Consider the following 49,352-nt stretch of genomic DNA (forward strand, 5'->3'; position numbering starts at 1 on the left):
GTCTGCGTGGCATTACCATTCAAGCCACTATTGACGACCAGATAGCCATCTTTCATATCCAATTGACCTTTGAATAGGTCGGTATTAGGCTTATGACCGATGGCGACAAACATACCCATTGTATCTAATTGTTTGGTGCTGCCATCAATCATTGATTCGATAACGACACCATTGACGCCCATGTCATCACCGACAACTTCTTTGACTTGATGGTTCCATTCGATTTTAACATTACCGTTTTTGGCTTTTTCAAACAGCTTGTCTTGTAGGATTTTTTCAGAGCGTAGGCTATCACGGCGATGCACTAAAGTGACTTCAGAAGCAATGTTAGAGAGGTATAAGGCTTCTTCAACGGCTGTATTACCACCGCCAATCACAGCGACTTTTTGATCTTTATAAAAGAAACCGTCACAAGTGGCACAAGCGGATACGCCAAGCCCTTTAAATTTGGTTTCTGATTCTAGACCTAGGTACTGAGCAGAGGCACCTGTTGAGATAATCAGGGCATCACAAGTGTAGGTGCCGTTGTTACCTGACAGCTCAAAAGGTCGTACATTCAAGTTAACATCATTGATATGATCATAAACCAATTCTGTACCGAAACGCTCAGCATGTGCCTTCATACGCTCCATTAATGCAGGACCGGTCAAATCATGCGCATCGCCTGGCCAGTTATCGACTTCGGTGGTGGTGGTTAATTGGCCACCCACTTCTATACCCGTTACCATAACAGGTTTAAGGTTGGCGCGTGCCGCATAGACCGCAGCCGAATAACCGGCAGGACCTGAGCCTAAAATGATGAGCTTTTCGTGACGTGAAGCAGTAGTGTCAGTTGCCATAAGTGGTTCCTTTCTAAATATACGAATGAAAAATATGAGTTATAAATCTAATAAAAAAACGTCAAGCGTTGCTACTAATATGGTTTTTCTAATTGCTGTGTGATAATAACATAAGGGTAGATAGCAAAAAGTGCAAGTTTGCTAAAACAAACACAGCTATCATTAGAATCAAAGCATGATAACCTTGAAATACTCGTGCTAGAAACAGCTGGTATTTTATAGGGTCTATACAAAATTGTTAGCAGTATTCTGTTAGTAACTTTTGGATTATTCGCAGATTTTTTGCGCAAATCGTACATTGATTTACTTTCTTGCACGCTTTCTTTATAAGAGTGTCGCCACTGTACCTATGTATTTGTTATTATAAGAAGTTATGCCAAGTGTGATAGAGCTTAAGCGATGACTGCTATGCTCAGGCCTTTTGAGAGGTGAATCTCAACCAAACACTTTGCTAGGTACCTTTATATGTCAGCACTTTATGTCAGCATGATTAGACTTAGTCATGCACTGGCGACCATTTAGTATTAACAACAAGGCAGATTTTACGTGATATCAGCACCGCTTATTGAGTATTTAAAAAAGGGAATATTTACCCTCCTTGGGTTAATACTGGCTGTTTATTTGTTTGTTATTTTAATGACTTACACAGGCAATGATCCTAGCTGGTCGCACATCAGTAGTGATATGACGACTATTAACAATATGGGTGGCCAGACGGGCGCTTGGTTGTCCGACTTGCTCTATAGCTTTTTTGGCTATGGTGCATGGTGGTTTTTAGCGTTTGTGGTTTATGAGTCTATCCTTATTTGGTGGGATAATAAGCCGACGTTTTGGCTCATGCGACTGGTCGCTTATGTGTTTTTGCTGTTGAGCGCCAGTGCATTATTTGCACAACTGGTTGCCTTAATTAAGCAAGTAGCCAATCCTGCATCAACGGGACTTGAAGGCGTGGCTGGTGGTATCATCGGTCTTGAGTTACAGGAACGTTTGGCACAGTTGCTATCGCAGTGGGGCAGTGTGGTTTTCTTGGCGGTGTTCGTTGTGATTACCGCGACCTTTGCCTTTAACATCCATTGGCTCGCTATATATCAGAAGATTACAGCATTATCTTGGCTTGGCTCAGGGTTGAAAAATAAAGACACGGCTCAGGCAGATCAACAAAGTAATGTCTCACAAAACGCTGATAACGTCACAGAAAACAATCCCAATCAAACAGCCGAGTACGAGCAGCTGCCACTTGAGTTGCAATCAGCTGACGATGCGAATAGTGCTCACGCAGTAGATAATAGTGGCAGATTCAGCAATGTATTATCAGATTTTTTGTCGACGTCAGGATTGGCTGATAGTGTGAAAGCCTCTATGGCGACAGCAAAAGCAGCAGCAACGTCTAGCGATGAAAAAAGTGAGTCACCATACGCGGTCGCAGCGACTGCTAATGCTACGGTTGGCAGTGCAGTCAGTGACACCAACACATCAACGATACCAAACCCTATCGTAGCGCCTGCTCGCAAAGTCGAGCCAAGCTTTGCATGGAATGACGCAAATACGGTTGATGATTTGCTCGCGCGTGAACAGATGGCTTATAGTACTAACAGCATAGATAATTCTACTGTGCCTAACTATGCACAGAGTGAAGTCGTCACTGACGTGTCATTAGAAGAAACAGTACAAGCCTCTGTGGCAGCATCAAAGGTAGAAACAGAAACTCAATCAGATTTATCTAATCAAGAACTAGCGACTCAACCCTCAATGGATGAATCAACGAATGCTCAAGCTGTCAATCAGGCTATTACTGAGCCGGAAGACTCTCACCCAGATGATATAACGGAGAATGTCGATAAGTTAGCAGAAGCATGGTTGGCGGAGCATGGCAATATATCAGAACCTGTTGCAAAATCGTCAGTTGCTACTGCTGAGGAAACTAATGTCACTAATCAAATTCCGCAAGAAGAGCTATCAAGGCCTACGTCAGACGCCACTAATAGCATTCTAAGTGCCGACTCTTATGGGCTTTCTGCTGCACAGTCCGAACTATTACAACGTAATGAGTCATCGCCTGTACCTGAGGTCACAGTGGCTCAGCCATCAGAAGAAGTGGCCGCATCAGTATCAGAAATTTCGGATATGACACCGACCAATACGCCGCCTGCCAATCCAAAAGCGGCGCCAACTGTGGAAGTGGTCAGTTCGGCCTCAAATACACAGCCTGTAGCCCCAGCTAAACCTTCTGTCAGCTTTGCGGTACCAGAAGGTGATAGTAGCAACCATATCACTGACATGATGCCGGAGGAGGATAGTACTGACGATAGTACACCCGTTATGCCGCATATCAGTGACGATGCGGCGTTCAGTCAAAAATCACGCTCTATGCAGACGGCTGCCTATCGCAGTAGCCTAACCCCTATTCCAGAAGTGTCTATATTGGACAAGCCAGATCCTGATCGTAAGCCTAGCTATACCGTCGCTGAGCTTGAACAATTATCTGAGCTGCTTGAGATCAAGCTCCAAGAGTTCAATGTAAAAGCCTCTGTAGTTAATGCCATACCAGGGCCTGTGGTGACTCGTTTTGAAGTGGAACTTGCGGCTGGCGTAAAGGCCAGTAAGGTCACTGGTATTTCACGTGACTTGGCGCGCTCACTATCGATGGCTTCTTTGCGTGTGGTCGAGGTCATCCCTGGTAAGCCGTATATTGGTATTGAAGTGCCCAATAAAAAACGTGAAATGGTACGCTTAATCGAGCTACTTAGTACCGAGATGTTCAAAGACCCTAAAGCACAAATCAGCATGGCGATGGGTAAAGACATTGGCGGTAACCCCATTATTACTGACCTTGCGCGTGCCCCGCATATGCTGGTTGCTGGTACCACAGGCTCTGGTAAATCGGTATTGGTCAACTCAATGCTATTGTCGATGTTACTCAAGTACACGCCCAATCAATTGCGACTCATCTTGATTGATCCAAAGCAGCTGGAGCTTGCCAACTATAATGACATTCCGCATCTGCTTACCCCAGTTGTCACTGACATGACTGAGGCCGCTAGCAGCTTGTCATGGTGCGTGGCCGAGATGGAGCGCCGCTATCAGTTGATGAGCTTGCTAAAGGTTCGTAAGCTCAACGAGTTTAATAAAAAAGTCATCGCAGCAGAGAAATCAGGCAATCCAATGCTTGATCCTTTATGGCGACCGAATGACAGTGTGAGTATCAGCCAAGCGCCAAAGCTTAAAACTCTGCCCATGATTGTTATTGTTGCGGATGAGTTTGCCGATATGATTATGCAGGTGGGTAAACAAGCCGAAGAGTTAATCACGCGCTTGGCACAAAAATCACGTGCGGCTGGTATTCACTTAATGCTAGCTACTCAGCGCCCATCAGTCGATGTCATCACGGGTTTGATTAAAGCCAATATCCCAGTACGGGCAGCACTACGTGTCAACTCAAAAGTCGATTCGCGTACGATTCTGGATAGTGGCGGTGCTGAGGACATGCTAGGTAACGGTGATATGTTGTTCTTGGGGCCAGGTCAGATTGAACCAGATCGTGTGCATGGTGCTTATGTCAGTGATGAAGAGGTCAACCGTGTCTGTGATGCATGGCGTGAGCGCGGTGCGCCCGATTATATTGACAACATGGCAGGAAATTTTGAGCTATCTAGTCCGGGCGGTGGTAGCACGGCTAATGCCTCTGGTGAAGATGATGATCTATATAATGACGCCGTCGCCTTTATTATGGAGACGCGTAAGGTCTCAGCTTCTAGTATCCAGCGTAAGTTCAGTATCGGATATAACCGCGCAGCCCGTATTGTCGACTCAATGGAAGACGCTGGACTGGTCAGCTCGATGGGCAAAAGTGGTAAGCGCGAACTGTTAATGTAGTGCTTAGTATTGAATGAATAATGAAAAAACGAGTCATTAAAGTGGCTCGTTTTTTTATGAAAGAGATTTAAGATTAATTTCATTTATAAACGAACTAGCTACCAAAACCTTCAAATGACCAGTGAGTTTGTTTATCAACCATAGGTCGTGGTTTTTTATAATAAACTGACAGTTACTGATGAAATAGATATTTAAAAAATCTTACTACAATTACTCTCTAAGGAAGGTTGGTTATGTTTAAAGAATATACCCAGTACGATGCACTCGCCTTAGCGGCACTGGTTAACTCAGGTGAGGTCAGTGCAAAGGAGCTATTAGACGCCGCCGTTTATCAGGCCAATAAACTCAATCCCAAGCTAAATGCCATTATTCACCGTTTCGATGAGCGCGCTTACAACGCGGCGCAGGCAGGACTGCCTTCTGGCGTATTTACTGGCGTGCCGTATTTGCTCAAAGATCTCTCATTTAGCTTCGCAGATGAACCCATTACAATGGGCAGCCGCAGCGTCAATATCCTCTCAGAAAAAGACAGCGAAATCGTCACACGCATGAAAGCGACAGGCGTCAATACCTTTGGCAAAACCAATACGCCAGAGTTTGGCTTGATTATCACCACCGAGCCAAAAGCCCATGGCGCCACTCACAACCCGTTTAAAAAAGGCTATAGCTCTGGTGGCTCGTCGGGTGGTAGTGCCGCGGCAGTGGCGAGCGGTATCGTACCGATGGCAGGCGGCGGTGATGGTGGCGGTTCGATACGTTTTCCATCTGCCTGGTGCGGTACGTTTGGCTTAAAACCAAGCCGTGGCCGCAATCCACTTGGCCCTAATCTTGGCGAAGGCTGGGATGGGGCAGTGGCCGACCATGTGATTACGCGCTCGGTACGTGACAGTGCCGCGATGCTCGATGCCACCAGTGGCGTGGAGATTGGTGCGCCTTATGTCATTGCGCCGCCAGACGGCACGTTTTTGCAGGCGGCGATGCGCGCGCCAAGGCCATTGAAAATCGCTTTGCAGCAGCAGCCATTGATTGCCAATACCGTAGTAGACAAAGAAGTCCTTGCTGTACTGAAGCAAACCGCTAAGCAATTAGAGTCTATGGGTCATAAAGTGATACCTGCTGAGCCAAATATTAATATCGAGCAGTTTTGGCATGACTTTATCGTCGTGGTCTGCGCGCATACCGCTTTTACGATTGATAATATCGAGCGCGAGTTTGGGCCCGCCCATATCAAAAACCTAGAGCCGCAAACCTACAATATGGCGCTACTCGGACGTTCGCTATCAGCAGTGGACTTGGTTCATGCCAAGCATGGCTGGCATCACAGTCAGTATCAAACGGGACTGTTATTAGAAACCTACGATATGATTTTGTCCCCGACGGTACCGACGCCTGCGGTCAAACACGGCGTGCTACCACCCAGCCGCATGGATGAGATGATGATGCGTAGCGCTGGGGTGCTCAATAAAGGGTTTGACATGGGCAGATATGCCTTTAGCTCGGGGATGATCGAAAAGCTAAGCGCGCCTGTGCTAGGAAAAATGGGCTTCACATTGTTGAGCAACGTCACAGGATTGCCAGCCATGTCGGTGCCGGTCGGTATGAGTAAAAAAGGCTTACCAATTGGCATGCAACTCATCGGACGTATGAATAATGAGGCGACGCTATTTAGTCTGGCAGGTGAGATGGAGCGTGCGGGTTTATTTACCAAACCTGCCTTTGAGAAGTAGGTTTGGTTTGTGTGCTTTAATTAGATAAGTAGGCACTAGTATATAGGAGCTAATAAATAGCAGCTAATCAAAGCGATAGATATCCATGCCCAAACTATGATGGGCCATGCTCTGATGAACAACCGAGACGCGCTGACCGGCACCTAACGCAAAAAACAATGGCAGCAAATGCTCATCACTAGGGTGAATGTCTTTGTACTCTGGATATTGTTGCCAGTCGAGGGCAGTGGGTATGTCTATCTTGAGCTGCTGGAGCAACCACTGCTTAAATCCTTTAGCAGCCTGATCGATGCTATCGGCTTCCCAGCGTAGCGCTTGCAAGTTGTGGGTGATATTACCTGAGCCAATAACAAGAATTTTCTCATCACGCAGATGCGCGAGCTGCGCGCCCAATTGATAGCAAGCAATGCTATCGTAATGCTGCGGTAGTGATACTTGAACGATAGGCACATCTGCCTCTGGGTACAGGTGTCTGAGCGGTGCCCAAACGCCATGATCACAGGCACGTACAGGATTGACACTACAAGTGATACCGCGTGCGGTAAGCTGCTGAGCAAGTGTCTCAGCCAGCGCTGGTTGACCTGATGCAGGATACTGAAGATCGTAAAGCTCAGGCGCAAAACCCGAAAAATCATGCCACGTTTTTGGCTGCGGGTTACTGTTAATCTCGAGCTTTGCTGATTGCCAATGCGCCGACATAATGACGATAGCACGTGGCTTAGGTAAGTTTTGCCCGATACGTGCCAATGCACTGGTCGTGGCAGATTGCTCAATCGCAAGCGTGGGTGCCCCGTGCGAGATGAACAGCGCTGGAAGCGTCGAGGTGGTGGATGGTACAGCAGACGCACTTTCCCATGCCGCAGCAGAGGTAATAGGTGTCTGTACAGTGTCGTGATGATGATCACGCTGATGCGTAGTCTGAGAGGCTTTGGATGTCGCGCGTTTTGGATATTTCATGTTCCATTTATTAGGGCATGCGCCAGTTTTTCAATCTATTTTGGGATTGACGTTTTAAATCAAAAAAAAGCTTGGGGTTTGGTTAATTACCGCGATGATAAGGGTGGTTATTGTTGATACTCATCGCGCGGTATAGCTGCTCCATTAGTACAACGCGTACCAGCGGATGCGGCAATGTCAGTGCTGATAATGATAACTTTGCGTCGGCTTTTGCTAACACTGCTGGTGATACGCCATCTGCACCGCCGATGACCAACGCAATATCATCACCTTGCTGCATGCCATCAGCGAGTTTATCAGCCAATCCTTCCGTTGAAATCATCTTACCTTTGACGTCTAGTACCCATAATTGCTCACGGCTCGCGGCATTATGAGCGGCCAATATCGCTTGACCTTCTTGCTCACGGTACTGTGCTAGATTGGCATCTGATGGGTTTTTTGCCCGTTTTGCAGCAGCAATCTCTACAATCTCTGTGCTCAGCATGGGCTGAATACGCTTAAAATACTCATCAAATCCTGTCTGTACCCAGCTTGGCATTTTATTGCCAACGCTCAAAATTCTAACCTTCATAGTTCCTACCATTTTTTAAATTGAAAAATTTTTACATTCGAGCACTGAATCTGAGTATTGATAGCCATCAGTGCTCAAGTATCTAATCACTACATCAAAGGGGTAATGGTCTCTGACACGCTGTGATCTACATCCTGCTCATCATCACTCGTATCGGCTTGGCGTTGTTTTGGAATCACGCTGAGTTTGGCATCAGACTCGAAGACAATGGCTTCGATATCATCAAAATTATTGACCCCTTCAGCGCGCATCGCACATTCGATTTCTTGACGAGTCAGGCGCTCGGCACGCATCGCTTCTGGCAGAAACTGCCCTTGATAAAAGACAATACGTGGATCAGACAGAATAACACTGCTAAATTGCGGTGAGATAGAGGCGTATTTGGTTATCAAAAACTGTAAGAGATAGAGTACCAATATCGACGAAGCCCCTTCGATGAAAGGGATGTTTTTGAGCAAAATGGTACTGGCACCCAATGAGCCAATCATGACGGTCACGATCCAGTCAAAGTTATTGAGCTGTGACGTCGATCGTTTACCAGAGGCTTTGGTCACCAACACAATCAACACGTAGACCATAAAGGTCGTTAAAACAATGCGACCGAGCTTATCTATGTTGTCAAAAAAAACCGTTTCCATGATGTTTGCTCCTATTATAAAGTAAAACAAATAATCGCTAAAACCTTGCTGATTAACGTTAGCCTAACGGATTTTACGTATGAGTAGGAGAAAACTTTGTAGTGCCTTGTATAGAGTCGGCAACCCTCAGGCTGTTTTGGAAGTAGGGTTCAAAAAATGATTGATGGCCCATAGGCTGATACGCGTACTGACCAAGGTGAATACCAGCATCAGCACCAATGAAGAGAGCAAGGGCAAAGGCCGCGCCATAGCCATCTCGAGTAATACCTCACGGCTAACCCCATCAAATAACCAAAACCATATGGCTAAAAAATAAAGGACCGTCAATAACCAAACCACCGCTACACCGCCAAACATGAGCCGGTTGATTTCATTTTTAGCCAAGGCACGCTGCTGATGCTTGATGAATTTGCTGACAGCAATATAAGCACCGACGATGATAGAGACGACCATGACCAGTTGCGAATTAAGCGCAATCTTGGTCTGAATCATCATAAATATGGCGCTGGCAAGGATGTAACCAATGGCGAAAAACCCAATATATTGCGCCAGTTTAGGCTGACTTGACGCAAGCGTGCGAGGCTTACTGAGATTGGTTGTCTGGCGTGACATAAGCTTGCCTTTATAAAGGTAAAAATAAAAGTTTTAAAAATGTATTCATAAACATAGCAATCATAATTGCTGTGCAAATAATCATACCACTTGCGTCAAAATATCTGCTGCTGCTTTACTACTGCTTACTAAGCATCGCTTTAGCAAAACCATTAGCGCTGAGCGGTCCAGTCAAGTACTGCATCTAATACAGGTCTTGCCGTATAAGGATTGAGCGCTTGATCTGTATTAATCATACCCACAACGACATAGTCTTGACCTGACAACCCTTTGACATAGCCTGCCATTGAGGTGACGTTATTTAATGTGCCTGTTTTTATCCACGCTCGGCCAATCGCTGCTGAGTCAGGTAGTCGCTCACTATGAGCGGCAATGGTACCACTGACTCCAGCGATACCTAACGAGTCTACATACGCATCAAAGCTTGGGTGATTATAAGCATAGGTCAATAGCTCGCTTAGATTGGCGGCGGTGATGGTACAGTTGCGGCAGAGTCCCGAGCCATTGGTCAAATAAGGTGGCGGTGTGCTTAGGTTGGTTTGCCACCATTGGCTGATATGTGTTAGCGCTGCAGGATAGTCAGTATGCATCGGCTGATACTGGTATAAGCTGGCGGCCTTTTGCGTGCTGTTTTTAGCAGGCATATTGGCGCGCTCAGTTGTGTCATAAGCGCCGATGGATAAGGCAACTTGCTCTGTCATGACATTGTTTGAAAAATGATTGATGTCATAAATTTGCTGCGTTAAGTCCAATGAAGGATAGCTGACCAAGGGCAGAGGTGACACGGTGATCGCACTGAGGCCTTGTAATGATTTTGCGCTATTTGTGGCATTGTAAGGGGTTTCTTGTGAGATCACTTGTCCGCTCAGTGTATTGCCAAGCGCTTGCCATTTTGCAGCAATGACGTGTGCGGCAAACGTTTTGGCATCAGGATACGCCACATAAAACACATGCTCACCGCAGCTTTTTGGCAGGCTGGCATTGAGTGCTAGCCGCTCCGCTTGCCACTGCGGCGATAGGCTGTAGCTTACCTGTCCGCAAGCCGCGTCGCGTGTGCGGATCTTATGAGGGAGTTGATAGTTAGCCAGTCGCGGCTTATAAGTCAAGCTTGCGTGGTCGTTGTCCAAAGGGTGAGTCTTGATACCGACGGTGCTAAAGTTCACCAAAAACCCATCTGGACTGGCGTTGTAAGGACGCATTGGCGCATTGTCAAAGGCGGCAGGATCTTTGCTCACCGACTCAAAAATGCTGCTATCAACGATGATATCGCCATTGATATGGCGAATACCTGCCGCTTGCACTTGATAAAGGAGCTGCTTTAATCGCTCATGAGTCATCTTAGGGTCGCCGCTGCCTTGAATGATCAAGTCGCCCATCAAGGTATCACCGACTTGTATACCCGTATGATAAACCCGCGTGTGCCACACAAAACCTGCCCCCAATGTATCAAGCGCGATAAAAGTGGGTACCAACTTCATGGTGCTGGCAGGCGTACGCGGTACATCAGGCTGATGATTCAATAGTGGTGAAAAGGAGATTTTTACCGAGGCATTATCCGTGCTCACTGCGCTATTGTCATCATTAGTAAGGGAAGGGTTCTCATCAGGTACAACCGTCGGTATGCTCTCTACACTCTGATACGTATAAGGATCATCAGTATACGTATGTATTTTTCGCTCATGCTGTTCAATCGTACGCTGTTCAATAGTGATTAGCGCGCTTTGTGAGTTAGTATGAGTGGTGATGTTGGTCGCTAGGTTATCTGTCTTTGTCACGTTTTGGCTGCTATTGTTTTCATTAGCAGTCACAGCGTTATAGTCAGAGGGTCGCGCCGATTGGCGATCCGTATCACGGCTATCAATCACTTGCACAGACGCGGGCAGTCGACTGGCATTTTTGTCACCCACAGGCGTTACGATAAGACTGATATCAGACGCTGTCAGATTGGCACGTGACAATGCTGCTTCAATGGGGGCTGGTAGAGCCGCCTGTGCATAAGCAGGCGCTATGATCATCGCAGCGAATAGCGTGAGGGTAGGCAGACGTTTATTAGATAAGTGAGAGGGTAATACACGGCTACAGATTGCGGCAGTTTTGGCAGTAATGGGCGACTGATGGTCGCGCTTTGAACGGTATCGCATGAGCATCTTTCATCAGGTGGCAAAAACTGCTTATGGTAACATGAGTTGCTGTTTTCGCATATGCTCTCAGAAGCTCAATTTTATCGTCAATAATAAAGGCTAGCGTACATGCAAAAATGCCATCGCCGTCATTATTGCATCGTTATAAGCATCATGGGCACCAAGCTCAGGAATACCATAATGCGCCAGAATATTAGTCAAATGCTGCGTTTGATTGGGAATACCTTGCGTACGGTCGCCCATACGTCGACTGTATAATTGACGCACATCGATGACTTTGTTGGGCAGGGTCGTTCCCATATAGCGTTTGACCAAAGGGTTTAAAAATACCATGTCGAGCTGCGTGCAGAATCCGACGATGGGGCGGTTATCAATAAAAGGTAACATGAGAGCCAGCATCTCGTCATAACTCATGCCGTGCTCGACATCAGCAGTACGCAGACCATGAATGACAATTGTATCCCGATCTGGCATTACGGGCGGTCTGCAAACTAAGTGCATGCCATTACCCGTATCGATCGTATTGCCATTGATATGTATCGCTGCGACGGACAATAAATGGTGCTTTTTGGGGTTCAGTCCAGTCATTTCACAGTCAATCGCTACCCACTGCTCAGCCGACGGTGTGATGAACATTGATGCCAGCTCCGGACGCTGTAGCTGCGTCTTTTGCCAAGCGCAAGATAACTGCTGTAACCAGCTCATGTTGATCATCCATTTATTTATTCTATTGCTATATTTATGCTATTTCTAACTGATAGTGTTGACGCAGCTGATTTTTAAAACTTTTTACCACGGCCAGACATTCTTTAAGCAGGTCGCGTTCTAGTGCGGTTAGTGTCGTTGGATCGACTTGCCTTGCCTGTTTGTCCTCAGTTGAGAGTGCTACGGATAGCCGCTGCGCCATAAAAAACTCAAGCGCTTCTAATAACGTATCGGCGCGCTCTTGGTTCAGGACATGCGCCTTTACCAAGGCTTTTAGACGCTCTTTGGTACTTGGTACATCGAGTATGTTATTTTCTAATGCCAAGGTACGAATACCATGAACCAATGGAAAGATCCCTGCTTTTTTTAGATCAATATCTGCTGATATAGATTTACCCCCTATCAAAGGCACAAACTTTTGCCACCACTGATTGACATCGCCAAACTGCAATGCTGCACGGGCAAACTGACGTACAAACATTGGATCGGCTTGTCTGTGAGCCATTCTTAAATGCTGACGTACCTGTGTAAGTAGGGTTTCATCACCGCAGACGTATTCGCCATCCATTATGGCGGACAAGTAGATGCCATGCATGGGGTCAGTGTTCTTAAACCATGAGCCAATCTGCGCGGTAAACTGCTTGAGCGGTTGTCGCCACATGGGGTTGGTCATCATGATATTGCCATCGCACAGTGGATAGCCAAGCGTTGCCAAGTGATTATTAAAGGTATCGGCAAACTGTGCCAAATCCGGATGCGTATAGCCATCACGAATGATTAGTGCGTTATCTTGATCGGTACGCATGATTTGCTCGCCGCGACCTTCTGAACCCATGACGATGAGACAAGTATTACTTATCACTTCATCAGGCACAATAAGTTGCCACAACTTGGTAAATACTTGCGCATTCAACGTCTGTACCATGCGGCTGATATTACCGATTTTGACACCGTTTTGATGCTGCGCACGAATATAGCGACCGATGAGTTCGACTGCGGTATCTAGGCTTGGTAGATCGGTTGCTTGCTCGATTTGAATACTAATAAGCTGTGAGTGATGACCAATGTGGGCGAGCATATCGCTTTGTCCAAGCACGCCGACGACATCACCACTGCTATCAATGACTGGCAGCCTGTGAATGCGATAGCGGGTCATGGTGAGCAACGCATCGCCAATCTCGTCAGTGGCCTTGATCGTACGTAGGTTAAAATTGGCATAGCGCTGGCAAAGCGTAATAGCGGGATCTTGTCTGTCACTCACAGCGCGGCAAATATCCGTATCGGTGAGAATGCCTAACAGCAGTTTTGGCTGCTCAGTGTCTCGTATATTTTCTACATAGTTCAGCGGTCGTACCAGTACGTGTTTTAGTCCAGCCTTGGTCATGATACGCGCAGCTTCGTACAAGCTGTTATTGGCATCGACAATATGTACTGGCAATAAATGGACGTCGATGACAGGTTGCAGCATGATTTGCTGCACTTCTTGTTGATGGGTATAGCCAGCAGGGTCTAGAGTTTTGTTGCTACGGCGCTGTCGCAATGCCTTTAGTCTTTCGGGTAGCTTGTCTGATAGCATTTGGCGTACCAGATGATTTTGCGCGCTGATTTTATCGACAGTGGCACCATCGACTTGTAGCAGCAATGTCTCCTCACTGGCCCGAAACTGGTACGGCTGTATAGGTGTGTCCTCACTTTCTGGCACACCAATTTTTATGAGTGACTCAGGTAAGCGGCGACTATCAAACCAGTCATTATTGTTTGGCTCATCAGAATGGTTGCTGCTCAAATAAGAGGCGACAAATTCACCACCCAGTGATTGCTCAATTTGTCCTTTGATGACCACATATAGATACTGCAAGTCTGCTGCGGGTAGGATCTCATCTCTAGCAAGATAACGGATCTTCGTGTTTTTTCTGATGCTTTGACGTTCAGCTAGACTCAGTACGTCAAAGGGCGGCTGGGTAAAGTCAAGATGGGGCATGGCATCATCCTTGATGGTATATTTTGCAGTAGAGACTTTACTATAGCACTATTCATGCAAAAAGCCTCTAATAACCCTATTTATATTGTGGTTATTAGAGGCTGCTTTATTAGCTCAAGATAAAAGCTTTTTGAGTGGCTGTTTATGCCGCCAGCAACTTTCGAATACGACTGATTGCTTCGCGGCTCTCCTCGACACTCGCGACCAAAGCAACACGGACATAGCCTTTTCCAGGGTTATTACCATCAACCTCGCGTGACAAGTAGCGTCCTGCCAATGCATGGATATTGGCCTGCTCGTATAATGCTTTGACAAATACTTCATCATCGCCATCGAACAGTTCAGGTACTTTTATCCAAAAATAAAATCCAGCTTCTGGCATGCGCAAATCTAGCAACTCGCCAAGCTCTGACATCCATAGCGCGAACTTTTCTTGATAAAGGGCGCGATTGTGTGCGACATGCTTTTCATCTTGCCACGCAGCGATAGAGGCAAGCTGATGCGGTATCGGCATCGCACAGCCTTGGTAAGTACGATATTGAAAATAAGACTGCAAAATCTTGGCATCGCCCGCCACAAACCCAGAGCGTAAACCAGGTAGGTTCGAGCGTTTGGATAATGAATGAAATACGATACAGTTTTTGAAATTACGGCGACCCAGATTCGCGCAGGCTTGCAGTAAGCCAATCGGAGCAGTATCAAAATACAGCTCGCTATAGCACTCGTCGCTGGCAATGACAAAACCGTATTGGTCTGATAAACGAATGAGATATTCCCAATCCTCCATAGTCATAACCGAACCCGTTGGATTATTCGGACTACAAACAAATACAAGCTGCGTGCGTGCCCAAACGTCTTTTGGCACCGCGCGATAATCCCCCTTAAAGTCATTGTCTAACGTACAGGGAACAAAATGGGGCGTCGCTTGTGCCAATATTGCTGCACCTTCATATATCTGATAGAACGGATTGGGCATAACAACCAAAGGCGAGGCATTAGATGCTGAAGAGGACGTGCTTTCGTTATCAGCGGTATCATGATTTATGACGGCTTGTACAAAGCTAAAAATGGCCTCGCGAGTACCCATCACTGGCAAAACTTGGGTGTTGGCATCGACATGGCTAAGAAAAAAACGCTTCTCTAACCAGTGCGCAATCGTCTGACGTAACTCAAACATACCATTGGTGGTCGGATAACGACTTATTTTGTCCAAGTTTTCGCGTAGTACGTCCAGTACAAATGCTGGTGGCTCATGTTTTGGCTCACCAATACCCAGTTTGATTTCGCTGTAACCGTCGGCAGGTATGCTGTCAGCAAGTAAGGTTGCCATCTTGGCAAAGGGATAAGGATGTAGATGCGCTAAGTTGTGATTCATAAGTGTGATAACTATAATAGACAATTAATAATAAAGTTATAAAGAAAATTTACATTAGAGCAGTGTAATACCTCTTTTGCCTTTTTCTTCTCATAACGTGAATGCGAATTTATTGTGCTTGAACGGCTGACCTTATCATAGCCCATTCAGTCGTACTTACAAAGCGCATTGAACGCTTCGCGTCTGATAACTTATAACAATATAAAAGATGACTGTCAGTGCCAGAGACAGATCATTTTAAGGACAGTTTGATATGCCTAGTGCACTAAATCATAATAACTTCATCGCTAAAAATATCAATAATGACATTCCTGATGCAGGTGTGCACCCTATTAACATATATGCGCTGCTAAAAGAACGTGAAGCGTGCTGGTGGCAGGCGAGGCGGCAATTGATTGAGCATCAAGAGAAGAAAATCTTTTGGTATGGCGAAAATAGTTTAATCATGTGGTTATTATGGCAGTTGGTTGGTTACGTGGTTGTCGCCATGGCGCTGATGCTGCTAAATAATATGTTGAATCTATCGTTATCTTTGTGGCAATACATTGCTTTATTTATCTTACAGACACTATTTTTTGTTGGTATTCTTGCAGTGAAAGGCCGTCTGGCGAATAAGTTGCAGGATGAGATAGACAATGATGAACTGATGCGTGAAGAGACGTTCAATGAAATGATTATTTTGGCAGAGGATAGTCTGTATCCTGACGTGCATGCCAAGTCGCCTATTTCTTTGAGGCAGCTGGGTGACTATCTTAATGGCGAGTTTCATTTATCAAGCTTGCATTGCTTATTACAAAAAGAAATCAAGGCTGGACGATTAATCATGGAGCAGCAGCTACTTGAAGTAGGTGTTTTGCCACCAGAGCTTGCTGATGTAGAGCTGATAGAACATGCTGATAATATAATATACAAGAGCACGTTATAAAACGTGCTCCTAATAACGTCAATTAATAGCTATAAACCACGTTGTTTTCCCTTTTGGTCGCTAGGCTGGCGAGCAATGCCGATTTTAACGCATCAAGTCGTTCAGCAGATAATGGCTTATCATTTTGGTCACTGATATAAAACATATCTTCTGCGCGCTCGCCTAAGGTCGTAATACGAGCCGCATGAACCTCAATTTGCTCCTGCAAAAACACCTGTCCCACTCGGGCCAATAGTCCTGGCTGATCCAGTGTCTCTAAGCTCATGATATGCTGGTCAGATGCCTCATTAAACTCAAAGTTAATCACCGTAGCCACTTCAAAATGCCTGAGCTGACGTGGCATACGTTTGTTGGTGAGCTTTAGTACAGTAGGGTCTTTAAAGGCATTAATCAGGCGCTGTTTGAGCTCTTGCTGACTGTCTTCATCGACTAGGATAGTACCACTAGGATCTAACAATACATAAGAGTCCAAGGCAAAGTCGCGAGTCGCCGTAATGATACGCGCATCTAATACGTCAAGATTCATCTGATCGAACACCGCCATCGTAACAGCAAACAGATTTATTTGATCTTGGGTATAGACAAATACCTGTACCGCATCCAGTGCCAGTTCACGATGCTCACGCAAAACCACCAGTGGCGGACTATCCGCATTAGAAGCAAGCCCAATCGGTGGATGGTTCAAGATGGCTTCGGTGTGCCACAAGATGTCTTCTGCAATCTCTCGCAAAAAGTACTCATCGCCCAAATCGTCCCATAGTCGCAATACTTCATCGCGATTCATGTGCTGATTATTGACATTGTCTAGCATCGCGAGCGCCTGCGCACGAGTGGCACTGATCATATCTTGGCGATTGGTCGGCGCATCAATATCGGCGCGCAAAATGCGCCGCGTCTGCGAGTATAACTGTTTCATCAGCGTCGCCCGCCAGCTGTTCCATAGCTGTGGGTTGGTCGCATTCATATCAGCAACCGTCAGTACATACAGATGATTCAAATGCGTCACATTACCGATAAGGTCTGCAAAGACAGTCACCACCTCAGGGTCTGAGATGTCTTTTTTCTGTGCGGTAATCGACATCAACAGATGATAGCGGGTCAGCCAGCCAACTAAATTGGCGTCGGCTAAGCTCATGCCATGTGACAGACAAAACTCAATGGACTCTGTCTGACCAAGCTCGCTATGGTCGCCGCCGCGGCCCTTTGCAATATCATGAAACATCGCCGCCAGTACCAAAATCTCTTTGCGCTCGATACGCTGAAAGATAGCGCTGACCAGTGGAAACTCTTCAGAAAACATAGGATCGGTAAAGCGGTGCAAAATTCGAATCAAAAATAACGTATGCGCGTCCACCGTATAGCGATGAAACAAATCATATTGCATCAGACCCGTGACTTGCGCAAAAGCAGGAATATAGTTGCCCAATACCCCATAGCGATTCATGGTGCGCAAACGATGGAACAGATAGTTTTGCTCTTTTAAATTGGATAAAAATAAAGCTTTGTGAACGGGGTTGTCCCTATAGATTTGATCGATGCCGCGTGCTGCAATTTTGAGTGCACGCAAGGTATGGGTGCGAACCTTGTCGATACCGTGCTGACCCATCAATAAAAACATCTCTAAAATAGATTCAGGATGCTGAGCAAAAACCCGATGGTGCGCTATAGCAATATGATCACCAACACGGTTGAATCTTGCATTGATCGGCTGCTTTTTGGGGCGCTCATCATCAGGCAGGTTGGGCTCTATGATGGTCTCATAATAGTGGTTGGTCAGCATCTCAGACAGCGTTGATATTTGCATGGCACAGCGATAGTAATCACGCATAAAGCGTTCAACAGCCGCATTGGGCTGGTCATCTGGCTGGGTCTCGTAACCCATTAATTGAGCAATCTCACGCTGATAATCAAACAACAGCTTGTTTTCGTTACGTCCGGTCAGAACATGCAGATAATGCCGTATCTGCCATAGATAGCCTTCTGCAAAGCTTAACTCATCAAACTCTTTTTCGGTCAAAAAGTTTTGTTGCACCAAGTCATAGAGCTTGCCCACACGAAAATAGCGTTTGGTCACCCAGCCGATAATATGAATGTCACGTAATCCCCCAGGCGCCGTTTTGATATTGGGTTCAAGGTTATACTCGGTGGCATTGTGCTGTAGGTAGCGAGCCTTAGACTCTTCCATTTTTACATCAAAAAAGGCACGAGGAGACCACTGCTTGTTAACGATTTGGATGGGCATATCTCGCAGTGCTTCGTTGCCGATTAACAATCGAGCTTCGAGCTGGGCACTGGCTATCGTATGGTCAAGTGCAGCTTCTAACGCATCGTTGACGCTACGTACAGACAGCGCAGGCTCCAGCCCGATATCCCATAGCAATGCGACCAATTTATCAATCTTACTACTGGCATCAGCGCCGATTTCGTCAGGAGATAACAGCAGGATATCAATATCTGAATAAAGCGACAGCTCACCGCGTCCATAGCCACCCGTTGCAAACAATGCCAAATCCGTCTTATCTAGCTCAAACCATTTGAATAGCGCAATGAGTAAGCTATCAATCGCGCAGGCACGTACTTCGACCAATTGACGAATATTGGTACCACGCTCTAGTAATCGGCTGATATCCTCATTGATTTGTGCCAACCATTCAGGAATGCCAAGTAGCGCTTTATCAGTTGTATTTTGCTCTGACAACAGCGAGTTATCTGTCGCCGTATCATTTGATAGTAGCGGTAGGGGCGTTAGATCAATAGAAGCGACATCACAAGTAAACATGAGTGTTATCCAATTAAAAGTTTAAAAATAGAGCGTTTGAGCTGCTGATAGCTGATAAAAGTTACCAATAGAATGTACTAATAAATGTATCAATATAAATTATTAACTCATCAGAGTATAAAGACAAAAAGCCAGTAAGCACAATACTCAATCTGTCCTAACTCGATACACGCTAACCATCGGCCAAAAAAAAGACCGCCTAGGCGATCTTTTATGGTCTTACTGGGTCAAAAAGCTCAGGTCTTCTTCAGGGCGCGTGGTAAACACTTCACAGCCATTGTCGGTCACGACCATCGTATGCTCCCACTGAGCCGACAGCTTACGGTCTTTGGTAATCGCCGTCCATTCATCAGGTAAAATCTTGGTCTGCCATGTGCCTTGGTTGATCATCGGCTCAATGGTAAAGGTCATGCCCGTCTTTAGCTCAAAGCCTGTGCCTTTTTTACCATAATGCATCACTTGTGGCTCATGGTGAAACTCGTTACTGATGCCATGACCACAGAACTCACGGACGATACTAAAGCGCTCAGGCTCGACCACTGCTTGAATCGCCGCACCAATATCACCGAGACGCGCGCCGTCTTTGACGACACTCATGCCAGCATATAGCGCGTCTTGTGCGACTTTGCAGATACGCTGCGCCATGATAGAGCCGTTACCGACGATCCACATTTTTGAGGTGTCGCCGTAGTAGCCGTCTTTGATCACGGTCACATCAATATTGATGATATCACCATCTTTGAGTAGCTTGCTTTCGGTTGGGATGCCGTGACAGACCACGTGGTTGACTGAGGTACAAATAGACTTAGGAAAGCCATTGTAGTTCAGCGGAGCAGGAATGGCTTTTTGCACATTGACGATATAGTCATGAGCGATTTGGTTAAGCGCTTCGGTACTGACGCCAACTTTGACGTGCTCATCGAGCATGACAAGGACGTCGCTGGCAAGTTTGCCGGCCACACGCATTTTTTCTATGGCCTCTGGGGACTGGATAAGGGATTTTTTAGTCATCATCTTGTGTCTTATAATTATGGGTTTAATGTGGATAAATTATACCATAAATGGATGAATGGCAGTTTTATGATAATTGATATTAAATCTATCATTATTATTGACAATAGTTGCTTTACAGCCGCATTTGAGCCGTTATGACCCTCCAGTCACGATAATATATTCATATTTTGACAATTTAGTTGAATCTTGTAAAAGATAGAAGTAATGTAATTTTGCATGCTAAAGGGATTAGCAGCAGTCTTTGCCGACGTTATGAGGTAAAGGACTCACCATTAATGATGACAAGGATGTTGTTATGACGCTCTCCTCGTACGTTCGTGCTGCGCTCACGCCGCGCACTTTTTTACCAATACTGGGCTCTATCAGTACTGGCGTTTTATTAATGACCATGCAAACCACCTCAGCGCAAGCGGCAGGGCAGTACTATAATTGTGCCAACGCCAATGGCTGCACGCTAGTCGATAGCAAATACTTTACCTCCAGTTATACCAAGACTCAGTATCCAGTGGTCCTGGCTCATGGGCTTGGCGGTTTTACCAAGTTGTTTGGGGTCTTAGATTATTTCAACGGGATTCCTAGTGAGCTGATGAAAGGTGGATCAGAGGTGTACACCACCAAAACATCAGCGGTGAATAATAGTGAAGTCCGCGGCGAGCAGCTATTACAGCAAGTCAAAACCATCACTGCCATTTCAGGCGATCCAAAAGTCAATTTGTTTGGGCACAGTCAAGGCGGTATAGACATCCGCTATGTCGCTGGCGTTGCGCCAAAATACGTCGCCTCGGTCACCGCCGTATCAAGCCCAGAGCAAGGCTCAAAAACCGCCGATTTTGTCAAAAACGTCCTTGAACCAAACAATGACACAGGTGAGCCATCAAACGTCACGACACAGCTGGTATCAGGGGTGTTTAATTTGATTGGCGGCTTTACAGATGTGGGATCAGGCATCAGTATTAAAGAGATACAAGCGCAAAATGGCTGGCAAGCACTCATGGCGCTATCAACCGATGGTGCGGCCAAATTCAATGCCAAATTCCCCGCAGCAATGCCAACAAGTTACTGTGGTCAGCCAACCAGTACCTCTGCAAACGGTATCAAATATTACTCATTTAGTGGCGTCGGACAAGTCATGAGCGTCCTTGACCCTAGTGATTATCTGCTTGCAGCAACAAGCGTACCGTTTTTATTGGAGGGAAATGATGGTCTGGTTTCTGCCTGCTCAAGCCGACTTGGGTATGTGATTCGTGATAATTACATCATGAACCATTTGGATTCAGCAGACCAAGTACTAGGTCTGACGGCATGGGGCGAGTCTAAGCCAAAATCTATCTATCGTACTCAGGTCAATCGCCTAAAAAACGCCAACCTTTAAGCTGACTTGTAAAAAGAACTCTCATCTATGTCGAATAATCGCCGTCCAGCCTATTTACCAATCGCTATCATCGCTGTGGTCATCATAGTCATCGCGGCGGCGGTGATTGTGTGGTTTAAACCAGATAGTCAACGAATGGAGACAGCACAATCAGCGTCCATTGCCTCTGCAGATACCTCTGAGAGTACGTTGTCCACTGCGCTAAATAGTGAGCAAACAGAACAAACCGCTTCAGCCCAGAACCAGTCTGCATTTGTCACTGGGTTAGAGCGTTTGCCACGCTCATTGAAAGGCACGCAAGTGGATGGCGAAATCATCATCGATGAAAACAAGCAGTTGGTCGTCACTGAAGGTCTGCGGCGTTTATTCGATTATTTTTTATCCGCAATAGGAGAGGAGGACGAAGCCGTTATTTTTGCACGTGTCGAGAGTTATATTCGCCATCACACGCCAGAGCCAGCTGCCAGCCAAGCGGTCGCTATCTTTGGCAAATATGTGGCGTATCTCAAAGCGCTTCCTGAGATAGAAAAGCGTTATGGCAATCTGCAACTGCAAGCGACCAAAAATGGTGAGCTAGATTTGAATGCCATTGCTCAGCAAAAGCAGGATGTGGCGAGTTTACGTCAGCAGTATTTTGACAAAACCACCATCGAAGCCTTCTTTGGTGCTAGTGATAGTTATGATGACTATAGTATGGAGATGGTCAGAATCAATCAAAATGAGCAAATGAGTGAGGCACAGAAACAGGCTGCCAGGCAAGATTATGTGAGCCGTCTACCAGATGGTGCGATCAAAACCAATATCATGCAGCAAGCCAATCTTAATGAGCTTATGGCTCGTACTGAACAGATGAAAGCGGCAGGTGCCAGCCCTGAAGCGCTATACAATATGCGTCGAGAGCTAGTAGGTGCACCAGCGGCAGAGAGACTGGCACAAGTCGATCAAGAAGATGCCAATTTTGATCAGCGCTTCACTCAGTATCAAACGCAAAAACAGCGCTTACTAAATCAAAGTGCCAATCCAGCAGAGGCGCAAATTCAGATAGACCAACTTGAGCAGCAGTTGTTTAATGATGCTGAGCGCAAGCGTTTATCCGGTTATGCAGCGTTGCAGGAAACCAAAACTCAGTAAGCATATTCCCTTAACATTAATTAACTTACAGCAATATAAGAGATGGGTATGCTAAAAGTGTGAATAAGCTATGGTGATTGGGAAAAGTACGATCCAATAGCTGTGGCTTTAATACAACGATAGTGATACTTTGCTAAAACCAACAGTCTATTAAAACGATTCTAGGAGCTAATATGAAAAACTTAACCAAAGCATTGATGACTGGTATTGTCATGGTAACGGTACTCGTAGGTTGTCAATCGATGTCAAGTATGACAGCGCCCGCTACTGAAGAGCCAAACATTACTGGTACAGATGTGATCTAAAGCAGTTGCTAATACGCATACTGAGACCTATAAGTATTACTTAAGGTTTCGATAAACGATATCAGTCATCAGATACGATAGTCGCACGATAAAAACACCTCACTATTTAGTGGGGTGTTTTCGTATCAGCTGACATTCGCCAAGAGAAGGTTTAAATAAAACCTTATCAAGAAAAGCAAACCCATCATTGGGAAATAGCGTCGATAGTAAATATCAGTAGTCAGTAGGATATATGAGGCAAAAAATATCCGCCAAGTGCTTACTCAATTGATAATGACAGTCACTGGTGAGTCAGACAAAATATCGCTACTGTCTGAAACAGTGAATAAGACAATCAACCATAATAAATCAAAATTCTGAATACGCTTGTTGGGTCTTGTGTCAAGTATGACTTTATGCTCGGCAAGGTTTTTGGATTCAATAAAAAAGGAATGTATATGAAAAATATGACTAAAGTGATGATGGCAGCTACCTTTTCAGTTAGTGCTCTTGCCGCTGGTTGCCAGACAACGGCTACCTTGCCTGCGCCAGTCAGTCAGCCCGTCACTGTAGAGGCATTACAAGCGCACAATTGGCAGTTGGTTGATGCCAAACGTAGCAACGGTGAACAGGTGTCTCAGTTGTTCTTTGATCCAGCCAAGCCGCTCACTTTGAGCTTTATGAATGATAACGGTAGAAACTACGTCGCATTTATGAATACCTGCAACAATATGAGCGCGGGCTACAGTGTCGTCAATGGTGATGTGCAGATCAAAAACGGCATCAGCACAATGATGGCCTGTCCTGAGCCGCAAGCCAGTTTTGATAAAGCTGCATTAGCAACCGTACAAGGCAAGTATAGCCTCAGTAAAAATGCCAAAAATGTCCCTGTCTTAACCATCAAAAATGACAATCAAGTTGCTTACTTTAAAGCCGTCTCTAAATAAGCCAGCGATGTATTAGAACGATATAAATACGCCGGTTAGATTTGATAAGGTCTCACTAATATGTGGGGCTTTTTTTCGTCCAAAGTTTGTCGAATTTTGCGCTACACTAGCGTAAAGCTGCTGTTACACCTTAGCGATTTTATTGGATACTATTTTATGTTTAAAACTATTATGTCAAAACCAACCACGAATAACATCACGATAAAAGGGGCGACGACGATCGCTATATTGGCGGCTCTCACTGGCTGTCAGACACTGCCTAGTGCTGAAATGAAAAAGCCGACCAGCACAGTGAATAGCAATCCACTGACCGCTGCTATGCCTGCCATTGATCGTCAAGGACACATTGCTTATGTGGAAGAGCAAGGGTCAGGGAGCGCAAAAGTATCGACCCTCTATAGCATCCGTCCTGATGGCAGTGATCGTCAGCGCATTGATCAGATCACAGGCTATATCTATGCGCCAGCGTGGTCGGCTGATGGGCAACTGCTTGCTTATAGCAAACAAGCACCGCGCGAGCATCCTAAAATATATATTTATGACCGTAGCAGCAAAACGCGCAATCTGGTCGTCAATGCTGAAGGCAGTAATATGTCAGCGTCATTTTCACCTGACGGTCAATATCTGCTCTATAGCTCAACGGTCGGCGGCAATGCTGATATTTATAAGATGCGCCTAAGTGATGGGGCAACTGAGCAATTAACGACACTACCGAGCACTGAGGTGCAGCCCAGCTATGCAGCTGACGGCAAAAGCTTTGTTTATACCAGTGACAAAGTCCGTGCTGGGCGCCCACGTATCTATCGCTATCACTTCGCGACGGGTAAAGCCGTACCTGTACTGTCAAATGGCTATGTCGCCAGTCCTCAGCTCAGTGTAGATGGTCAGCGCATGGCTTACCTAAATGGCCGCAAGGCTGCTGTCATGACACTAGCGACTGGACAAGTGATCAGCCTGGCAGAGACTGGTCTCGATGAGCCGGCTCGTCTATCTCCTTCTGGAAATTATGCAGTCTATCCAACGCGTTTTTCAAAAGTCAGCGGGCAAGTACACGGTCAAAGTGTTGGACGTCAAAAAGGTGGCGATTTGGTTATTCATTCGCTCTTAGGGAACACAAGTTACGCCATTAATAGCCAAAATGGTGGCGTCGTACGCTCACCGATATGGGGTCGTTAATAGCCACAGCTATATATTATGTAATGAAATGTATATATAATCATTAATAAAGAAACATAAGTCGATTCTAAAAATAGAAATATAACGGCATCAAGTCGAGCAATCGTCATTCATGTCATACCAAACTATGTAACTGAGTGATTAAAAACCAAAAACGATCCAGAGCAAATCGCGCGCTTACGAGAGGCGGAGCGTAAGGCCCAGTTAGAAACTCAGATGGAGGCGCAGCTCGCCTCACAAAAAATTCTCGCCGACAGCGTGCTCTCAGGTTTTGTAGACAATGTCAAAGTGGTCAGCGATAGTATCGATAATGGCTTTGAGAAAAGTATGAACCAGCTACTACAGATCTATCAGCACGACCATAAAGCCGAAGGCGAGTACCTCAAACAAAACCAAGAGATGCAAAAACAGCTGATGGTACAACTGGTGGGCGCAGTTGAGCAACTGGCACAGCAGATGGCTCAGAGTCTATCAAGCCGTGCTGACGATCAAGCATCGACCACCGATGTCACAGAGCAGGCCGCGCTGATAGCACACGCTCTCAAAGATGCGCTTGCACCGCTAACGATGCGTATGGATGAGAAGCTGGCGATTGACAGCAGCGCCGATCAAACTGGTAAGCTGATCGTCAATAGCCTAAACAGGTTGAATAAAATATTTGATGATTATGAGTAATCGGTAAGGTCATCATGGCACATCAAAAACAAAACCTACCACAAAAAACCTGCCCGGTTTGCCAACGGCCTTTTACCTGGCGCAAAAAGTGGGAGAAGGATTGGGACAATGTGGTGTATTGTTCGGAACGGTGTCGAAGAAATAAAGATAAGTAGGGTGGCGTTAGACTTGTCAAATTCTCGTAGAGAATGCAGACAAGGCGTAACCCACTGATTGTGTATTATGCTAAATTTAGATGGTGGGTTACGCTCCGCTAACCCATACTACGCGACTAAGAAATTAAGGTAAATTATGAGCAAGCATTATGAACATTCAAGCTTCCGAGAAAAGCTTATTGAACATTTATTTATTGGTGAAATGCTTAAACTTTCGTGGCTAAAAGATGATTGCCAATTAGAAGTCATGAAGCTTGAAGTGGATAACGCTGGTTGTGACATTGTCCTTGAAGAGAATAATGTTTTTCGTATTTATCTTAAAGTATTAAGCTTGAAATGAAATTTAAGAGCCTTGCGTGTTTGCCATTTTGCATATTAAGACTAAAATTCACTCATAACTTAAATGTCATAAATTAAAAAAATATAGGGGTTGTAAATTTCTAAATTAAGTGTAAGTAATTAATAGAGATTATTTTATTTAATAAAAAAATAATATATAAAAGTTTATATCACGAAAAGTAAAAACTGCCCAAGTTTAGGACAGTTTTTTTAAGAATTAGTTTTAATTTAGAAACTAGGTGAGCGTTGAGAATACTGATCAAATATAGACGACTCAGCAAATCTTTTAACATCCATTCCTTTGAAAGAGCCAGGTATGTGTAAATTTCCTTCGTTAGATGACAAAGGTATGGATTTAACACTTATAGTAAGTGGTAGACTCACAATTTTTTCCCTATGAATCTTTCTCATCTCATTGATCTCAGTTTTAAAGTCTCTCATATTAATTTAACCTTACTAAGTTATTGGAGCCATGAAGTGCCATTTGATTTCCGGTCTTAGTTAAATAATCTTTTAATACATCATAGTACATTCTGATGGTAGTATTAAGGACATCCGTAACAGAAAAGTTGTTAATCTGTAATTTTATATCATCACCTGTTAGTTCCTTTAAACCAATGCCTCTACCGTGCATATGCCAGCGGTTAACATCGCCGAGAATGGTTGCAATATCAGTAGCTCTCTGTTCTTTCATTGTATATGTAACTTTATTCATTTCTGTTGCAGTTGTATGCCAATCTTTAAATTTGTATTTGACAAGCCAGTTAACAATAAGTGTTTGGGAAAACTTTATATGCTGTTCAATAAAAGCAAGCTTTTCAGGCTGAAAAGAGCTAGTGAGATAGTTTATTTCAGCGATAACTGGTATATTTTGAGATGCTTTTTCATTTATTTCATTTAGTAAACGATTGTATTCGTGAAGGTAGCCAGTGGCTGGCAAGTAATGGCCATCACTATTCATTATTTGAGGATCAATTGGACCTAAAACAGAAAAATTATCCATATATATCTCATCACCTGATAAGACTAAAACTGTACCAGCTGAAAACGCAAAGCCTGGCACGATAAATTTCACATGAGAATAATTGGCTCGGAAAACATTGACTATTTTCTCAACTACTTCAACTGAGCCGCCCGGCGTCTCTAGAATAACTACTAAATTATCTTTTAATGAATCAGAACCATATAATGATTTATCTTTAATGTCTTCTATGTATTGTCTAACCTTAACATCAACACCATCTACCATAGGTGAAAATATGGTAATAATATCTGCATCAAAATTTGTGGAAAGCGACTTAATTTGTTCACCTAGAAAGTTAAAAATAACATCATCCACAGTTGCCTGAAACATATTTCATACCTTTAAAGATAATAAGATTTTATATTACCAATATTTATATATATTGGTTTTTATAAAATAGTAAAATATTTTTTGAAAAATTAAATTTTTTGCAGTCGATAATTTTATCAAAAGCAATTAATATTTATGATTTGTATATAGTAAGATTAGCACTATAAAAATAAGAATTTTAAATTGAATTGTGCATTAATGTTTAAAGCACTGATTATATTCAATAGGTCTCCTACGAAAGTACCAGTTCATTGACTTCAAATGATGGAGCTACGATGGCTAACGATGACTTGTACAGAAGCTCTAATGTATTTATTTTTATTCGTTGTATTTGAGATTACATACGAGGTTAAATGACAGTTAAGCTTCATCTCTTAGAATGATAACCTAATTAAAGCTTCATTCATGGAGATACTGGCTGTTTAGAACAAATATCATGTATTATAAATCATAAATTCAACTTCTTCACTAACTATCAAACAAATATGAACTATTTTTACATATACGTAAGGTGTAGAAGAGGTTCATAGTATGCTGTCCGCTACTTATAACCCAAACTACAACTATTCTTAAATGAACTTCACACCTTAATATTTTTACTAAATAACTCCCTCTACCTAAAATCAGTAATATCCTTACTTACCCATCCCTTTTTGCAAAAATATTCGCAACCAGCGCACCACTAAAGTTATGCCACACGCTAAATATTGCACTAGGTAAGGCCGCGACAGGATTAAAATAAGTCGCGGCAAGGGCAGCGCCCAGACCAGAGTTTTGCATGCCCACTTCCACCATGATGGCGCGGCGCTGTTTCTCCGTAAATCCAGACAAGCGCGCGATCAAATAGCCCAAGGTATATCCCAGCATATTGTGCAAGGCAACCACGATAAAGACGATAGCACCGCTATCTAAGATGGTCGCTTTAGACACGGCAACCACCGCTGCGATGATAATAGAGATACCCAATACCGACACCATCGGCAACACCTCGGTGACGAATGCGATCTTGTTACCCAAAAACTTATGAAAGATAACACCCAATAAGATAGGTAAGATGACAATTTTGGTAATGGTTATCATCATACTGGCCAAATCAATATCGATTAGCTGTCCGGCAAACACGTTTAACAGGATAGGCGTCAAAAAAGGTGCAAGTAGGGTAGAGATAGACGTAATCGCGACACTTAGCACGACATCGCCTTTAGCCAAAAATGTAATTACGTTACTAGACGTACCGCCAGGGCAGCAACCTACCAAGATGACACCGACCGCGATTAAAGGATCAAGGTTAAAGATGACCGTCAGTAAATAGGCAATCAACGGCATGAGCGTGAACTGTGCAACAGTCCGACCAGTACAGGCTTGGGGCGTTTGACAATCTCTAAGAAATCTTCTGTTTTGAGCGTCATACCCATACCAAACATAATAATGCCAAGAATTGGGACAATCAAAAATGCCAACGAGGCAAAAAATGTAGGAAACACAAACCCTAAAATAGCACTGACCAATGCCCAGATTGCAAACGTTTTGCCAATCCAACTAGAGAGTAATGCAATCTGATTCATAGCCTGTCTCACAACGATAAAAGGGATAAAATAGACAATAATTTAACATGGTTATTGGCAGCGAATGATAAAAGTATTTTGTGATACGTGCAGCGATAAGTTTGCTGAGAGCAGACAGAAGAGGACACAATAAAAAGGCTTAATCATGTTAAATGAATAAGCCAAAAAATAGCGATAAATGATCTAGGCGTTAACTGAGTTGTATGTTCTTACAAATTCGGATTTAACCACTTCTCAGCCGTCTTTATATCCCAGTCTTTCCGCTTGGCATAATCCTCTAACTGATCTCGGCCGATCTTACCGACATTGAAGTACTCACTATCAGGATGCGAATAATAAAAGCCGCTGACCGATGACGCAGGCCACATTGCATAGCTCTCAGTTAGCGTCGTGCCGATAGCGTCCACTGTACCCAGCCAATCAAACAATTTGCCTTTTTCGGTATGCTCAGGGCAAGCCGGATAGCCAGGCGCTGGGCGGATGCCAACGTATTTTTCTTTAATCAGCTCATCATTGGTGAGGGTCTCATCAGCCTGATAGCCCCAGTAGTCTTTACGGATGCGCTCATGCAAATGCTCGGCAAAGGCTTCGGCGAGGCGATCAGACAGCGCTTGTACCATGATGGCATTATAATCATCGCCTGCCGCTTTGTACTGCTCAGCGAGGTCTTCAGTACCGACGATCGACACCGTAAAGCCGCCTAGATAATCAGTGTGCGTGTCCGATGGCGAGATAAAGTCCGCCAAGCTCAGGTTTGGCTTACCGCTGGCTTTGTCGCTTTGCTGACGTAAATGCTCGAACTGATAGGTCGGTTTGCCGCCATTTTGTGGGTCATTGCCATATACAGTCACGGTATCTACGCCAGTACGGCGAGCGGGCATGAGTTTAAACACGCCTTTTGCCACGATTGATTTTTCCTTAATCATCTTATTTAGCAGCTCTTGGGCATTTTCAAACAGATCACGCGCCGCTTCACCAACGACGTCATCTTGCAAGATTTTCGGGTATTTGCCCGTCAAACCCCAAGAGATAAAGAACGGTGTCCAGTCAATGTATGGCAACAGATTAGTAATTGAATAGTCATCCAATATCACTTGTCCTAACTTGTTTGGCACTGGTGGCACGTAGTTTTCCCAATCATACTGAAAGCCAATTTTGACCGATTCAGCATAGGTGACTTTGGCGGCTTTTGGTTGACGCTTCGCCAGACGTTCGCGGACTTTGACATACTCTTCGCGGGTTTCATCAATTAGAGCAGTACGGTGCTCTTTGGATAGCAGCTTGGTTACCACGCCGACTGAGCGCGAGGCATCAGAGACATAGATGACTGCATCGTTTTGATACTGCGGTTCGACCTTGACGGCCGTATGGGCTTTTGACGTGGTTGCACCGCCGATCATCAAGGGTAGGGTCATACCGCGCTCTTGCATTTGCTTGGCAACATAGACCATCTCATCGAGACTTGGGGTAATCAGCCCTGACAGACCGATGATATCGACTTTCTCTCTGATAGCGGTATCGAGAATCGTCTCGCATGGCACCATCACGCCCAGATCGACAATATCGTAGCCGTTACAGCCAAGTACCACGCTGACGATGTTTTTGCCGATATCATGCACATCGCCTTTGACGGTTGCCATCAGGACTTTACCTTTGACTTCGCCTTCGACTTTTTCCGCTTCGATGTACGGGTTTAGCCACGCGACGGACTGCTTCATGACACGAGCAGATTTTACGACTTGCGGTAGGAACATCTTACCCGCACCGAATAGATCACCGACGATATTCATACCGTCCATGAGTGGTCCTTCGATAACTTCTAGCGGTTTGGGGTATTTCTCCCACGCTTCTTTTGTATCTTCTTCGATAAAGGTTGTCACCCCTTTGACGAGGGCGTGGGCGATACGCTCTTCTACCGTACCTTCACGCCAGCTCATATCGACGGTGCTGTCTTTTTTCTTGCCGCCATCTTGGTAGTTTTCAGCGACCGTCATCAGACGCTCAGTCGCATCCTGACCAGTTTCGCCTTGATTGCGGTTGAGCATGACATCTTCGATGGCGTCACGTGCTTCCTTTGGAATATCATCGTACAGCTCAAGCATGGCTGGATTAACGATACCCATGGTCAGGCCATTTTTGATCGCGTGAAATAGGAACACAGAGTTGATCGCTTCACGAATCGGATTACCACGGAAACTAAACGACACGTTGGACACACCGCCTGAGACCATCGCGTTCGGTAGGTTGTCCGTGATCCAGCGCGTGGCATTGATAAAGTCCGCGCCGTAGTTGTTGTGCTCGATGATACCCGTGGCGACCGCAAAGATATTGGGGTCGAAAATAATGTCCTCGCTAGGGAAGCCCACTTCGTTGACCAATACATCGTAGCTGCGTTTAGATATCTCGATTTTGCGCTCGTAAGTGTCAGCCTGTCCGTCTTCATCGAATGCCATGACGATAATGGCAGCGCCGTAGCGCATACATAATTTGGCGCGCTCAACGAACTCAGCATGACCTTCTTTTAATGAGATAGAGTTGACGACAGATTTACCTTGCGTACGCTTGAGGCCTTCTTCGATGATGTCCCATTTAGACGAGTCAATCATGAGGGGCACACGGCTGATATCTGGCTCGCCTGAGACGAGGTTGACGAAGTGGATCATCGCCTGCTTGGAGTCGAGCATGCCTTCGTCCATATTGATATCGACGATCTGCGCACCGCCCTCGACTTGATCGCGCGCGACATCGAGCGCCTCGGTATAGGCTTCGGTCTTGATCAAACGGAGGAATTTTTTGGAGCCTGTGACGTTGGTACGCTCACCGACATTGACAAACAAACTATCCGCATTGATGGTGAAAGGCTCTAGCCCTGACAAGCGGCAGGCAGGTGCAATCTCTGGAATCACGCGTGGTGCATAGTTTTCCACCATTTTAGCGATTTGACGGATATGCTCAGGCGTTGTACCACAGCAGCCACCAACGATGTTTAAGATTCCCGCTTTGGCAAAGCCTTCTAGCAGCGCAGCCGTTTCTTCAGCGGTTTCGTCATATTCACCAAACTCATTGGGCAGACCCGCGTTTGGATGCGCAGAGACATAGGTATCAGCAATGTTCGATAGCGTTTGAATATGCGGACGCAGCGCATCAGCACCAAGCGCACAGTTAAAGCCAACGGATAATGGCTTGGCATGGCGGATCGAATTATAGAACGCCTCTGCCGTTTGACCAGATAGTGTACGACCTGAGGCATCAGTAATCGTACCCGAAATCATAATAGGCAGCTCAAAGCCGATATCTTCGAACACACCCGTGATGGCAAATATCGCTGCCTTGGCATTGAGCGTATCAAAGATCGTCTCAATCAAAATAAGATCGACGCCGCCTTCTATCAAGCACAAGGTTGCTTCACGGTAGTTTAGGACTAACTCATCAAAGGTAATGTTACGAAAGGCAGGGTCATTGACATCAGGTGATATCGAGCACGTGCGTGAGGTTGGCCCCACCACACCGGCGACAAAGCGCGGTTTCTCAGGCGTTTTGGCGGTAAACTCATCGGCAGCTTCGCGCGCAATTTTGGCTGCTGTTTTATTGAGCTCAGGCACCAAGTACTGCATGTCATAGTCAGCCATCGACAGACGCGTACCATTAAAAGTGTTGGTCTCAATAATGTCCGCACCAGCTAACAGATGATCGTGATGAATGTCTTTAATCATGTGCGGCTGTGTCAGTACTAGCAAATCATTATTGCCGCGCACATCTTGGTCGATATCGGCAAAACGCTCACCACGATAATCTGACTCTTCTAGTTTATAGGTCTGAATCTGCGTACCCATTGCACCGTCCAACATCAAGATGCGTGAAGCCATCTGCTCAGTGATACGGGCGCGCGCGGTGAGCTGCTGTTCCTTATAAGGAAAGACAGCAGGCGGCGTCAAAATAAAGTCATCAGCAGATGATGAGCTAGAGAGGGTATCAGATTGAGAAGAGGTCGGTGAGGTCATCGTTTGAGTCATAGGTGCGCTGCTTATATCGTCAATATTATAAAAGGAAGGAATAACAAACCAATAGAGTACAAAGTCTTATAAAGGAAATCATCAAATTTGAATTATTCTAGCATGAAAAATATAGCACATATGGATACTGTTCATTCTACTTTTACCATAGACAAGCAGATACCTATTCATTGAACTGCTGAGCATAGCATTAAATTCTGTTTCGTAAAGAATATGTGCATAAATGAATATCATTTCGTTTATGGGTTACATAAAGCTTTGCTTATGCAAATGAAAGTCAACGCTTATGTTTAAAAGTACGACAGAGTTTACACCGGTACTACAAAAAGTTGCGTAAAGGCAGGTTGATAAAGCAGTCTTACATGTTAATTTTATTTCAGAAGAATTAGGTCTTTGTAAGTTTTTCTTATAAATCACTTATGGGCAAAAATTTATTATTGTTCTGTTGGTCTATCTAGATTTTGCTTATCAAGAAATAAGCGTTTGAATAGCACGAGCAACTGATATCAGAAGACAATATAACCTGTAAGACAATAAGCGAATACATACTCAATCATTAAGGATAATGTTATGAAACTGACTAAAATTGCTACTATCGGCACGCTAGCTATCTCTATCGCTGGCTTAAGCGCTTGTAACAATATGATGCCAGCAAAAAGCGCAGACATGAAGCCGCCAATGCATAGCCAAACTATGGCAAAAATGAACGTGGTACAAGTTGCTCAAAGTAATTCTGATTTTTCAGTCTTAGTAGAAGCGGTACAAGCAGCAGGTCTAGCAGGTATGCTCGCTGATCCTAACGCTCACTACACCATATTTGCCCCAACCAATGAGGCGTTTATGCAGGCAATGAAAGAGACTGGCATGACCAAAGCGCAATTGTTTGCAAACAAGCCACTGTTGACCAAAGTTTTAGGCTATCACGTAGTTAGTGGCGACATTGCCATGTATGCCAAAGATGTCAAACCTGGCAATGTCATGACCGCAAGCAAAGACACGCTAATGGTGACGAATCAAGGTAAGTTGATGGACGAAAACGGCCGCACTGCCAATATCGTAAAAACAGATATCCCAGCGACCAATGGCGTTGTCCATGTCATCGATAGAGTGCTACTACCTAAATAAGCTTCATTAAAAAATAATTATTTTTTGTATTATGAAGATTTAGTGAGCAGCCATTATTTGATGAATTTTTCATTAGATAACGGCTGTTTTAGTATTTAATTGGCATGATTTAGATATAAATAACGCCTATTTTAATGAGTGAGCATGACCAATAAGCGCGATCCTTCATATATCGCAATAACCGATATACAAGTGAACAATGGTATATACGTGACTGATACAGTGCTACTACTTAAGTAAGTATCAATTAAAAATTAAACATTTAGAATTGAAACTATTGATATAGCGAATATCAGTTTATTTACAGTAAATTGTCTATAGCTAAAAAATGTCAATTATTGATATACGTATTAGCGTCAGCTATTCATGTAGTAAAGACAGTTATTCGCTAGACAAGCCAGACATCCAATTATTAAAAAGGAATGACCCATGTTAAAGAAGAATTTATTATCGATCGCAGTAGTAACAGCAGCGATGTCATTAGCAGCATGTAACGATACTGAAACCGTTGCAGATCCAGCTGAGCCTGAAGTTACCACTGAAGAAGTGGTGGTTGAGCCAGTAGCAGAGACCGAAGCCGATCCAATGGTTGAAGCCGAGCCAATGGCAGACGACATGAATATGGAAGCGACACAAACCATCGCAGAAATCGCTACAAATAACGACAATCTCACTATTCTGACAGCGGCACTAAAATCAGCGGGTCTTGACACCATGTTGATGGAAGACACCAAATACACTGTATTTGCGCCAACTGATGATGCATTTGCCCCTGTATTAGAAAAATTAGGCGTGACCAAAGACGAGCTATTGGCTAATAAAGACTTATTAAAAACCGTATTGCCTTATCACGTTGTTCCAATGGAAGTGAAAGCAGCTGACATCCCTTATGGTACCGATATCAAAACGGCGAACGGCAAAACCATCTCAATCAGCGATGCCAATGTAATCACTGATGCGACTGGTAACACAGCCAACATCACAGGTACTGATATCATGGCAAGTAACGGCGTGATTCATACAATCGACACAGTATTGATGCCTGAGTAAGATTAATATTTAGTTAAGTCACTCTGAGACTTAACAAGAGTAAAAGAGCCTAGCTATAATGCTGGGCTTTTTTGTGTCTATAAGATGGTGGCGCGTAGCAGCGGTATCTTAAAAATCTGCGTTATTTATTTGCAATAAAAAAGCCCGAGACCATTGCCTCGGGCTTTTAGGAAGACTGAATAAGATTGAGCAGTAGCTACGTTAGCGCATATTATCTCTATTACTTACGTAGTGGGTCTACATTCGTTCTTTTTTGGTCTGCTAGATGACGCTCTTCCCAATAAGGTGCGTTTTTGATACCGAATTTTGCAGGATCAAAACTGTAACGTGCCACACCAGCTTTACGTTGTGCTTCGTAGTCTTTAAGCATGGTAAGCGTTGGACGAGCCACGATAAAGATAACAAGGATACCAACAATGTTGAGCCAAGCCATAAGACCAACACCGATATCGCCGATGGCCCAGATATAACCAGCTGAGTTAAGACCACCATAAGCAACCATCGCCATGATCAATACTTTAACGAGGAATAGACCAGTTTTGTTTGCGTTACGACCAAGGAAGCGTGTCAAGTAAGCGACGTTTACTTCAGCGATGTAGTAATACGCTAGGATAGTTGTAAAGGCAAAGAAGAATACAGCAATTGCGATAAACGCGTTACCAAATGTACCGTATACCGATTCCATTGCCATCTGCGTAAACGCAGGCGCATTGATTTCAGTCGTAGCGGCAACGTTCTGAACGATGAACTGACCATCTGGTAGTGTACCTTGGATGTTGTACATGCCAGTAGATAAGATCATGAATGCAGTCGCAGAACAAACCAACAATGTATCAACATATACTGAGAATGCCTGAACAAGACCTTGCTGTGATGGATGCTCAACTTCAGCAGCTGCGGCAGCGTGAGGACCTGTACCCTGACCGGCTTCGTTAGAGTAAATACCACGCTTAACACCCCAACCGATTGCTGCACCAAAACCTGCTTGTGCAGTGAATGCATCGCCAATGATCATGCCAAATACATCTGGAATCAGGCTGAAGTTGCTGAACATGATGATTAAGGCGAGGACGATGTAACCAAGTGCCATAAATGGAACGGCAAATTCGGTAAAAGTTGCAATACGCTTAATACCACCAAAGATGATGACACCTAAGATGACTAAGATAATGGCCAAGCCAACCAAGCGCATAGAGCCAACTTCTAGGCCTGCAACGTTCATGATCGTACCTTCGCCCATTAACTGTGCGAATGCACTGATAACACCGTTGGCCTGTACGCCAGGTAAGAACATACCGCATGATAAAATAGAAGCGATGGCGAAGAGGATGCCGTACCATTTTTGACCAAGGGCACGCTCAAAGTAATAAGCAGGGCCACCGCGATATTCGCCAGTTACCACATCTTTTTCTTTGTAAATCTGTGCAAGAGTAGACTCGACATAGGCAGTAGACGCGCCTAAGAACGCCACGATCCACATCCAAAATACAGCACCTGGACCACCGAAGCCGATAGCAGCAGCTACCCCAGCGATGTTACCCATACCCACACGTCCTGCGAGGGAAACGGCTAGTGCCTGAAATGACGAAATACCATCAGTACTGGACTTACCAGTGAATAGTAGTTTGATCATTTCACCGAATAGACGTACTTGTACGAAGCGCGTCATGATGGAATAGAACAGACCAGCGCCCAAGCACAGATAGATCAGTGCTGGGCTCCAGATAATTCCGTTTACTAAGTTAACTAAACCTTCCATATGTATATTCCTAGTACTGTCTCAAGGTGGCTCTGTATGCTAGGAGTAAATTAACTGGTTAACTTACTTATTTAAGTTAAGCAGTTAAATTATCTGCATCGACTCATATCTATATTAGTTAAGTCTCATACGTGCTTAGCCACCAAGAATGGACTGTAGTTGTCTGTATTTATCCGCTTGGCTTCATCAGTGACACAGACTATTTTTATAGCGCTTGTCATTGATAGCATTAATATCAGCTGTGTGTTTGATTGTTCTACAGCCTCAACTACTGCGGTGTCCTATCATCACGTTATGAATGAGATGAGTTATAAGTCCGCGGATAAAACAGGCGGTTATATAATTAAATACTCCTTATGATGAGGGTATTTAATTTGCTATGAGCCGTCCCGATTGGCTACACTGCTGGTATGGCGGATTGAATGTATTAGTGGAGTATCTAAGAGTGAGGAACTGTTTTTTATCACAAATATGAATTCTCTAATACGTATCAAACTATAAGTCCACTACCAAATGTATTCAAACCGTACGGCTACGTAACTGCAATTTGCCATATTTTTGTACCAATTACTAGAAATTTCTTTGTGTATGGACGGATAAGTTTTATTTTTGGACCATCGATTTATGCATCATTAGCCTTAATAAAGAAGCGAATTTATGAGCTGGCAATCCATTTAATAAACTTTAGTCTATCTAAATAGTAATAGCACTACATAAAGGTATAACCAAAAAAATGACACCCAGTTGTTGCGGTTGTGTTTTGGTAACGGTCAATTGTAAAAGCATCATGATAGCGCCATTATAAGCAGTATATCTTGTAGCTTATAAGATTGAGCAATATGCATGAGTGGTTTTTCATGTTGTGTCTGTAGATATAAAAGCTACAAGCACGTGCCTTTATACAAAATATAGAACGCATATGACCGTTAGATGATTGTGAAGGCATAAGCGCAAAAAAATTATTAAAAAACGTGTTACCAGATATTTGTTATTTATCATTATTAGGAGAAACAACGATGACGCGTAAATCTATTATGAAGCCGATGTTGCTAGCAGCACTATTGACGACGTCTACTGTCGGTCTGAGCGGCTGTGGTTATAACAATCTTCAGGCGCAAGACGAGCAAGTAACGGCTTCGTGGTCAGAAGTGGTCAACCAATATCAGCGCCGCAGCGATTTGGTACCAAACTTGGTCAAAGTCGTACAGCAGTATGCTGAACAAGAGCAAGAGGTGTTCACCCAAGTGGCGGAAGCACGTTCACGTGCGGGCGGCATCACGGTGACGCCTGAAGTGCTCAATGACCCAGAAGCAATGGAGCGTTATGCCGCTGCACAAGATCAGATGACAGGCGCATTATCACGTTTGATGGCCGTGTCTGAGCGTTACCCTGAGCTAAAATCAGATGCACTGTTCCAAGATCTGCAAGCGCAGCTAGAAGGGACTGAGAATCGCATCATGGTTGCTCGTAACCGCTATATCCAAGAAGTGCAAGGCTACAATACCACCGTGCGCCAGTTCCCAACCAATATCACCGCAAAAGTATTTGGCATGGATACCAAACCAAACTTTACTGTTGCTAATGAAGATGCCATTTCGACAGCGCCAAGTGTTGATTTTGGCGATTCTGCAAAAGCAGAGTAGGAAGTATTAGAAATATACAAAAATAGAGCGGTGTATGCCGCTCTATTTATTTAGCTGATGACTATTAGTTAATGTCTATTAATTTATAAAGATGTCATTTGAGGTGGTAGAGATTAGATGAATAATTCAAAAGCAATCTTATCAGCATTACTGTTTACACTGAGCGTCAGCGGTGCATCAGTGCTGCATGCTGCGCCCAATACCGATGCTGGCAATAATGCTGCGGCGACAGATAGCCCCTCGAATCTACAAAACCGTAGTGTCGAAGACTTGGTAGCCATTGCCAAAGCTGGTGAATCCAATGAAGCGATCAATGATGCAGTGCTGAATAATGACGCCATCAATGGTGCGGTGCTTGGTAATGACGCTATTAATCAAAGCGCCGCCAACGATGAGGCAACCGCTAGTGCGCAAGCGCCAGCTCAGCCACCAGTAACCTCAAGTGCCCAGAGCGTTGATGCTGACAAACTAATACTCAACGAGCCAGTCGTTGATCAAGCTAATATCTTAAATCCGCAAGAAAAACAGCGTCTAGAGGCGCAGCTAAGAAATATTTATCAGCAGGGTTTGGCACAAGCAGCAGTGGTCATCGTACCAACAACCAATGGTTTGCCTATATTTGACTATGCTTTACAGGTTGCAGAAAAATGGCAATTGGGCGACAAAGATATTGACGATGGTCTGCTCATCGTCGTAGCAGTCAATGACCGTGACATGTATATCCTCACAGGCTATGGGTTAGAGGGTGTATTGCCAGATGCAGCCGTCAATCGTATTATCCGTGAGGACATCACACCATTATTTAAGCAAAATAACTATGGTGCTGGAATACTGGCTGGCGTGGATGCACTGAAGGCACGTCTAACGGCTGATCCTGAGGTATTGGCACGTGCTGATGCCCAAGCTGCTGAGCGTAGTGCCGTGCAAGGCTCAGATGAGCTACCATCACCTATTTTCTTATTTATTATGGCGATGATATTTGGCAGTTTTATTACCAACATCTTAGGCCGAGTATTTGGTTCTATTATCACGGCAGGCGGCTTTTTCGCCGGTTCGTTAGCGCTTGGCGGCGGCTTTTTTATGACATTGATCATGGCGATATTTATATGGATGTTCTTGATTTCCCGTGGCGGCGGTGGTGGCAAAGGCGGCGGCGGTAAAGGTGGGCGTAGAGGCGGTGGTATGATTTTCTTACCCGGTATGGGTGGGGGTAGTGGTGGCGGCTTTGGCGGTGGTGGTTTTGGTGGCGGCGGCTTTGGTGGTGGTGGCGGCGGTTTCGGCGGCGGCGGTGCTGGTGGCTCGTGGTAAGTGTCTGTTTATTAAAAGCCCAGATTAGTTATTAGAATCTCAGATTAGTAAAGACTCAAATTAATAAAAGCCAAAAATAGAGTCCCAGTAAATAGACCCAAATAACCATCAAAAATGACGTAATTGAGGAAAAATATAATGGCAGAAAACCATGCTTCAACTTCTAGCTTTGCTCGATGGTGGCGTCAGGTCTTGTTTGTCCCTTTGCTGCATAGCAAGTGGCTGACAGCAGAAGCCAAAGCACGCCTGACAGATGAGGTGACACGCGCTGAGCGTGGGCATCGCGGTGAGGTGTTTTTGATTGTCGAAAACCATTTACCGATTCAAGACGCTTATCATATGGATTGCCGCGAGCGAGCAATTGATCTGTTTAGTGAATATCGAGTTTGGGATACCGAAGAGAACACAGGCGTTCTCATCTATGTCAATATCTGCGAGCATCAGTTAGAGATTGTGGCCGACCGCGGTATCAGCACTCATGTAAGCCCAACGGTTTGGCACGCCATGTGTGAAAAGGCCGTATCAGGTATCAGCAACAAGAAGACAGAAGAGAGCTTGGCTGAATTGTTGGATGAAGTGGGACAAGTGCTGCGCCAGTACTATCAGCTTGAGCACAATCCAGCAGGCAATGAGCTGTCTGATACCGTGGTATTTTTAAAATAGTAATACGGCATCTTGAAGCGCATTATTGATAGAGTCGAAGGTGACTGTTCTCGTCTCTAGGGTTTTGATGCTAAAATATCGCACGCAAAATGTTCGTACCGTTTAAAGACGGTACAAATATATAAATTGTCTACAGCTCGTCTCGATGACACCATTATTGGAATACTATGATTGATTTAATACAGAAACTACCAAAAGCGGAACTTCATTTACATATCGAAGGGTCGTTAGAGCCTGAGCTGATGTTTAGACTGGCAAGAAAGAACAACGTAGAGATCCCTTATGACAGCGTAGAAGACGTGCGCGCCGCCTATAACTTTAATAATCTGCAAAGTTTTTTAGATATCTACTATGCTGGCGCAAATGTCTTACTCACCCAAGACGACTTTTATGATTTGACGTGGGAATATATTCTTAAGTGTGTTGAAGACAATGTCATCCACACAGAAATATTCTTCGACCCGCAGACGCATACCGAGCGCGGCGTGGCTTTTGAAGCGATCATCACAGGTATCAAAGAAGCACTAGCAGATGCCAAAGAAAAGTACGGCATCACCTCTTGTATCATCATGTGTTTTTTACGCCATTTATCGCAAGAAGCAGCGTTTGAGACATTAGAGCAAGCGCTGGCATTTAAAGATGACATCATCGGTGTCGGTCTGGACTCATCAGAGCTTGGTAACCCACCATCGAAGTTCAAAGAAGTCTTTCAAAAAGCCAAAGAAGCAGGCTTTAAACTGGTCGCTCATGCAGGCGAAGAAGCGGACTTTTCATATATCTACGAAGCGCTAGACTTATTGAATATTAATAGAATCGATCATGGTGTGCAGTCTATAAAAAGCCCAGAGCTGATGCAGCGACTCAAAGACGAGCAAATGCCACTAACCGTTTGCCCGAACTCAAATATCGAACTGCGAGTTTTTGATAATTACAAAGAGCATAATATCAAAGAGCTTTTGGATTATGGTCTAAATATCAGCGTCAATTCAGACGATCCTGCCTATTTCAAAGGTTACGTGAATCAAAATTTTGTTAATTTGCATGAGAATCTACCGATAACAGAAGAAGATGTTATTACGTTAGTAAAAAACTCATTTAGATCGGCATTTATCAGTGACGAGTTAAAAGAAGATTACTTGGCGAGAGTGGACGCGGTATTGCAATAGATATTGATTGGCTATTAGTATAGTAAAGGCTTAACGATTGATAGCAATCGTTAAGCCTTTTTTATTGTTTATCAGGTAATGACATTAAGCAGTCGCAGTTATAACGCAGTAATCTCTTCTATAAGTAACGGCAAAATCACTCCAGCTTTTTCTATTAGCGTGATATCGACGATGGTATTCGGTGTTGGGTCAGGGTTTATCTCGATAACTTGCGCACCATTTTGCTTGGCTAGCTGTGAGAGTCCGGCCGCAGGGTAGACCAAGCTTGAGGTACCGATACTGATAAACACATCACAGTTAGCCGCAGCCTCTTCGGCAGTCTGCCATGCTTGTACAGGTAGTGCTTCGCCAAACCACACAATATCTGGTCTGATGTAACCGTCGCAATGCGGACAAGTAATCAGCTTATCATCAAAACGTATCGTATCTTGCTTAATATAGGCGGCTCTTGATTGTTCTGGATAAGGTATCTCACACTGACCACAGCGATCACGCCACAGATGACCGTGCAAATGAGTCACTGCGCTTCCAGCCTGCTCATGTAAGTCATCGACATTTTGCGTGATAAGTGTGACTTGCTGCTCGGAGGTTTGCGCATGATACTGCCACTGAGCCAATGCATGATGGGCTGGATTTGGTGCTTTATCAGCCACCAACTGCCTGCGCCACTGATACCACGACCATACTAGCTTTGGATCACGAGCGAATGCTTCAGGAGTGGCCAAATCCTCGACGCCGTAGTTTTCCCACAAGCCCGTTTGCTTATCTCGGAACGTCGGAATACCACTTTCGGCTGAAATGCCTGCCCCTGTCAAAATGCAAATGCGCTCTTTCGATGCCAACAATGTTGCCGCAAGTTTTACTTCTGCTATTACCGCTGGTGATAATTCTGCTAACATGAGCCAACCCTTGTTAGTAATGGATATTTTTACTTATGATAGACGGAATTTGGTGGCTTGTCATATTAATCGCCATCATCATGGCCTTATGGTTGGTAGCGAAATCGCGCGGGGCAAAAGCAGGCGAAAAGCACGGTAGTGCCAAGTCAAAAAATACAGTACCGAATGATACCCTGCAAAAAACATCCGCATTATTAAAGCAGTATTTTCCTGATTATCGAGTCACTCGTAAGGCAAATCACTTGCTCATCAGCCAACAAGGCAAAAAAATCGCGATGATTACCATTGATAAAAAAATTGCTGAAGGTCAGCGTCGTTTGGGTGAAGTACCTGTGATTAATTATCACCGTGTGCCTAGCCGTGCTCAATTGACTGCCAACTTACAAGATGCGGAGTGATTTATATAGATGAGAGCGCTATATGTATGCGCACACAGAAAGACTGCCAACATTTTGATATGTGGGTTTGATGAGTATGAGCAGTTTAAGATAGCACTAAGGAAGGGTAGAGCGAGGTTGTAAACATCATAATTGGTGCGCTCGGCGGGAGTCAATCATATCGGCATAAGCCTTAACAACAAAGGGGTAGGCTATTGTTGTAAATTAATTTAACAACAGATTTAACAACATTTCGTTATCGCTAATGATCAGACTTTATGCATAGGTTGGTACAACTTAAAGACATAAAAATGTCTGAGCAACCAATCCCTGATAACTATTCAGGGGCTTGCTCAGACAAATTAAATATATCAATGAGTAATGGTAATGTCAATTAAGCTAAAACCCCAGTTAAATGAATATTAGCCAACATCGCACACTTTACACGCATGTTCACAGAAAGCTGCGCGTTTAATCATTTGAATTGAAAGTACAAGCTTTGTATTGCGCTTAGAAGCACCTATATATTGAACAGCTCCCTTAAATCGCTAAAAGCAGTTTTCCATCTTGTTCAAGCAGAAAGCCTTCATCTATCAAGGATTCTATATCTCTATAAAAGGTTCTTTCCGTACGATTACTATATAAAGCCTTGATTGGCGGATTACGCAATAATGCAGCAGGGGTATAAGTATCACTAAGCCCAATCATGACCATAATGACATTAAACTGTCTTTCAGAAATTGCTTTGTTAAACCTAGCATTATTCAAACTACCTTGATACAGCAAAAAACCAATCAGTTGATTGCATTGGTCGTGTAAGTCATTAATCGTTTGTAGCATGCCATCCATTGCAAAATCAATAAATAGTTTATTTGGCAGCTCCTTTTTGTTTTTAGCTTGTTTACGACAATGGTTAAATAAAGCAAAGTATTCATGAATATTTTTTTGATAATAATGCCATATAGCCGATGATGACAGTCTATATCCTGATTGCTCATATATTAACATTTCAATCAATCGACCCGTTCTACCATTGCCGTCCCAAAAGGGGTGAATAAGCTCAAAATAGTAATGAGCCAAACTCGCCCGAATGATCACATGCTGATTAATAATAGCAGGGCTATTCAACCATTCAATCCATGCTTGTAACAGGTATTCAATATCTTCAAGGCATTTTGGGGGCTGATAACGCCCTCCATGCTCTGCATTACCGACATAGGTCTTTTGCCATTTTTCGTTGTTTCTAAATTGTCCGACTGGGTTATGCCCCTCATCTAAGCCTTGCGATACTAAAGCATGTAGATGTGTAATATCTGCTAATAAGAATGGTTTGCCTTGTGTAGGCTCAAATTGTGGATTGCGCTGCTTATTCACCCATAGCAAAGCATCTTTTAGATTAAACAACCGTTTTTCGGCTGATTTTTGAATATCTTTTGGGGCAGTATGTAAGATATTACCCGTTTCTTCTTCGCTAAATTCTCCACCTTCAATAGTATTGGTACTGTAAACACTACTGACCAAAACCTTCTCTTGGATTTTGTCTAGAATTTGTGCTGCTTTTGGCGTTTTGTTGAAACGTAATTGAGCGTCGTCAATACGATTCAAAAGCGCTTCATCAGGTGTGCAGCCCAACGTAAATGTGAATGAGCCAGACCGATAGGTCATGACTCTAAGCGTGCTATCATCAATCCACTCTTTAGATTGCTCTGCCATAATAATGAACCGTAATTTGTCAAAGAAAATGTCAAAATAACTATCAGCTGAATCCATTATAGAATAAAGGGTGTAGAAAAATATAGACTAAAAATGTCAAAGAAAATGTCAAGCTTATTGACCAGTCAAGATGCAAAGCGCTTAAATAAGTGCAAAACAGGCGCAAATAATATGCGTTTTCTTCCATGGGGTTGAATTGTTTAACACGTAGTACAGTAAGCTCTTATACGATGAAATCTATTAGCCTTCTAACAAATCTCACATTCAGACTTGCCGAGTAATGTCGAATACCCTTAAGATGGCTAAATCATAGCTATGATGGAATAACGGCTAATAACCTAATCAATAACAGGTTATCCTGTCACATCATCCTTGCCCAACAAACAATAAGACAACTCCATGACCAAAAACTTCTCTCAAACAGCGGCTTTCATCTGGTCTGTCGCTGATCTATTGCGCGGTGACTTTAAGCAATCTCAATACGGCCGAATCATCTTACCATTTACACTACTGCGCCGCCTAGAGTGCGTATTAGAAGAAACCAAAGCTGCTGTCGTTGCTGAAAGCCAGCGTATTGCAAATCTACCTATAGAGAAGCAGCCAAAAACTGAAGAAGCACAAGCTAATTATCTTAAACGTGCCAGCAAGCGACCTTTTTACAATACCTCGCCGATGGATCTGAGCAAGATGGGTCAAAGCGATATCAAAGATAACCTAAACACTTATGTGCAATCCTTCTCTAAAGACGCGCGTGAGATATTTGAACACTTCAAGTTTGAAGAGTTTGTCGGTCAGCTGGCCGATGCTAACCTACTGTATAAAGTCGTGCAGATGTTCGCCACTACTGATCTTAGTCCTGAGACGATATCTAACCATGAAATGGGATTTGTGTTTGAGGAGCTGATTCGCCGCTTTGCAGAGAGTTCGAACGAGACCGCTGGGGAGCATTTCACGCCGCGCGATATCGTGCGCCTGACGACCTCATTGGTGTTTATGGAAGATGATGACGCGCTGACCAAAGACGGCATTATTCGCACCATTTATGACCCCACAGCAGGTACGGGCGGCTTCCTATCCTCTGGTATGGAATACGTGCTAGAGCTGAACCCTGATGCGGTCATGCGTACCTATGGGCAAGAGCTCAACCCTGAGTCTTATGCCATCTGTAAAGCTGACATGCTGATCAAAGGGCAAGAGGTGAATAACATTAAGCTGGGCAATACCTTGTCTAGCGATCAGCTGGTCGCTGAGAAGTTTGACTACATGCTGTCTAATCCGCCGTTTGGGGTGGATTGGAAAAAGATATCAGGTGAGATCAAAGACGAGCACGAGCAAAAGGGCTTTGACGGTCGCTTTGGGGCTGGCCTGCCGCGCGTGTCTGATGGCTCGCTATTGTTCCTGATGCATTTGATTAGCAAGATGCGTCCGATCACTACTAATGAGCAAGAAGCTGGTAATAGTCAAAATGGTAACCAAGGCAGCCGTATCGGTATTATCTTAAATGGTTCACCGTTATTTACGGGTGGCGCAGGTAGTGGCGAGAGTGAGATTCGCCGTTATATCTTGGAGGCTGACTTATTAGAAGCCATCATCGCCTTGCCAAACGATATGTTCTATAACACCGGCATTGCGACCTATATCTGGATATTAAGCAATAAGAAAGCGGATGAGCGCCGTGGCAAGGTGCAATTAATCGACGGTAGCAATCTATATAGCAAGATGCGTAAATCACTCGGCTCAAAGCGTAATGAGATGAGTGAAGATGATGCCAAGACCATTATTCGCAGCTTCGGTGACTTTGAAGTGGTAGACGCGCGTGTATTAGATAAGCCTGAAGAGGTAAAGTCGAATCGTGGTCGTCAGTCAGCTAATCCGACCAACGCTCCTGCCAAAACCTTTGCCAGTAAGATATTTGCCACTCATGAGTTTGGCTATCGCCGTATCACGATTGAGCGTCCGCTACGTCTGTCTGCGCAGTTATCCGACGCGGCTATCGAAACCCTACGTTATGCTTCTAAACCGTTTGATATGGTCATGCCAGCGTTATATGAAGCTTTTGGTAGTCACTGGACGACTGATAGTGACAGCAATGACAGTAGTAAAAGCTACGGCGACTTATCAGCAGTCGCCTTAGAAGCACGGGCAATGATTAAGGCGGACTTTAGCGAGCTGAAAGAAAAGCAAATCAAAGACGTGCTTGATGCGAAGGTTTGGCAAGATCAGCTCGCGATCATGAATAAAGCTAAAGCCTTGCAAGCGGCTATCGGTGAAAATCAATTCGATGATTTCAATGAGTTTGAGAAAGTGCTCAAGCAAGCGTTAAAAGACGCTGATGCCAGTTTAGATATTAGCCTTGATGCTAAAGAGAAAAAGCAGCTGCTAGATGCCATCACGTGGAAAAATCCTGAAGCAGAACCCGTCATCAAAAAAGCGGTCAAGGTTGCCAATCCGCTCTATGGTGCGTTTAGCTATAAATCCACTAATTCCAACAAGCCAGCCAAAATTGTAGAGTTCCAAACAGACAGCGATCTACGTGATTATGAAAACGTGCCGCTCAATCCTGAGGTAACGACCACTGAGCTGATAGAAAGTTACTTCACCCGTGAAGTACAGCCGCATGTGCCTGATGCGTGGATCAATGCCGATAAGACAGATGCGATTGATGAAGAAGTTGGTATTGTGGGCTTTGAGATACCGTTTAACCGTCACTTCTATGTGTATGAGCCGCCGCGTCCGCTAGCTGAGATTGATGCGGACTTGGATGCGGTGAGCACTGAGATTATGCAGTTATTGGGTGAGGTGCATTCATAATGGCAAAATACGAGCAGTATGCAGAATATAAGGATTCGGGTATTGAGTGGTTAGGAGATATTCCTAAAGATTGGCAAATTAAAAGACTTAAATATCTTTGTAAGATTAATACAGGAACTAAAGATACTATTAATGCTATTGAAGATGGCATATATCCTTTTTTTGTTCGTTCACAAACAGTAGAGAGAATAAACAGTTATGGTGCTGACTGTGAAGCTGTTCTTACAGCAGGTGACGGAGTTGGAGTAGGTAAAGTTTATCATTACATAAATGGTAAGTTTGATTATCACCAGCGTGTGTATATGCTAAGTGAGTTTAATCAAATTACTGGTAGATTCTTATACTATTATTTGTCATCGAATTTTTATAAAGTTGCTTTGCAAGGTAATGCAAAGTCAACAGTAGACTCCTTAAGGCTTCCTCAGTTTCTTAATTTTGAGTTTTCTTTACCGTCTTTAGAAGAGCAGCCTTTGATAGTAAGTTATCTTGACCACGAAACCGCCCAAATCGATACGCTAATCGAAAAACAGCAAACCCTTATCCAACTGTTAAAAGAAAAGCGCCAAGCGGTCATTAGTCATGCGGTGACGAAAGGCTTAAACCCTGACGCACCATTGAAAGATTCTGGAGTGGAATGGTTAGGGGGAGTGCCTGAGCATTGGGAAATTGGTCGCCTAAAGAATGTTTTGAGAATTCGTAACGGTCGAGACTATAAAGAGGTAGAAGTAGAAAGTGGTGGCTATCCTGTTTATGGATCGGGCGGGATTTTCAAGCGTAGTTCGGATTACTTATTTGATGGTGAGTCCGTACTATTTGGAAGAAAAGGGACTGTAGATAAACCGCTATTAGTTTCGGGAAAATTCTGGACAGTGGATACCATGTTTTATAGTGAAGTGTTCAGTAACGCTAAGCCAAATTACATTTATCATCAAGCATTACTATTCCCTTTTGATCAGCTTTCAACAAATACTGCATTACCAAGTATGACGCAAGAGAATTTATTAGAACTAGGCTTTGTTATTCCATCATTTGATGAACAAGAACAAATCTGCCAATACTTAAGCGACAAGCTAAAGGTTTTTTCAAATTTGGTTAGTAAAGCAGAACAAGCAATCCAACTTATGCAAGAACGCCGCACCGCTTTAATATCTGCTGCGGTTACGGGCAAGATTGATGTGAGGGGCTGGGTTGAACATGATGGAATTAATTAGATTTAAATAATTAGTGACTTAAAGTTGTAGATACATTCAGAGTAGAAATTGTACAGTGATGAATCAAAGTTAAATATTGATATTAGCATCAAGTATTGTTTTGCTCATTTGAAAGCTATTTAATAAAAGGAACTGAAATGAGTCAATTGATTAGAATGGAACATGATGATCAAGAAATAGCTTTAAAGGTTGAGAATAAGCGCCTAGGTGACTTTGTATCAAGTCTTTTAGGACAACCACAGTCTATAGAAAGGTTATTTACAACTCCATTTTATGCAAACCATGATTATTTAGTAAATTTAATTAGTTTGATTGAGCAAAGACTAAGTCAGCAAAATATTTATACAATAACAAGTTTTCAAGCAACAATAGGCTTTAAGGATAAAACTAGAAGAAAGCTTACAACCATAGAAGCGTTTAAAAGCTTTTCTGAAAGCCTAAGCTTAATTAGTACTGAACCGCCCCGGGATTGTCGGAGA

At 44.1% G+C, this 49,352-nt stretch carries 37 protein-coding genes and 1 pseudogene; 21 read left to right on the plus strand and 17 right to left on the minus strand.

Annotated features, from left to right (window positions below; genetic code table 11):
* Positions 1-839 (minus strand): NAD(P)/FAD-dependent oxidoreductase (locus tag AS194_RS04590; RefSeq protein ID WP_058024298.1); only part of this gene is annotated, 839 nt, incomplete at its 3' end.
* Positions 840-1,385: 546 nt separating this feature from the next.
* Here AS194_RS04590 and AS194_RS04595 point away from each other — a divergent pair.
* Together AS194_RS04595 and AS194_RS04600 are read left to right on the plus strand one after the other, a co-directional pair.
* Positions 1,386-4,712, plus strand: a complete 3,327-nt coding sequence (locus AS194_RS04595) for a DNA translocase FtsK (RefSeq protein WP_083499596.1) — start codon at positions 1,386-1,388, stop codon at positions 4,710-4,712.
* A gap of 233 nt (positions 4,713-4,945) precedes the next feature.
* The gene (locus AS194_RS04600) at positions 4,946-6,439 is read left to right on the plus strand and encodes an amidase (RefSeq protein WP_058024300.1); all 1,494 of its coding nucleotides are present in this window, start codon (positions 4,946-4,948) and stop codon (positions 6,437-6,439) included.
* Positions 6,440-6,502: 63 nt separating this feature from the next.
* Here AS194_RS04600 and AS194_RS04605 read toward each other — a convergent pair whose 3' ends face one another.
* The 8 genes from AS194_RS04605 to dapC form a co-directional block, all read right to left on the minus strand.
* The gene (locus AS194_RS04605; RefSeq protein WP_083499597.1) at positions 6,503-7,396 is read right to left on the minus strand and encodes a DODA-type extradiol aromatic ring-opening family dioxygenase; all 894 of its coding nucleotides are present in this window, start codon (positions 7,394-7,396) and stop codon (positions 6,503-6,505) included.
* 82 nt (positions 7,397-7,478) lie between these two features.
* Complete coding sequence (gene rlmH, locus AS194_RS04610; protein ID WP_058024301.1) at positions 7,479-7,967, minus strand: 23S rRNA (pseudouridine(1915)-N(3))-methyltransferase RlmH; 489 nt, start codon at positions 7,965-7,967, stop codon at positions 7,479-7,481.
* A gap of 89 nt (positions 7,968-8,056) precedes the next feature.
* On the minus strand, positions 8,057-8,605 hold the full coding sequence (locus tag AS194_RS04615) for a DUF421 domain-containing protein (RefSeq protein WP_058024302.1): 549 nt from the start codon (positions 8,603-8,605) through the stop codon (positions 8,057-8,059).
* A gap of 126 nt (positions 8,606-8,731) precedes the next feature.
* Entirely contained in the window at positions 8,732-9,217 is a 486-nt protein-coding gene (locus AS194_RS04620; protein ID WP_058024303.1) for an ABZJ_00895 family protein, read from the minus strand.
* Between the two features lie 152 nt (positions 9,218-9,369).
* A complete protein-coding gene (gene dacB, locus AS194_RS04625) occupies positions 9,370-11,358 on the minus strand; it encodes a D-alanyl-D-alanine carboxypeptidase/D-alanyl-D-alanine-endopeptidase (RefSeq protein ID WP_083499598.1) in 1,989 nt (662 codons plus the stop codon).
* Between the two features lie 99 nt (positions 11,359-11,457).
* The gene (locus tag AS194_RS04630; protein WP_200960321.1) at positions 11,458-12,063 is read right to left on the minus strand and encodes a 3'-5' exonuclease; all 606 of its coding nucleotides are present in this window, start codon (positions 12,061-12,063) and stop codon (positions 11,458-11,460) included.
* A 34-nt stretch (positions 12,064-12,097) separates the two neighbouring features.
* Complete coding sequence (locus tag AS194_RS04635) at positions 12,098-14,044, minus strand: DUF294 nucleotidyltransferase-like domain-containing protein (protein ID WP_058024304.1); 1,947 nt, start codon at positions 14,042-14,044, stop codon at positions 12,098-12,100.
* Between the two features lie 142 nt (positions 14,045-14,186).
* On the minus strand, positions 14,187-15,419 hold the full coding sequence (dapC, locus tag AS194_RS04640) for a succinyldiaminopimelate transaminase (protein ID WP_058024305.1): 1,233 nt from the start codon (positions 15,417-15,419) through the stop codon (positions 14,187-14,189).
* 253 nt (positions 15,420-15,672) lie between these two features.
* On the opposite strand from dapC, the gene AS194_RS04645 reads away from it, so the two are divergent.
* A complete protein-coding gene (locus tag AS194_RS04645; RefSeq protein WP_058024306.1) occupies positions 15,673-16,344 on the plus strand; it encodes a hypothetical protein in 672 nt (223 codons plus the stop codon).
* 22 nt (positions 16,345-16,366) lie between these two features.
* On the opposite strand, the gene glnD is transcribed toward AS194_RS04645, so the two are convergent.
* Together glnD and map are read right to left on the minus strand one after the other, a co-directional pair.
* The gene (glnD, locus tag AS194_RS04650; protein WP_058024307.1) at positions 16,367-19,123 is read right to left on the minus strand and encodes a [protein-PII] uridylyltransferase; all 2,757 of its coding nucleotides are present in this window, start codon (positions 19,121-19,123) and stop codon (positions 16,367-16,369) included.
* Between the two features lie 219 nt (positions 19,124-19,342).
* Positions 19,343-20,134, minus strand: coding sequence for a type I methionyl aminopeptidase (gene map / locus AS194_RS04655; protein WP_413771704.1), 792 nt, complete (start codon positions 20,132-20,134; stop codon positions 19,343-19,345).
* A 298-nt stretch (positions 20,135-20,432) separates the two neighbouring features.
* Between map and AS194_RS04660 the strand changes: the two genes are divergently transcribed.
* The 8 genes from AS194_RS04660 (at position 20,433) to AS194_RS13765 (ending at position 26,217) form a co-directional block, all read left to right on the plus strand.
* Positions 20,433-21,509, plus strand: coding sequence for an esterase/lipase family protein (locus AS194_RS04660; protein WP_058024309.1), 1,077 nt, complete (start codon positions 20,433-20,435; stop codon positions 21,507-21,509).
* Positions 21,510-21,536: 27 nt separating this feature from the next.
* Complete coding sequence (locus tag AS194_RS04665; protein WP_058024310.1) at positions 21,537-22,640, plus strand: lipase secretion chaperone; 1,104 nt, start codon at positions 21,537-21,539, stop codon at positions 22,638-22,640.
* Between the two features lie 173 nt (positions 22,641-22,813).
* The gene (locus AS194_RS14025) at positions 22,814-22,945 is read left to right on the plus strand and encodes a hypothetical protein (protein WP_257785223.1); all 132 of its coding nucleotides are present in this window, start codon (positions 22,814-22,816) and stop codon (positions 22,943-22,945) included.
* 437 nt (positions 22,946-23,382) lie between these two features.
* A complete protein-coding gene (locus tag AS194_RS04670) occupies positions 23,383-23,871 on the plus strand; it encodes an META domain-containing protein (RefSeq protein WP_058024311.1) in 489 nt (162 codons plus the stop codon).
* A gap of 156 nt (positions 23,872-24,027) precedes the next feature.
* Positions 24,028-25,047, plus strand: a complete 1,020-nt coding sequence (locus AS194_RS04675; RefSeq protein ID WP_058024312.1) for a PD40 domain-containing protein — start codon at positions 24,028-24,030, stop codon at positions 25,045-25,047.
* A gap of 216 nt (positions 25,048-25,263) precedes the next feature.
* Positions 25,264-25,722, plus strand: a complete 459-nt coding sequence (locus AS194_RS04680) for a hypothetical protein (RefSeq protein ID WP_058024313.1) — start codon at positions 25,264-25,266, stop codon at positions 25,720-25,722.
* A gap of 14 nt (positions 25,723-25,736) precedes the next feature.
* Positions 25,737-25,877 carry a DUF2256 domain-containing protein gene (locus AS194_RS13480; protein ID WP_083499599.1) on the plus strand — a complete coding sequence of 47 codons (141 nt, stop codon included), beginning with the start codon at positions 25,737-25,739 and terminating at the stop codon, positions 25,875-25,877.
* A 136-nt stretch (positions 25,878-26,013) separates the two neighbouring features.
* Positions 26,014-26,217 (plus strand): hypothetical protein, encoded by a 204-nt coding sequence (locus tag AS194_RS13765; protein ID WP_058024314.1) that lies wholly within the window; start codon positions 26,014-26,016, stop codon positions 26,215-26,217.
* Positions 26,218-26,658: 441 nt separating this feature from the next.
* Here AS194_RS13765 and AS194_RS04695 read toward each other — a convergent pair whose 3' ends face one another.
* The 3 genes and pseudogenes from AS194_RS04695 to metH all read right to left on the minus strand — a co-directional run bounded on the left by AS194_RS04695 (position 26,659) and on the right by metH (position 33,148).
* Positions 26,659-27,570, minus strand: coding sequence for an SDH family Clp fold serine proteinase (locus AS194_RS04695; RefSeq protein WP_058024316.1), 912 nt, complete (start codon positions 27,568-27,570; stop codon positions 26,659-26,661).
* A 639-nt stretch (positions 27,571-28,209) separates the two neighbouring features.
* Positions 28,210-29,135: pseudogene (locus AS194_RS04700) on the minus strand (bile acid:sodium symporter family protein).
* A 209-nt stretch (positions 29,136-29,344) separates the two neighbouring features.
* Positions 29,345-33,148, minus strand: a complete 3,804-nt coding sequence (gene metH / locus AS194_RS04705) for a methionine synthase (RefSeq protein WP_058024317.1) — start codon at positions 33,146-33,148, stop codon at positions 29,345-29,347.
* A 570-nt stretch (positions 33,149-33,718) separates the two neighbouring features.
* Between metH and AS194_RS04710 the strand changes: the two genes are divergently transcribed.
* On the plus strand, positions 33,719-34,273 hold the full coding sequence (locus AS194_RS04710; protein ID WP_058024318.1) for a fasciclin domain-containing protein: 555 nt from the start codon (positions 33,719-33,721) through the stop codon (positions 34,271-34,273).
* A gap of 429 nt (positions 34,274-34,702) precedes the next feature.
* A complete protein-coding gene (locus tag AS194_RS04715) occupies positions 34,703-35,323 on the plus strand; it encodes a fasciclin domain-containing protein (RefSeq protein WP_058024319.1) in 621 nt (206 codons plus the stop codon).
* Between the two features lie 220 nt (positions 35,324-35,543).
* Here the strand turns inward: AS194_RS04715 and AS194_RS04720 are convergent, their stop codons facing one another.
* Positions 35,544-37,082, minus strand: coding sequence for an alanine/glycine:cation symporter family protein (locus tag AS194_RS04720; protein ID WP_058024320.1), 1,539 nt, complete (start codon positions 37,080-37,082; stop codon positions 35,544-35,546).
* A 1,016-nt stretch (positions 37,083-38,098) separates the two neighbouring features.
* Between AS194_RS04720 and AS194_RS04725 the strand changes: the two genes are divergently transcribed.
* The 4 genes from AS194_RS04725 (at position 38,099) to AS194_RS04740 (ending at position 41,862) form a co-directional block, all read left to right on the plus strand.
* A complete protein-coding gene (locus tag AS194_RS04725; RefSeq protein ID WP_058024321.1) occupies positions 38,099-38,725 on the plus strand; it encodes a LemA family protein in 627 nt (208 codons plus the stop codon).
* Positions 38,726-38,842: 117 nt separating this feature from the next.
* A complete protein-coding gene (locus AS194_RS04730) occupies positions 38,843-40,033 on the plus strand; it encodes a TPM domain-containing protein (RefSeq protein ID WP_058024322.1) in 1,191 nt (396 codons plus the stop codon).
* Positions 40,034-40,171: 138 nt separating this feature from the next.
* Positions 40,172-40,696: a TPM domain-containing protein gene (locus AS194_RS04735; RefSeq protein WP_058024323.1), complete on the plus strand. Its 525-nt coding sequence runs from the start codon at positions 40,172-40,174 to the stop codon at positions 40,694-40,696.
* A gap of 167 nt (positions 40,697-40,863) precedes the next feature.
* Positions 40,864-41,862, plus strand: coding sequence for an adenosine deaminase (locus tag AS194_RS04740; protein WP_058024324.1), 999 nt, complete (start codon positions 40,864-40,866; stop codon positions 41,860-41,862).
* Positions 41,863-41,960: 98 nt separating this feature from the next.
* Here AS194_RS04740 and AS194_RS04745 read toward each other — a convergent pair whose 3' ends face one another.
* Complete coding sequence (locus AS194_RS04745) at positions 41,961-42,761, minus strand: SIR2 family NAD-dependent protein deacylase (protein WP_058024325.1); 801 nt, start codon at positions 42,759-42,761, stop codon at positions 41,961-41,963.
* Between the two features lie 35 nt (positions 42,762-42,796).
* Here AS194_RS04745 and AS194_RS04750 point away from each other — a divergent pair, with 35 nt between their 5' ends.
* A complete protein-coding gene (locus AS194_RS04750; RefSeq protein WP_058024326.1) occupies positions 42,797-43,159 on the plus strand; it encodes a hypothetical protein in 363 nt (120 codons plus the stop codon).
* A gap of 519 nt (positions 43,160-43,678) precedes the next feature.
* Here AS194_RS04750 and AS194_RS04755 read toward each other — a convergent pair.
* The gene (locus AS194_RS04755) at positions 43,679-44,851 is read right to left on the minus strand and encodes a Fic family protein (RefSeq protein ID WP_058024327.1); all 1,173 of its coding nucleotides are present in this window, start codon (positions 44,849-44,851) and stop codon (positions 43,679-43,681) included.
* A 399-nt stretch (positions 44,852-45,250) separates the two neighbouring features.
* Here AS194_RS04755 and AS194_RS04760 point away from each other — a divergent pair, with 399 nt between their 5' ends.
* The 3 genes from AS194_RS04760 to AS194_RS04770 all read left to right on the plus strand — a co-directional run.
* A complete protein-coding gene (locus AS194_RS04760; protein ID WP_058024328.1) occupies positions 45,251-47,662 on the plus strand; it encodes a type I restriction-modification system subunit M in 2,412 nt (803 codons plus the stop codon).
* A complete protein-coding gene (locus AS194_RS04765; RefSeq protein WP_058024329.1) occupies positions 47,662-48,873 on the plus strand; it encodes a restriction endonuclease subunit S in 1,212 nt (403 codons plus the stop codon). The genes AS194_RS04760 and AS194_RS04765 overlap by 1 nt, the downstream gene beginning before the upstream one ends.
* Positions 48,874-49,010: 137 nt before the next feature.
* The coding region (locus tag AS194_RS04770) for a hypothetical protein (RefSeq protein ID WP_058024330.1) at positions 49,011-49,352 on the plus strand (342 nt) is incomplete at its 3' end.

This window comes from Psychrobacter piscatorii (assembly GCF_001444505.1).
In the GTDB taxonomy this organism is placed as follows: domain Bacteria; phylum Pseudomonadota; class Gammaproteobacteria; order Pseudomonadales; family Moraxellaceae; genus Psychrobacter; species Psychrobacter piscatorii_B.

Excerpts from the sequence above, each read along its gene's own strand:
- AS194_RS04600 (WP_058024300.1), top strand. The coding sequence starts at position 4,946 with ATGTTTAAAGAATATACCCAGTACGATGCACTCGCCTTAGCGGCACTG.
- AS194_RS04605 (WP_083499597.1), bottom strand. The coding sequence starts at position 7,396 with ATGAAATATCCAAAACGCGCGACATCCAAAGCCTCTCAGACTACGCAT.
- rlmH (WP_058024301.1), bottom strand. The coding sequence starts at position 7,967 with ATGAAGGTTAGAATTTTGAGCGTTGGCAATAAAATGCCAAGCTGGGTA.
- AS194_RS04615 (WP_058024302.1), bottom strand. The coding sequence starts at position 8,605 with ATGGAAACGGTTTTTTTTGACAACATAGATAAGCTCGGTCGCATTGTT.
- AS194_RS04620 (WP_058024303.1), bottom strand. The coding sequence starts at position 9,217 with ATGTCACGCCAGACAACCAATCTCAGTAAGCCTCGCACGCTTGCGTCA.
- dacB (WP_083499598.1), bottom strand. The coding sequence starts at position 11,358 with ATGCGATACCGTTCAAAGCGCGACCATCAGTCGCCCATTACTGCCAAA.
- AS194_RS04630 (WP_200960321.1), bottom strand. The coding sequence starts at position 12,063 with ATGAGCTGGTTACAGCAGTTATCTTGCGCTTGGCAAAAGACGCAGCTA.
- AS194_RS04635 (WP_058024304.1), bottom strand. The coding sequence starts at position 14,044 with ATGCCCCATCTTGACTTTACCCAGCCGCCCTTTGACGTACTGAGTCTA.
- dapC (WP_058024305.1), bottom strand. The coding sequence starts at position 15,419 with ATGAATCACAACTTAGCGCATCTACATCCTTATCCCTTTGCCAAGATG.
- AS194_RS04645 (WP_058024306.1), top strand. The coding sequence starts at position 15,673 with ATGCCTAGTGCACTAAATCATAATAACTTCATCGCTAAAAATATCAAT.
- glnD (WP_058024307.1), bottom strand. The coding sequence starts at position 19,123 with ATGTTTACTTGTGATGTCGCTTCTATTGATCTAACGCCCCTACCGCTA.
- map (WP_413771704.1), bottom strand. The coding sequence starts at position 20,134 with ATGACTAAAAAATCCCTTATCCAGTCCCCAGAGGCCATAGAAAAAATG.
- AS194_RS04660 (WP_058024309.1), top strand. The coding sequence starts at position 20,433 with ATGACGCTCTCCTCGTACGTTCGTGCTGCGCTCACGCCGCGCACTTTT.
- AS194_RS04665 (WP_058024310.1), top strand. The coding sequence starts at position 21,537 with ATGTCGAATAATCGCCGTCCAGCCTATTTACCAATCGCTATCATCGCT.
- AS194_RS14025 (WP_257785223.1), top strand. The coding sequence starts at position 22,814 with ATGAAAAACTTAACCAAAGCATTGATGACTGGTATTGTCATGGTAACG.
- AS194_RS04670 (WP_058024311.1), top strand. The coding sequence starts at position 23,383 with ATGAAAAATATGACTAAAGTGATGATGGCAGCTACCTTTTCAGTTAGT.
- AS194_RS04675 (WP_058024312.1), top strand. The coding sequence starts at position 24,028 with ATGTTTAAAACTATTATGTCAAAACCAACCACGAATAACATCACGATA.
- AS194_RS04680 (WP_058024313.1), top strand. The coding sequence starts at position 25,264 with ATGGAGGCGCAGCTCGCCTCACAAAAAATTCTCGCCGACAGCGTGCTC.
- AS194_RS13480 (WP_083499599.1), top strand. The coding sequence starts at position 25,737 with ATGGCACATCAAAAACAAAACCTACCACAAAAAACCTGCCCGGTTTGC.
- AS194_RS13765 (WP_058024314.1), top strand. The coding sequence starts at position 26,014 with ATGAGCAAGCATTATGAACATTCAAGCTTCCGAGAAAAGCTTATTGAA.
- AS194_RS04695 (WP_058024316.1), bottom strand. The coding sequence starts at position 27,570 with ATGTTTCAGGCAACTGTGGATGATGTTATTTTTAACTTTCTAGGTGAA.
- metH (WP_058024317.1), bottom strand. The coding sequence starts at position 33,148 with ATGACTCAAACGATGACCTCACCGACCTCTTCTCAATCTGATACCCTC.
- AS194_RS04710 (WP_058024318.1), top strand. The coding sequence starts at position 33,719 with ATGAAACTGACTAAAATTGCTACTATCGGCACGCTAGCTATCTCTATC.
- AS194_RS04715 (WP_058024319.1), top strand. The coding sequence starts at position 34,703 with ATGTTAAAGAAGAATTTATTATCGATCGCAGTAGTAACAGCAGCGATG.
- AS194_RS04720 (WP_058024320.1), bottom strand. The coding sequence starts at position 37,082 with ATGGAAGGTTTAGTTAACTTAGTAAACGGAATTATCTGGAGCCCAGCA.
- AS194_RS04725 (WP_058024321.1), top strand. The coding sequence starts at position 38,099 with ATGACGCGTAAATCTATTATGAAGCCGATGTTGCTAGCAGCACTATTG.
- AS194_RS04730 (WP_058024322.1), top strand. The coding sequence starts at position 38,843 with ATGAATAATTCAAAAGCAATCTTATCAGCATTACTGTTTACACTGAGC.
- AS194_RS04735 (WP_058024323.1), top strand. The coding sequence starts at position 40,172 with ATGGCAGAAAACCATGCTTCAACTTCTAGCTTTGCTCGATGGTGGCGT.
- AS194_RS04740 (WP_058024324.1), top strand. The coding sequence starts at position 40,864 with ATGATTGATTTAATACAGAAACTACCAAAAGCGGAACTTCATTTACAT.
- AS194_RS04745 (WP_058024325.1), bottom strand. The coding sequence starts at position 42,761 with ATGTTAGCAGAATTATCACCAGCGGTAATAGCAGAAGTAAAACTTGCG.
- AS194_RS04750 (WP_058024326.1), top strand. The coding sequence starts at position 42,797 with ATGATAGACGGAATTTGGTGGCTTGTCATATTAATCGCCATCATCATG.
- AS194_RS04755 (WP_058024327.1), bottom strand. The coding sequence starts at position 44,851 with ATGGCAGAGCAATCTAAAGAGTGGATTGATGATAGCACGCTTAGAGTC.
- AS194_RS04760 (WP_058024328.1), top strand. The coding sequence starts at position 45,251 with ATGACCAAAAACTTCTCTCAAACAGCGGCTTTCATCTGGTCTGTCGCT.
- AS194_RS04765 (WP_058024329.1), top strand. The coding sequence starts at position 47,662 with ATGGCAAAATACGAGCAGTATGCAGAATATAAGGATTCGGGTATTGAG.